This window comes from Vibrio cincinnatiensis (assembly GCF_022113815.1).
In the GTDB taxonomy this organism is placed as follows: domain Bacteria; phylum Pseudomonadota; class Gammaproteobacteria; order Enterobacterales; family Vibrionaceae; genus Vibrio; species Vibrio cincinnatiensis_A.
In genome coordinates, this window is the sequence record NZ_SGOM01000012.1 from 57,672 (window position 1) to 107,769 (window position 50,098).

The 50,098-nt window shown below is 41.3% G+C and carries 46 protein-coding genes (1 of these 46 running past the window's edge); 20 read left to right on the top strand and 26 right to left on the bottom strand.

The genetic code is table 11. The features are described 5' to 3' along the window. The 3 genes in view from EXA13_RS14080 to radC (EXA13_RS14090) are tightly spaced (at most 50 nt apart) and all read right to left on the bottom strand, a layout consistent with a single transcriptional unit that may run on beyond the window. Window positions 1–240: the 5' portion of a DUF2787 domain-containing protein gene (locus tag EXA13_RS14080; protein ID WP_238133742.1), read on the bottom strand. It extends 204 nt beyond the left edge of the window; 240 of the gene's 444 nt are visible here — the first part of the coding sequence; the start codon lies at window positions 238–240; its stop codon lies off the left edge, out of view. 50 nt (window positions 241–290) lie between these two features. Then, window positions 291–728 (bottom strand): DUF2787 domain-containing protein, encoded by a 438-nt coding sequence (locus EXA13_RS14085; RefSeq protein ID WP_238133743.1) that lies wholly within the window; start codon window positions 726–728, stop codon window positions 291–293. Next, window positions 725–1,198: a RadC family protein gene (gene radC / locus EXA13_RS14090; protein WP_001068472.1), complete on the bottom strand. Its 474-nt coding sequence runs from the start codon at window positions 1,196–1,198 to the stop codon at window positions 725–727. The genes EXA13_RS14085 and radC (EXA13_RS14090) overlap by 4 nt, the downstream gene beginning before the upstream one ends. 507 nt (window positions 1,199–1,705) lie before the next feature. Between radC (EXA13_RS14090) and EXA13_RS14095 the strand changes: the two genes are divergently transcribed. Further along, window positions 1,706–4,372, top strand: a complete 2,667-nt coding sequence (locus tag EXA13_RS14095) for a TrlF family AAA-like ATPase (RefSeq protein ID WP_238133744.1) — start codon at window positions 1,706–1,708, stop codon at window positions 4,370–4,372. A gap of 274 nt (window positions 4,373–4,646) precedes the next feature. On the opposite strand, the gene EXA13_RS14100 is transcribed toward EXA13_RS14095, so the two are convergent. Together EXA13_RS14100 and EXA13_RS14105 are read right to left on the bottom strand one after the other, a co-directional pair. Further along, window positions 4,647–5,864, bottom strand: a complete 1,218-nt coding sequence (locus EXA13_RS14100; protein ID WP_238133745.1) for a tyrosine-type recombinase/integrase — start codon at window positions 5,862–5,864, stop codon at window positions 4,647–4,649. 235 nt (window positions 5,865–6,099) lie between these two features. Then, window positions 6,100–6,966, bottom strand: a complete 867-nt coding sequence (locus EXA13_RS14105) for a YicC/YloC family endoribonuclease (RefSeq protein ID WP_238130693.1) — start codon at window positions 6,964–6,966, stop codon at window positions 6,100–6,102. A gap of 166 nt (window positions 6,967–7,132) precedes the next feature. On the opposite strand from EXA13_RS14105, the gene rph reads away from it, so the two are divergent. Further along, window positions 7,133–7,849: a ribonuclease PH gene (gene rph, locus EXA13_RS14110; RefSeq protein ID WP_238130694.1), complete on the top strand. Its 717-nt coding sequence runs from the start codon at window positions 7,133–7,135 to the stop codon at window positions 7,847–7,849. A gap of 100 nt (window positions 7,850–7,949) precedes the next feature. After that, window positions 7,950–8,597: an orotate phosphoribosyltransferase gene (pyrE, locus tag EXA13_RS14115; RefSeq protein ID WP_238130695.1), complete on the top strand. Its 648-nt coding sequence runs from the start codon at window positions 7,950–7,952 to the stop codon at window positions 8,595–8,597. Window positions 8,598–8,649: 52 nt separating this feature from the next. Here pyrE and EXA13_RS14120 read toward each other — a convergent pair whose 3' ends face one another. The 3 genes from EXA13_RS14120 to coaBC form a co-directional block, all read right to left on the bottom strand. Then, on the bottom strand, window positions 8,650–9,597 hold the full coding sequence (locus tag EXA13_RS14120) for a Kdo(2)-lipid IV(A) acyltransferase (RefSeq protein WP_238130696.1): 948 nt from the start codon (window positions 9,595–9,597) through the stop codon (window positions 8,650–8,652). Window positions 9,598–9,602: 5 nt separating this feature from the next. After that, entirely contained in the window at window positions 9,603–10,193 is a 591-nt protein-coding gene (gene slmA, locus EXA13_RS14125) for a nucleoid occlusion factor SlmA (protein WP_238124471.1), read from the bottom strand. Window positions 10,194–10,301: 108 nt separating this feature from the next. Continuing rightward, window positions 10,302–11,501 carry a bifunctional phosphopantothenoylcysteine decarboxylase/phosphopantothenate--cysteine ligase CoaBC gene (gene coaBC / locus EXA13_RS14130; protein ID WP_238133746.1) on the bottom strand — a complete coding sequence of 400 codons (1,200 nt, stop codon included), beginning with the start codon at window positions 11,499–11,501 and terminating at the stop codon, window positions 10,302–10,304. A gap of 231 nt (window positions 11,502–11,732) precedes the next feature. Here coaBC and EXA13_RS14135 point away from each other — a divergent pair, with 231 nt between their 5' ends. The 7 genes from EXA13_RS14135 (at window position 11,733) to EXA13_RS14165 (ending at window position 18,680) form a co-directional block, all read left to right on the top strand. Beyond that, window positions 11,733–13,412 carry a methyl-accepting chemotaxis protein gene (locus tag EXA13_RS14135; protein WP_238124469.1) on the top strand — a complete coding sequence of 560 codons (1,680 nt, stop codon included), beginning with the start codon at window positions 11,733–11,735 and terminating at the stop codon, window positions 13,410–13,412. Between the two features lie 151 nt (window positions 13,413–13,563). Continuing rightward, entirely contained in the window at window positions 13,564–14,238 is a 675-nt protein-coding gene (radC, locus tag EXA13_RS14140) for a RadC family protein (RefSeq protein ID WP_238124468.1), read from the top strand. A 367-nt stretch (window positions 14,239–14,605) separates the two neighbouring features. Further along, a complete protein-coding gene (rpmB, locus tag EXA13_RS14145) occupies window positions 14,606–14,842 on the top strand; it encodes a 50S ribosomal protein L28 (RefSeq protein WP_000091954.1) in 237 nt (78 codons plus the stop codon). A 13-nt stretch (window positions 14,843–14,855) separates the two neighbouring features. Next, window positions 14,856–15,023 (top strand): 50S ribosomal protein L33, encoded by a 168-nt coding sequence (gene rpmG / locus EXA13_RS14150; protein ID WP_001051800.1) that lies wholly within the window; start codon window positions 14,856–14,858, stop codon window positions 15,021–15,023. A 238-nt stretch (window positions 15,024–15,261) separates the two neighbouring features. Further along, window positions 15,262–15,738 carry a hypothetical protein gene (locus tag EXA13_RS14155; RefSeq protein ID WP_078926949.1) on the top strand — a complete coding sequence of 159 codons (477 nt, stop codon included), beginning with the start codon at window positions 15,262–15,264 and terminating at the stop codon, window positions 15,736–15,738. Window positions 15,739–15,782: 44 nt separating this feature from the next. Beyond that, window positions 15,783–16,592, top strand: coding sequence for a bifunctional DNA-formamidopyrimidine glycosylase/DNA-(apurinic or apyrimidinic site) lyase (mutM, locus tag EXA13_RS14160; RefSeq protein WP_238133747.1), 810 nt, complete (start codon window positions 15,783–15,785; stop codon window positions 16,590–16,592). Between the two features lie 90 nt (window positions 16,593–16,682). Then, a complete protein-coding gene (locus EXA13_RS14165) occupies window positions 16,683–18,680 on the top strand; it encodes an LTA synthase family protein (RefSeq protein WP_238133748.1) in 1,998 nt (665 codons plus the stop codon). Between the two features lie 49 nt (window positions 18,681–18,729). Here the strand turns inward: EXA13_RS14165 and coaD are convergent, their stop codons facing one another. From coaD to EXA13_RS14190, 5 genes are read right to left on the bottom strand one after another with little or no spacing between them, the layout of a single operon-like run. After that, the gene (gene coaD / locus EXA13_RS14170; RefSeq protein ID WP_238133749.1) at window positions 18,730–19,224 is read right to left on the bottom strand and encodes a pantetheine-phosphate adenylyltransferase; all 495 of its coding nucleotides are present in this window, start codon (window positions 19,222–19,224) and stop codon (window positions 18,730–18,732) included. A 41-nt stretch (window positions 19,225–19,265) separates the two neighbouring features. Continuing rightward, the gene (locus EXA13_RS14175) at window positions 19,266–20,354 is read right to left on the bottom strand and encodes a glycosyltransferase family 4 protein (protein WP_238133750.1); all 1,089 of its coding nucleotides are present in this window, start codon (window positions 20,352–20,354) and stop codon (window positions 19,266–19,268) included. 43 nt (window positions 20,355–20,397) lie between these two features. After that, window positions 20,398–21,444 (bottom strand): glycosyltransferase family 4 protein, encoded by a 1,047-nt coding sequence (locus EXA13_RS14180; RefSeq protein WP_238133751.1) that lies wholly within the window; start codon window positions 21,442–21,444, stop codon window positions 20,398–20,400. Then, window positions 21,441–22,232 carry a glycosyltransferase family 2 protein gene (locus tag EXA13_RS14185; protein ID WP_238133752.1) on the bottom strand — a complete coding sequence of 264 codons (792 nt, stop codon included), beginning with the start codon at window positions 22,230–22,232 and terminating at the stop codon, window positions 21,441–21,443. Before EXA13_RS14185 ends, EXA13_RS14180 begins: the two co-directional genes overlap by 4 nt. Further along, window positions 22,225–23,280, bottom strand: coding sequence for a glycosyltransferase family 9 protein (locus tag EXA13_RS14190; protein WP_238133753.1), 1,056 nt, complete (start codon window positions 23,278–23,280; stop codon window positions 22,225–22,227). Before EXA13_RS14190 ends, EXA13_RS14185 begins: the two co-directional genes overlap by 8 nt. A gap of 102 nt (window positions 23,281–23,382) precedes the next feature. On the opposite strand from EXA13_RS14190, the gene EXA13_RS14195 reads away from it, so the two are divergent. Both EXA13_RS14195 and EXA13_RS14200 read left to right on the top strand, forming a co-directional pair. Continuing rightward, window positions 23,383–23,769 carry a diacylglycerol kinase gene (locus tag EXA13_RS14195; RefSeq protein WP_238133754.1) on the top strand — a complete coding sequence of 129 codons (387 nt, stop codon included), beginning with the start codon at window positions 23,383–23,385 and terminating at the stop codon, window positions 23,767–23,769. A 20-nt stretch (window positions 23,770–23,789) separates the two neighbouring features. Then, window positions 23,790–24,494 (top strand): 3-deoxy-D-manno-octulosonic acid kinase, encoded by a 705-nt coding sequence (locus EXA13_RS14200; RefSeq protein ID WP_238133755.1) that lies wholly within the window; start codon window positions 23,790–23,792, stop codon window positions 24,492–24,494. Here EXA13_RS14200 and waaA read toward each other — a convergent pair. The 13 genes from waaA to EXA13_RS14265 form a co-directional block, all read right to left on the bottom strand. Further along, the gene (waaA, locus tag EXA13_RS14205; RefSeq protein WP_238133756.1) at window positions 24,491–25,765 is read right to left on the bottom strand and encodes a lipid IV(A) 3-deoxy-D-manno-octulosonic acid transferase; all 1,275 of its coding nucleotides are present in this window, start codon (window positions 25,763–25,765) and stop codon (window positions 24,491–24,493) included. The two genes, EXA13_RS14200 and waaA, sit on opposite strands and share 4 nt — an antisense overlap. After that, the gene (waaF, locus tag EXA13_RS14210) at window positions 25,759–26,808 is read right to left on the bottom strand and encodes a lipopolysaccharide heptosyltransferase II (protein ID WP_238133757.1); all 1,050 of its coding nucleotides are present in this window, start codon (window positions 26,806–26,808) and stop codon (window positions 25,759–25,761) included. The genes waaA and waaF overlap by 7 nt, the downstream gene beginning before the upstream one ends. 210 nt (window positions 26,809–27,018) lie before the next feature. Next, on the bottom strand, window positions 27,019–27,471 hold the full coding sequence (locus tag EXA13_RS14215) for a glycosyltransferase (RefSeq protein WP_238133758.1): 453 nt from the start codon (window positions 27,469–27,471) through the stop codon (window positions 27,019–27,021). Continuing rightward, the gene (locus tag EXA13_RS14220; RefSeq protein WP_238133759.1) at window positions 27,438–28,049 is read right to left on the bottom strand and encodes a hypothetical protein; all 612 of its coding nucleotides are present in this window, start codon (window positions 28,047–28,049) and stop codon (window positions 27,438–27,440) included. Before EXA13_RS14220 ends, EXA13_RS14215 begins: the two co-directional genes overlap by 34 nt. After that, the gene (locus EXA13_RS14225) at window positions 28,024–29,319 is read right to left on the bottom strand and encodes an O-antigen ligase family protein (protein WP_238133760.1); all 1,296 of its coding nucleotides are present in this window, start codon (window positions 29,317–29,319) and stop codon (window positions 28,024–28,026) included. Before EXA13_RS14225 ends, EXA13_RS14220 begins: the two co-directional genes overlap by 26 nt. A gap of 12 nt (window positions 29,320–29,331) precedes the next feature. Further along, window positions 29,332–30,294, bottom strand: a complete 963-nt coding sequence (gene lpxM / locus EXA13_RS14230; protein WP_238133761.1) for a lauroyl-Kdo(2)-lipid IV(A) myristoyltransferase — start codon at window positions 30,292–30,294, stop codon at window positions 29,332–29,334. 213 nt (window positions 30,295–30,507) lie between these two features. Further along, window positions 30,508–31,674: a nucleotide sugar dehydrogenase gene (locus EXA13_RS14235; protein WP_238133762.1), complete on the bottom strand. Its 1,167-nt coding sequence runs from the start codon at window positions 31,672–31,674 to the stop codon at window positions 30,508–30,510. A 21-nt stretch (window positions 31,675–31,695) separates the two neighbouring features. Next, entirely contained in the window at window positions 31,696–32,637 is a 942-nt protein-coding gene (gene rfaD, locus EXA13_RS14240; protein ID WP_113620495.1) for an ADP-glyceromanno-heptose 6-epimerase, read from the bottom strand. A 164-nt stretch (window positions 32,638–32,801) separates the two neighbouring features. Then, window positions 32,802–34,367 carry a hypothetical protein gene (locus tag EXA13_RS14245; protein ID WP_238133763.1) on the bottom strand — a complete coding sequence of 522 codons (1,566 nt, stop codon included), beginning with the start codon at window positions 34,365–34,367 and terminating at the stop codon, window positions 32,802–32,804. A gap of 281 nt (window positions 34,368–34,648) precedes the next feature. Continuing rightward, window positions 34,649–36,805, bottom strand: a complete 2,157-nt coding sequence (locus tag EXA13_RS14250; protein WP_238133764.1) for a YjbH domain-containing protein — start codon at window positions 36,803–36,805, stop codon at window positions 34,649–34,651. Window positions 36,806–36,807: 2 nt separating this feature from the next. After that, the gene (locus EXA13_RS14255; RefSeq protein WP_148505422.1) at window positions 36,808–37,608 is read right to left on the bottom strand and encodes a capsule biosynthesis GfcC family protein; all 801 of its coding nucleotides are present in this window, start codon (window positions 37,606–37,608) and stop codon (window positions 36,808–36,810) included. A 3-nt stretch (window positions 37,609–37,611) separates the two neighbouring features. Further along, entirely contained in the window at window positions 37,612–38,289 is a 678-nt protein-coding gene (locus EXA13_RS14260) for a YjbF family lipoprotein (RefSeq protein ID WP_238117042.1), read from the bottom strand. Between the two features lie 151 nt (window positions 38,290–38,440). Next, a complete protein-coding gene (locus tag EXA13_RS14265; RefSeq protein WP_054104323.1) occupies window positions 38,441–38,710 on the bottom strand; it encodes a hypothetical protein in 270 nt (89 codons plus the stop codon). Window positions 38,711–39,131: 421 nt separating this feature from the next. On the opposite strand from EXA13_RS14265, the gene EXA13_RS14270 reads away from it, so the two are divergent. The 8 genes from EXA13_RS14270 (at window position 39,132) to EXA13_RS14305 (ending at window position 49,656) form a co-directional block, all read left to right on the top strand. Beyond that, window positions 39,132–39,635 (top strand): outer membrane beta-barrel protein, encoded by a 504-nt coding sequence (locus EXA13_RS14270; protein WP_238133765.1) that lies wholly within the window; start codon window positions 39,132–39,134, stop codon window positions 39,633–39,635. Window positions 39,636–39,694: 59 nt separating this feature from the next. Next, the gene (locus tag EXA13_RS14275; protein ID WP_238133766.1) at window positions 39,695–42,262 is read left to right on the top strand and encodes an SLBB domain-containing protein; all 2,568 of its coding nucleotides are present in this window, start codon (window positions 39,695–39,697) and stop codon (window positions 42,260–42,262) included. Between the two features lie 97 nt (window positions 42,263–42,359). Beyond that, window positions 42,360–43,364 (top strand): Wzz/FepE/Etk N-terminal domain-containing protein, encoded by a 1,005-nt coding sequence (locus EXA13_RS14280; protein ID WP_238133767.1) that lies wholly within the window; start codon window positions 42,360–42,362, stop codon window positions 43,362–43,364. A gap of 147 nt (window positions 43,365–43,511) precedes the next feature. After that, window positions 43,512–44,645: an ISAs1 family transposase gene (locus EXA13_RS14285; RefSeq protein WP_238133768.1), complete on the top strand. Its 1,134-nt coding sequence runs from the start codon at window positions 43,512–43,514 to the stop codon at window positions 44,643–44,645. 173 nt (window positions 44,646–44,818) lie between these two features. Next, window positions 44,819–46,102 (top strand): oligosaccharide flippase family protein, encoded by a 1,284-nt coding sequence (locus EXA13_RS14290; protein WP_238133769.1) that lies wholly within the window; start codon window positions 44,819–44,821, stop codon window positions 46,100–46,102. A 7-nt stretch (window positions 46,103–46,109) separates the two neighbouring features. Beyond that, on the top strand, window positions 46,110–47,369 hold the full coding sequence (locus tag EXA13_RS14295) for an O-antigen polymerase (RefSeq protein ID WP_238133775.1): 1,260 nt from the start codon (window positions 46,110–46,112) through the stop codon (window positions 47,367–47,369). Continuing rightward, a complete protein-coding gene (locus EXA13_RS14300; protein WP_238133770.1) occupies window positions 47,366–48,529 on the top strand; it encodes a glycosyltransferase in 1,164 nt (387 codons plus the stop codon). The genes EXA13_RS14295 and EXA13_RS14300 overlap by 4 nt, the downstream gene beginning before the upstream one ends. Continuing rightward, window positions 48,526–49,656 carry a glycosyltransferase gene (locus EXA13_RS14305; RefSeq protein WP_238133771.1) on the top strand — a complete coding sequence of 377 codons (1,131 nt, stop codon included), beginning with the start codon at window positions 48,526–48,528 and terminating at the stop codon, window positions 49,654–49,656. The genes EXA13_RS14300 and EXA13_RS14305 overlap by 4 nt, the downstream gene beginning before the upstream one ends. Window positions 49,657–50,098: the final 442 nt, after the last annotated feature.

Below are 50,098 nucleotides of genomic sequence, written 5' to 3' on the forward strand. Positions count from 1 at the left end.
AAAGTCGGTGATGTACTCAATGCTCCATTCCCCTGTGGAGGTTTGGCAAATCGCCACCTCAACCGGATGGAAGCCGCCTTCATCCGCGCTGTAACTTTTATCGCGAAAGTTAAACACCAGATAACGGCTGGTGGTCAGTGCTTCATTACTTAGTAAATGAGCGGTGAGTTGCTCACTTAGCAGCTTTTGCAGTTTTTTCGATACAGGTAGTAATGATGCTGTGAAGGTTAATTTGGTCATAGTGAGTCCTCCTTGTTTCAGGATTCAAATAAGAAATGAGAGATTAGGATTTAGTGAAACGTACCGACCATTGTCAGTTGCACGTCATCAAAGACGTTTCTGGAAAGGTGGCGAGCAAAGGCTTTCATCCAGACCGAGAGCAGCTCTTGTATCTCTGGGTGGGATAAATCAGTGCTCCCTACATCGGGTTGATAGCACCAGCGGTTAGCAAGGTGAAAGTACAACTCAGGCTCAACAGTTGTGCTGCTGTCATCGGGATAAGAGAAGCTGGCAAAGAACACCACCAGCCAAGGGCTTGAGGCTGACTCACGTTTAAGCTGTACCTCTATCGGATGCAAACCTTGTCGATGTCGGTAGTAACTCATTTGGCGGCAGTTCAACACGAGTCGTTCAGCGTTCTCTGGGAGAGTGTATCGATTCAAAAGTGATTCCAGTGACGTATGTAAAGCGTCATCAATAGAAAGCTCACCGTAGTGTTGCTCAATCATAACCAACCCCTTTCAGCAAATGAGGTGCAGGTATCGCCTGTCACGATATGGTCGAGAACGCGGACATCCACCAGTGCTAAAGCGTCTTTGAGTCTTTCGGTTATGCGTCTATCAGCTTGAGAAGGCGTTGAGTCTCCAGATGGATGGTTATGGGCAAATATCACCGCTGCGGCATTGACTTCCAACACCGCTTTCACCACTTCACGTGGGTAGACGCTGGCCGCGTCCACCGTTCCATGAAACAGCTCTTTAAATTCAATCAGACGGTTTTGGTTATCCAGTAGCAATAAGGCAAACACTTCACGCTCATGGCTGCCTAGCTTACAGCGCACATACTCTTTGGTGGCATCAGGGTTGATTAGAGCATCACCACGCACGTAGCGTGTTGCCAGTATCTCCGCCGCATGCTCTAGGATTTCATTTTCCTGATAGCGTTGCTGCTTTTGGTAATCGGAAGTTTTGGGATTCATTTCAGGCTCCTGTCGGAATCAATGGTAGGTATTCACATTGATGACATATGCCTGAATATTTTTGGGTTGAGGGTGAAGGGCTATGGTAGGCAAGTAGAAGGAGGTAGTGAGCTCATAATGAGAGCATATGGGTTGTTAGTTTTAAGGAGGAAAGCTGATGGCGTTAGAATGATAGAAAGGGTAGGACAGAAGCGCTTGTGACCACAATTTATTGAGTTGTTACTCTAAATGATTTATGCCCCAAATCTTCTTAGCCCCATTGAGTGGACGGCCTATCCAGTACACTAAGATACCAAACTAATCTAATCCGTACTTTAGTCTAATATTCGGTATTTTTCCGTAATTCACCCTCCGTAACTATATGCAGATTCACACAACGGGTTGATAAGAATTGAGTTTTATAACAAATGGCAGCAACATAGCCGGAATGCAAAGATGGAAAAGTCCCTCTATAAAGCGTTGGCCCTGTGCGCATACTTGGATACAGTTAACACTCAAGGAGATTAAATGATTGGATCAATTTGGAGTAAATGGGATTTACACATTCACTCTCCATATACTCATCAAGCTAATGAGTATGGGACTTCTACTATAGATGAGTTTGTTGACAAAATAATCTCTTCAGAACTTAGCCTAACTGGGGTTACCAATTATTTTTTCTTTAAAGACAACGAATTAGATGAAATCAGAGGAAAGTTTCAAGAGAAAGGCGTTGAACATACCGTCTTAGGAAACCTCGAGTTTCGTATTGATCAGCAAAATAAAGACGGTGAGTGGATTAACGTCCATTGTATTTTTTCGGAAAGTATTAACACTCAGCAGATAAACAGCATTTTATCCACACTTCCCATCTCCAATACAACTTCTGACGGCAAGCATATCTATTGCTCCCAACAGTCTTTTACTGACTCCCAAACTAAAACATCTGAAGCGATTGTAAAATTTGATTCATTGATAGCTCATCTAAATAACAACTTAAAGTTCGGAGTCGATTTTTTAATAGCAGCTTGCCCAAATGGTTATGGTGGCTTTAGACCTGATATGACGGAAGGGAGGTCACGAGCTGTTGCACTAGAAATAGAGAAACGGTGCCAAATTATCTTGGGCCGACCTCAAGACAGGAACTTTTTCCTTAAAGAGGATAGATATCCATCTGCTAAGCAAAAACCGGTTTTTCATGCCTCAGATGCTCATAAGTTGGAAGATATCGGAAAAATGTACTCTTGGGTTAAGGCTAAACCAACCTTTGAAGGCTTAAGGCAATCTATTATTGAGCCAGATCTGAGAGTTCAGCAAACGGACGACTTTGTCGAAAACACATACATAAAGCCGTGGTTTAAATCAGTTAAGTTAGGTGGGAAGGTATTTGCTGGAGAGGATATTAACTTTTTTAGTCAAACTATCCCATTAAATCCAAACCTAGTCACAATAGTGGGCGGGAGAGGGACAGGTAAAAGTCTTTTTCTAGATGCGATGCATTCAAGGTTCAATCACCAATCTGAACACTCAAATGCACGAAGAGTAAGCGGAGAAAGTCTTTGCGTTGAACTAGATCAAGGTGATGGAACAGTATTAAAGTTCGACTCATCGGCAAATAAATATTCCTATTTGCATGTTTCTCAAGGAGATGTTCAACACTTTAGCCAGAAGCCTGATGACCTAAGTGGTGAAATTAAAAGAATGTTAGGAATTCATGGTGCGGAATTTGATTCTGTTACCAGTTCTGAAATATCAAATAACCTGAGTAAATATCGCACGTTCGTTGAATATTGGGAAGATGTTGATTCTCAAAATCAGCGTATTAATACGCCACAATATCAACAAAGCGTTATCGATAATAACACTCAGTTAATTGGGACACTTACTAACCCACAAAATAAGCTGTTAATTGAAAAATACCAAAAGAACTCAAAGAGTATTAACGAAAAAAATAACTTCATTAATGAAGCAAGAAGTACCCTAGCTCTTTTGAATCGTCACGCAATAGAAATAAATCAGAAAATCACACTCTTAAATACCAATCCTTGCTCAAGCAATCAGGCACCATTAATTGATGAGTCTTTGGTTACAACTCCCATTAATAAGAATATTGATATATGCAATAGGGAAATAGAAGCACTAACTGAATCAAATAGTGAAATAGCTAGCCAGTTTAGGCAGCAAGGTATAAATCAAGATATATCATCCTTGTTAAGCAAAGTGACTGAATATCAAAAATCTATTGATCAGGCGTCATCAAAATTAGATGAGATAAACCAAAAGACGATAGAATATCAAGCATTTGTTAAAGAGCGTGGTGAACTTGCATTAAAGTACAAAGAGTACATCGATTGCCAAAAAAACAACATAGATCAATCTTTTAAAAGGCTTAAGATAAAGCATCCCGACTGGAATGATGAGCAAAATGAATTAGTTCAGGAAATTCTTTCAGACATACATATTAATGGTCGTGTTGTATTTAATGTAAATCATTTCTACAGTGGAATTGAAGAATGTCTAAATCGTGGAAAATTCAGAAACACAAGTGAAAAATCTACTTTTGAACGGTTGCAAGAAACATTTTGCGTAAGATCAATTGATGATTTTTTCAAGCTTCTTTCCGGAGAAAAAATCATCAACTGTGATGGAGAACCAACAAGTATTGAGGAGTTCTTTTGGAAGCCTGAGTTCTTTAATAAAGGAGGACGATTTGAGTTGCTAAATTACCTCTACTCACCTTCAAATATTAGAAGATACCTTTATGCAAATGCAGATTTTCAGTACAAAGGTAAAACAGTCAATAAATTATCTGTTGGTCAACGGGGTACATTCTACGTTTGTTTAAAATTAGCAACAGATCCGTTTGGCAGTCCATTTGTATTTGATCAGCCGGAGGATGACTTAGACAATGAATTTATTATGTCACAGCTGGTCCCTCTGTTTAGGAAAATTAAGAAATATCGACAAGTTATCATAGTTACTCACAATGCAAACTTGGTGGTAAATACCGACGCAGAACAAATCATTATTGCTGATAACCAAGGCGAGAGCATCCGCTATACTTCGGGCTCTGTTGAAGACGGTAATGTTAAAGAAAACATAGGGATAAGAGCAGAGGTTTGTAATATTTTAGAAGGTGGGAGTTATGCTTTCGAAAAGAGAGAGCGTAAATATGGTATTCAAGAATTGGCCTAACAAGTCAGTGCACTAGAAAAATTTATTCGCTTCGCTCCCAAAATTCCGGTGAGTGAGGCGTTACTTTTTCTTACTTGAACTAATCCGTTACATCCTAATTTAGTAATATAACTGACTTGTTTTTGTCCAAAAACGTGTTACTGCTCACCAAGCGATTCTGTGATCACCGAGCGATTCTGTCGTACTACTAAATCAAAATTGTCAGATCGTATATGAACAGCACATTTACAAAGAGGATGCCACTGGCATCCTCTTTTTTTGCTTATGTGTATGTCTAAATGACAATGTGATTCTTAACCAGATCGGTGACTTTTTCCAGTGCTTCTTTGCGCTCTTCCAAATAGTCATACCGATCATAGATACCCTCGACTCCTTTCAGCTTATGATTTAGACAGCGCTCTGCGATATGGCTAGGAACTTTTACTGAAGCGAGTAGGCTCCGGCAGGTGCGGCGTAGATCGTGAACCGCAAAGTGTTTGATATCGCCCATTTTATTTGGTGGTTGTACCTTACGACCGGGCTCTCGACCAAATAGCTTTGAAATAGCCCTGTTCAGTGTGTCTTTGCCCATGTGAGGTACTTTGCTTTCCCTTCTGTTTGGGAAGACGTACTCCGAGCGACAAGCTCGCTGATATAGTTCTTTAAACCATTTAATGCACAGCTCCGGAAGCGGAATCGTGAAACCTGTGCCAGATTTGCTTCGCTCCGCTGGTAGGTGCCATAAAGCATTATCTAGATCGAACTCAGCCCACTTTGCTTCTGTTAGCTCTGATTTACGAACGCCAAGACAAAGAAGCAGTGCACAAGCTAGGTAGTTGTCTCGATTGAAACTATAAATGTTTTGGTTGAAAACGGAAAAAACATGTTTAATCTCTTCAAGCTCTAAGACCCGATCTCGGCTCTCTTCAATGCCACCAGCATCATAGTTAGAAAATGCTAGTGCAGGGTTAGACTCAATAACACCTATCTTCATACCGTGTTTAAAAAGCTGCTTACAATACATTAGCGTGTCGTTAGCTGTGGTTGGACGGCCACTGTCAGCGACTATTTGGATGATGTTACGGATATCTAAAGGTGTGACACGTTTCAACGTGTATTGACCAATTTGCGGAGAGATCTCTTTCTGGTAGATACGCTTAGGTATATTGGGGTGCTTGAGCCTTTTGGACAAATCCTTGTACCAGTCTTCGAAGAGATCATCGATTATTTGTATATCGGCTTGCTTACTCCGTTTTCTTTCTGCAATTGGGTTAATCCCTTCGCTTATTTGCTTTCGAAGCTCAGATGCTTTCAACCTTGCATCAGCAAGAGAAAGCTCATCGACCTTGCCAATAGTCACCTCCTTTCTTTTCTTAAAAAGGGTGTACCTTAGCATCCAGTATGGTCGACCTATTCTAGGAATCATTAGATAGAAACCATCACCATCGGCATGACGACCTGTTTTTTGGTCTTTTACTATCGCCTTAACTTGGTTGACAGTGAGATTACCCATCTCTATCTCCTTGAATTTATAGCTCTAATCGAAGTTATCATTACATCACTCTCCAGAAGTGGGGAGTATGTTGTGATATTTATACTACGGTGGGGAGTAAATAGCAAAGTGCTACCCACGATACTCCCAGTTTGTTCGTGGCTGTTGATGAATTTTATGGATGTATATGGATGGTGAAAATAAAAAAACCCTTGTAAACAAGGGTTTTGTGGAAGTAAGTGGAGTATAGGGGAATCTATTCGATATTCTGAATCTGTTCTCTCATCTGCTCAATCAGCACTTTCAGTTCAACGCCAGAGGCGGTGATGTCGGTGCTGATAGATTTTGAGGCAAGGGTATTCGATTCGCGGTTAAACTCTTGCATCATAAAGTCTAACTTGCGGCCACATGCGCCCCCTTTTTTAAGCACATTACGAGTTTCTTTGATATGAGAGTCAAGGCGATCCAGCTCTTCCGCAACGTCTGATTTTTGCGCGAGGAGAATCAGCTCTTGTTCTACGCGAGTGGCATCAAGCTCAACTTTAGCTTCTTCAAACTTGCCAAATAGACGCTCACGTTGCCATTGAAGAATTTCCGGCATACGAGTTCGAACTTTAACCACTTCTTCGCCAATGGCAGTCAGACGCTGCTCGATTAAGGCTTTCATGTTGTCGCCTTCACGGCCACGAGCTTCAATAAAGTCGCTTAGCGCTTCATCGAAACCTTCCAGCAACGTTTTGTTGATGCTGTCCATGTCTTGCTCTGGGGTTTCCATTACGCCCGGCCATTGCATGACTTGGAATGGGTTAATACGGCTGAGTTCCCCCGTCATGTGCATGATTTGATTGGCGGCTTTAATCACTTGCTCAGCAAGAGTTTCATTAATGATCAGCTCATTATGCGCAGCCGCACTGGCTTCATAACGTAAGTGACATTCGACTTTACCGCGAGCTAAACGTTGGCGAAAGCGCTCACGAAGAAGGGGTTCTAGGCTACGAAACTGCTCAGGTAGGCGAAAATAGGTTTCTAAATAACGCTGGTTAACGGAGCGAATTTCCCACACTGCGGTGCCCCATTCGCCTTTCAGTTCTTTGCGTGCATAGGCTGTCATGCTGTAAATCATTACCATATCCTTAAGTTAGTCGGCTTTTTAGTTAGCGCAATGGAATCATGCTATCACAGAATTGGAATTTTAGGATCCTAACGCCATGGGTGCTGACCTAGGATCTTTATCTCGATTCCGTTATAATCCGGTCCCAATTCTATTCACCCTAAAAAGGCATTCATCCATGCGTCCAAATGACCGTGCTGCAGATCAAGTTCGCCCAATTAAAATCACTCGTAATTATACGGCGTATGCTGAAGGTTCAGTACTCGTTGAATTCGGTAATACCAAAGTATTGTGTAATGCGACGGTGGAAGAAAATGTGCCTCGTTGGTTAAAAGGCCAAGGTAAAGGCTGGGTTACTGCGGAATATGGTATGTTACCTCGTGCCACGCATTCTCGTACTCGCCGTGAAGCGGCAAACGGGAAGCAAGGTGGTCGTACCATGGAAATTCAGCGTTTGATTGCGCGTAGCCTGCGTGCCGTTGTGGATTTAGCCGCCATGGGTGAAATTATGATCACGGTCGACTGTGATGTTATTCAAGCCGATGGTGGTACACGTACCGCTTCTATTTCTGGGGCGAGTGTAGCCATGGCCGATGCGTTTGCTCACCTTGTTGCTCAGGGTAAATTGAAGAAGAACCCGATGAAAGGCCATGTTGCGGCAGTGTCGGTTGGAATTTTAGGTGACGAAGTACTTTGTGATTTAGAGTATGTAGAAGATTCGGCAGCCGATACCGACATGAATGTGGTGATGACCGAAGAAGGCAAGATGATTGAAATTCAGGGCACCGCAGAAGGTGAACCGTTCAGTCATGACCAATTGTTGGCATTATTGGCTTCGGCAAAAATTGGCATTAGCGAAATTGTCGCTGCGCAAAAAGCGGCGTTAGAAAATTAAAGATTTCATAGCTTCCTATTAAGGAAGCTATTTTTTTGTAGGTAATTAGGATTTTGTTCTTACTTACTGATATCGACTGACTAAACACTGAGAGAGATCCATGAAAGCGTACCAGCGTGAATTTATTGAGTTTGCATTAGAAAAGGAAGTTTTGAAATTTGGTGAGTTTACTTTGAAATCAGGCCGTAAAAGCCCTTATTTCTTTAACGCTGGCTTGTTTAATACTGGCCGAGATCTGGCTCGATTAGGGCGTTTTTACGCGGCGGCTTTGGTGGATTCTGGTATTCATTATGATGTCTTGTTTGGCCCTGCTTATAAAGGTATTCCCATTGCGACGACAACGGCGGTCGCGTTAGCGGATCACCATGATGTCGATACTCCTTATTGTTTCAATCGCAAAGAAGCGAAAGATCATGGTGAAGGTGGCAACTTAGTGGGCAGCCCATTACAAGGACGTATTATGTTGGTGGATGATGTGATCACTGCGGGGACGGCTATTCGTGAATCGATGGAAATTATCCAAGCGAATGGAGCGGATTTAGCGGGAGTGTTAGTGGCCATTGATCGCCAAGAAAAAGGCAAAGGTGAGTTATCTGCGATTCAGGAAGTTGAGCGAGATTTTGGCTGCTCTATCGTGTCTATCATCAGTTTGACGGATTTAGTGACTTATCTGCAAGAGCAGGGAACCAACTCTGCTCATCTTGACGCGGTGAAAGCGTATCGTGCTCAGTATGGGGTGAATGCTTAAAAACAAGAGAGGCTCGATAGGGAACATCGAGCCTCTTATTTTTGTGTGCAGTTTATTGATAACGTGAGCTCTTTAAATCGGGATCGGGCAAGGTTTTAAAGCGTTTATGTAGCCACATCCATTGCTCGGGTGCCCGTAAGATAATTTGCTCCACATACTTATTCATATAAGCGGCGGCAGCCGTTTCATCTTTCTGGGGGTAGTGTTCCTCCACGGAAAGATCGGCCATGATCTCATATTTACCTTGCAGGTTACGGAACCCTGACCCCATGACAATGGCACATTGGCTGGTGTAAGCCAAAATACTGGTCCCTGTGGTTGTACAGGCATTGTCTACTGCAAAAAAGGGCACAAAGACTGACTTGTTACGCCCATAGTCATGATCGGGAAGGTAGAACAATCGCTCCCCTTTACGCAAAGAACGCAACATGGTTTTTAAATCTTTTCGATCAACCAATTGATTACCATCACGAGTTCGCCCACGATACTGGATAAAATCGTAGGCTGGATTATTATGCGGGCGATAAGCGCCATAGCCTGGCAAGCCTAGAACTGCAAAAGCACGAGCGGTAATTTCTAGATTCAGTGCATGCACACAGCACAGGAGCACCCCTTTACCTTGTGCTGAATGTTGGCGTATTACTGAGGTATCTTTATCTTCTAAGATCCGCTTAAAACGCCAAGTTGGCCAAAACCATGTAATGCCGGTTTCGATTAATGCAGCACCCGTATTTTTAAAATTCTCGATAACAAACTGTTCGATCTCGACTTTGCTCATGTCAGGAAAGGCGAGTTCAAGATTACGCTGCGCTACGTGTACTCGCTTTTTACCAAAACGCATCGCAAATTTGCCTAAACTTCGGCCTATCTTCAATAATACGGGATAAGGAAGAAGGTTGACCACAAGGGCTAAGAAGCCAAAACCTCCCCATACTCCCCAATATTTAGGGTGGAGGAGGGAAAGTGAAAACTCGGGTTTTCCGTATTTCTGTTTACTCATGATAGTTACTTAATTTGTGCACTTAGTAGCGCCCAATATTCGTCAAAATTGGCGGTGGGCAGATATTTAAAATCGGAACGAACAAAACGGTTTAAACTGCCTTCCACTTGGCCAAGTAACTGAGCGGCAAGCGTGCTTTCATCAACCGGAAATGCTTTTCCTTCACGCAGTTTTCGTTCACGTAAAATTTGTCGTAATGACGTTTCGATTCGCTCATACAACTGGTTGATTCGTTCACGCAGCCGTTCATTTTCAAACATTAACGCATGGCCTGATAAAATTCGAGTCAAGCCGGGGTTACGTTCAGAAAAAGCCAGAATTAACTGCATGACGAGGCGAAGACGGTTTAGTGTATCTTTTTCTTCATCCAGAATGCGGTTAATGCGTGACATTAAAGACTCTTCAATAAACTCAATTAACCCCTCAAACATCCGCGCTTTGCTTGGAAAGTGGCGATAGAGCGCCGCTTCCGATACGCCGACTTGTTTTGCCAGCTTGGCGGTAGTAATGCGTGAAGCCCCTTCATGAGACTCAAGCATTTGCGCAAGGGCTTGGAGAATTTCTTCACGTCGATTAGTTTTTTTACTACCGGCCATAACCCGTTTTCCTTTTATTACCACTGATATGGGTGACTCTCAATGAGCGATGATTGCCACGGTGCTTATTGATCGTGGCGTCGCTGAATACTTTAGATAGGCGTTTGGTTAAAGCTGTTGATGGATTAACCGCATTAATGCCTGAGCTAACTCTCGTTTACTGGTGAGAGGAAGAGTCTGTTCTCCACCATGCCAATAAACGGTTAACGCATTGTTATTACTATTAAAACCTTGACCTGAGATGGAGACATCATTTGCACAAATCATATCAAGATTTTTGTTGGTCAGTTTGCTTCGGGCGTACTTTTCAACCTCTTGAGTTTCTGCGGCGAAACCGACTGTAAAAGGGCGTTGTTCGGTTAATGCGGCCACAGACGCCACGATATCGGGGTTTTTCACCATGGTAATGCTAAGCGTGCTGTTTTGATCCGTCTTTTTGATCTTCTGCTCGGCGACTTGTTCCGGACGATAATCCGCAACGGCGGCGCAGCCAATAAAGATATCACAGCTGGTTGCGTGTTCCATGACGTGTTGATGCATTTCTAAGGCACTTTGTACATCAATGCGTGAAACGTGTCCTGGGGTGGGCTGTGAAACTGGGCCACTGATCAGGGTTACTTCAGCGCCTAAATAGGCGGCCGCTTCAGCGATAGCAAACCCCATTTTTCCTGAGCTGTGGTTGGTTATATAACGCACCGGATCTAGCGGCTCTCGGGTTGGCCCTGCCGTTAACAAGACTCGTTTTCCTGCTAGTAATTTAGGTGCAAAAAAAGCCTCACAGCGGGTGACGAGATCCATCGGCTCTAGCATACGACCGGGCCCAATATCGCCACAGGCTTGTTCTCCTGCTGCCGGGCCCCAGATCTCAGCGCCACGCCTTGCTAATGTCGCAATATTCTCTTGCGTTGCAGCATTTCTATACATTTGTTGATTCATGGCAGGAGAAACAACCAAAGGAGCTTTCGTCGCTAACACTAAAGTCGTGAGTAAATCATTTCCCATTCCGGCGGCTAAGCGCGCAATGAGATCGGCGGTAGCTGGAGCCAGCAGTACCATGTCTGCCCATTTGGCGAGTTCGATGTGCCCCATTGAGGATTCAGCAGCAGGATCCAGCAAACTGTCAGCTACGGGGTGGCCGGAGACGGCCTGCATGGTGAGTGGGGTAATAAACTCTTTGGCCGCGTGGGTCATCACCACTCGAACCTCGGCACCTCGCTCAATAAAACGACGTGTTAATTCTGCACATTTATAGGCTGCAATACCGCCACTAATGCCAAGCAGAATTTTCTTTCCTGCTAATGTTTGCATGCTTGGTTTCCTCAAAAATAGTGCTCGTTATGTTAGCACAACTTCCGAGAGATGTTGGAGTTGTGTCAGCGCTTCCTACGCAGTTTTACGAATATTCTGTTGTTATAACAACAAAGTCGACCAGTCTTCACAGATATTTTTTTCTATTTATGGATCATAGGCCTAGAAGCTTTCGCTTTAATTAAAAGCCCAGTGCAAATAATAAAACAACAAGAAGCCCAAAGGATTGTGATGATGACCTCTTTGAAAAGTAGAACCAAACTTTTACTGTTGACGGTAATTCCATTAATACTCATTACAGCATTGATGACCATAGTGAATAACTGGAGTGGCCGCAATGCCTTAGAACAGGAATTAAGTCAGTATCGTGAACAACTGATTGCAAGCCATAAAGCCGAACTTAAAGCCTACCTAATGATGGGGGTAACCACGGTTCAATCGCTCTATGAAAGTGATCGAAATGGAGAAAATAAAGAAGCCGCGAAAACCTTACTGAAAGCGATGCGTTTTGATACGGATGGCTATTTCTTTGCTTATGATTCGCAAGGTATCAATATTTTGCATGCAATTAACCCTTCATTGGAAGGCAAAAACTTATATGGCATGAAAGATGACAATGGCGTTGAGGTGATTGCTGGGTTGATTCGGTCATCAAAATCGGGCGATGGATTTTTGAATTTCTCTTGGCATAAGCCAACGATTGATGCACAAGCTCCCAAATTAGGGTATGCCGAATACTTACCTAAATGGGACTGGGTATTGGGAACGGGAATTTATATTGATGATATCGATACCCAAGTCGCTGAATTTAGAGCGCAGCGCGAAGCTCAGTCGACAGAGCAATTGTGGTCAACCATCGGGTTGTCTGTCACCGGTTTGATTATCACCATTATTGTCGTCAGTATTTTGGTGACTCGAGGAGTGGCTCCTTTGCAGCATGTGGTGGCCTCACTACAAGATGTAGCGGCGGGAGAAGGAGATTTAACAGCCCGATTAAAAGTTGAAAGTAAAGATGAAATTGGGGATGTAGCGAAAGCCTTTAATGCCTTTATGGATAAACTACAGCCACTAATCCAAGATATTCGAGCTTCTGCAGAGGAAGTGCAATCGGCGGCGGGAGCGTTGGATAGTCAGACAACGGAATCGAGCCAACAGATGAATGATCACAGTCTAGAAACCGATAAAGTTGTGACTGCGGTGACCGAAATGAGTGCAACGGCTCGAGAGGTTGCCAACAATACTAATGAAACCTCCCAAGCGATTGAGTCTGCCAATGATCAAATCCAAGAAGCACAACAAGAGGTAAACAGTGCCATCGAAGGCATCAGTGCGCTGGTTAATGAAGTCAATATTACTTCTGAAGCAATACAAGAGCTGAGCCAACAAACGGATCAAATTACCAAAGTGTTGAATGTGATTGGTGAAATTGCGGAACAAACGAACCTACTGGCATTGAATGCGGCCATTGAAGCGGCCCGAGCGGGTGAGCAAGGCCGAGGTTTTGCGGTTGTTGCCGATGAGGTCCGTTCATTAGCCAGCCGTACGCAAAATAGTACCCAAGAGATTAGCGATATGCTCAGCGCGTTACACCAAGGTGTCAGTAAAGCGGTTAGCAGCATGAGCATTAGCCAGCAGCGCGGTGAAAAAACGGTGCAGGAGTCGGTCTTAATTAAAGAGCGTTTAGCGGGTATTTCACAATCAGTCAGCACTATCCAAGATATGGGGATTCAAACCGCTTCTGCCGCAGAACAGCAAAGTGCGGTTGCGGAAGACATTAACCAAAACCTAGTTGCAATTCAGCAAATCGTGAATCAATTGAGTGAAAACTTACAGCTTTCTGAGTCCATCAGTACTCAGCTTGCGCAATCGGGCCAACAAATGGGGAACTTAGTCAGTCACTTTAAGCTTTAATTCACATCTTTATTACACCGTAGATTGATCCCCATCTAACCGTCACTCAGGCCCGTTAGAGCCTGAGTGACAACTCGCTTAGACTATCTTTTTCTATTTAACACAACAGCGTTAACTCCTTTGATAGTAGGCCAATGGATGGGCATCAATCATGAACTTTAAATTACTCCCGAGTGAATCCATGCCACGAGAAAAGCTACTGACTCGGGGACCTCAAGCGTTATCCGATGCGGAATTGCTCGCTATTTTCTTGCGAACTGGAACACAAGGAATGAACGTATTAGAACTATCAGATTTTTTGTTACGAGAATCGGGATCATTACGCGCCCTTTTTTCAGCCAGTAAAGATCAGTTCTGTGCCCATAAGGGATTAGGTGAGGCAAAATATGTTCAGTTGCAAGCAGTGTTAGAAATGACCCAGCGCTATTTGGCTGAAACCTTAAAGCGGGGCGATGCGTTAACTAGCCCTCAGCAAACCAAATTATACCTTTCCAGTGTCTTGCGAGATCGTCAGCGAGAAGCCTTCTATATCCTCTTTCTCGATAATCAGCATCGAGTAATACAAGATGAAGTACTGTTTGAAGGCACGATTGACGCAGCAAGTGTTTATCCGAGGGAAGTCGTAAAACGGGCCTTGTATCATAATGCGGCCGCATTAATTCTAGCGCATAATCATCCGTCTGGTATTGCCGAACCCAGCCAGTCAGATCGACGGATTACTCAACGCCTGATTGACGCGCTGGCACTGGTTGATATTCGGATTCTTGACCACTTCGTGGTGGGAGATGGCGAGGTAATTTCTTTTGCTGAACGGGGATGGATATAACTTAACGGGCACCCCGCATGGTCAAGAACCGTCTGGTTAATTCTTATTCAGTGAGAAGGAAAAACAAGGGGTAAGCGTATATTTGAAAGAATGTACAAAAAATGCTTAGCTTTCTACGGTTTTCTGTTATGATTCGCCCACATTTTTTAACCTCAGTCAGCTCAATAGAGAAAAAAGATCACTGGATCCTGCAAAAAGGATCTGTTCGGGTCTTGAGCAATGCGTGTCAAGTTAGTATAATGCGCGACCTTTGATAGCCTTGTATGGATTTTCCATAACGGTTTTTAACCTCAACTTCTTATTTAGAAAGAGAGAGGTTCGGCCACCAAGGTTGATATCGAGCTGAAACGATTTGGAGAAGACATTCATGTCACGAGTATGCCAAGTAACTGGTAAGCGTCCTGCAGTTGGTAACAACCGCTCACACGCACGAAATGCTACTAAGCGTCGTTTTCTGCCGAACCTACAAACTCATCGTTTCTGGGTAGAGAGCGAAAAACGTTTTGTTAAACTACGTCTAACTGCTAAAGGCATGCGTATTATCGATAAGAAAGGTATTGATACCGTTCTTGCTGATATCCGTGCACGTGGCGAAAACGTTTAAGAGGAATTGAGCAATGGCTAAAGGCATTCGCGAAAAAATCCGCCTAGTATCTTCTGCAGGTACTGGTCACTTCTACACTACTGACAAGAACAAACGTAACATGCCAGGCAAATTTGAGATCAAGAAATTTGATCCAGTTGTTCGCCAGCACGTTGTGTATAAAGAAGGTAAAATCAAGTAATTGATTACCCCTTCTCTTGCAAGTAGCAGAAAACCCAGCCAATTTGGTTGGGTTTTTCTTTATCTAGGGTTTAACTTTTGCCAACCTTCCAGTAAAAGCACATCGCTTATCGTTTTTACCATTTCTCATTCCTATCATTCCGTGTAGGTGGGAACCTAAAGCGGAGTGAAGCCGCTAGGCACTGAGCACACTCTTTGCTACTCTAGGCATTCGCTTAGGTCTCTCAGGAATAGTTACTGTGCGTATTAGCCCTCATCGACGCCGTCGTTGGAACAACATTCTTATTCTTCTCGTGTTAATTTTTATTGGTGTACTTAACCTGCCACCTTTACTGAAGTCGTATCTGATGGAGCCGGAAGTAAGCCCTTATCCCACCTTATTTAACTCACAGGCTCAATTACAAGCGATACATTTCCCTCATTTTTCTCTCGAGCGGAATCAAGGGCGCTGGCGAGCCACACCACCCAATGATATTGATCCTGAAGAATGGGTTAAACGTTGGCAAGATTTGGCCGGGACGGAAGTTAATGATGAAACATTCCGTACATTACAGCCGTTGTTGAGCTTGCCGCAGACCATTGAAGCTTGGTATCAAGATTTAGAAGAGCCACAGAGAATCACCTATTACCATTCGCCGCAGTTTTGGCTATTTAAAAACTGGCAAGATAAGTGGATAGCGATTTCGACCCCTGACGGTTATCTATTTCCCCAGTAATACATTTTATTTTGCTATTTTGAGGCGCACGACTAGGAGCGGTTATGCCTGAACTACCCGAAATTGAAGTTAGCAGGATGGGGATTTCTCCTCATTTAGTGGGCCAGACAGTACAACGGTTGACCTTCCGTTGTCAGAAATTACGCTGGCCAATTCCTACGGAACTTCACCAGATGGAAGGGCAACCGATTGAGCAAATTTCACGTAGAGCGAAATATCTGCTTATTGAAACGCCGATTGGGGCGGCGGTAGTCCATCTAGGCATGTCGGGCTCATTACGAGTTTTGGCAGGGGATTTCCCTGCAGGTAAGCATGATCATGTTGATCTACAGTTAACGAATGGGAAAATTCTTCGTTATCATGACCCACGCCGATTTGGTGCTTGGTTATGGTGTCCGGCCGGAGAAAGTTTACCGATCCTAGATAAATTGGGCCCTGAGCCATTAACGGAAGCTTTTAATGCGCAGTATATGGCTGAAAAAGCGCAGCATAAACGGGTGGTTATTAAAGCCTTTATTATGGATAACGCTATTGTTGTGGGAGTAGGCAATATTTATGCGAATGAATCGCTATTTAGTGCGGGTATTCATCCTCTTCGGCCAACAAAAAGCCTATCGATGGAGGAGTGGCAGCGCTTAGTGAGTGCGATAAAAGCGGTGTTGGAAATATCGATAACTCAAGGCGGAACAACACTGAAAGACTTTTCTCAACCAGATGGTAAGCCGGGTTATTTTGCTCAAGAGTTACAAGTTTACGGAAAAGGCGGGCAACCTTGCCCACAGTGTACTGAGCCATTGAGTGAACAGAAAATTGGCCAGAGGAACAGTATGTTTTGCAATCACTGTCAGAGCTAAGTCTCACTTTATTATTTGTTTCCATGCGCTTGGAATAAGCTTAGAGTAATCTACAGGGTAATTATGTTTCCTTTTGTCGTTTATTAAGCCATGCATTTTCAGATTCACTTTCGTCAATTAGTACAACTGCTCGTTATCTATGTTGTTTTTTCTCTGTTGTTACTGTTCTTTTCTCGTTATGCGCTTTATCTGTATATAGAGCCAGACTTACCCACTGATGGTGTGATGGATGATATTCGCCGAGCCTTTTGGGTGGGAATGCGATTTGATGCTAAAGTCACGGCGATTGCATATTCTCCTCTGCTATTAGCGGGGCTTTTTTGTGCCCCTTTTGATAAAGCTTATCAGCGATGGTGTGGGGTGTCTGTTTACTACCATACCCTTGTTGCATTTCTCTATGTTATTGGTGGAATAGGAAACTACTATTATTACCTGACCTATGGTAGCCATGTTGATCTATTTATTTTCGGATTGGTCGATGATGACTCAGTTGCGGTGCTTAAAAACCTGTGGAGTGATTATCCTATTATTTATGGGACTAGCTTTGCGGTACTAATAGCCTGTATCGGGTACTACTTTGCGAAGTTTTTCACTCATCAATCGCTATGGCAGCCTAAACAGCAATGGCATTGGAGTATAACTAGTATGGCGTTAGTTTTGGTCATATTAGGGGTATTTTTAACGGCAAGAGGTTCTATCGGAAGTTTACCTCTTAAACGTTATCATGCCAGTGTTTCTGCTTATAAGTCATTGAATATGCTTACACCTAATGTTTTTATGGCATTCGATTGGGCTTATAGTGATTATAAAGATCAAACTCGCTTTGAGCCTATTTCACAGCAGGTTTTAGAAGCACAAATGCTTAAAATCTTGGGCCAAACTATCCCAGAGTATCGCACCCCAGCGAATAGCTATCTTGCAGATAACCCTCCGCATGTGATGGTTGCTATGATGGAAAGTATGGGACAGAGTTTACTATTAGAGGATGATCCGGAGAGTAACGACCTGCTAGGCAGTTTTCGGAAACATGTTAAACAAGATTTTCTATTTGAACGTTTTTTAGCCAGCACATCAGCAACCATTGATAGTATTGCGATGATGTTGGTACATAGCCCATTACCGACCATTAGCCATTCTGCATTACAAAAAATTGCCTTACCGAGCTCAGCGGTATTGCCCTATAAGCAAGCGGGCTATGAGATAGTCTTTGTGTATGGGGGAAATGGGATGTGGCGCAATCTCGCTAACTATCTCCCTACACAAGGGTTTGACCGAGTGTACGATGAGAATGATATTATTGAAGCCTTTCCCGAGGCGGAAAAAGATGCGGGAACATGGGGGGTGCCAGATGGCTTTACCTTTAAGTTTGCTCGTCAATTATTAGATAAAGCACAAAAGCCGACCCTCGTGTATGTCATGACGGTGACGAATCATTCCCCTTACCAGTCTCCGGATTATTATCAGCCCGCACCCACTACCTTAAATGAGAGACTTAATGAATTATTAGGTTATAAAGGGGAAGGGGATGCGAAGGAATTATTAGAAACCTTTCAATATGCTAGCAATGCACTGGGTAATTTTATCCAAGGCGTTAAACAGTCGCCGTTAAAAGATAAACTGATTATCGCTGTGACAGGCGATCATCGAGTTCGTTATACCAATACTTCCCGCCCCGGTGAGGCAGGAATGACTCATGCTGTCCCTTTCTATCTCTATGTTCCTCCTGCAATTTTAGCCAATACCGATTATGTTTATGATCCACAGCGTATTGGCTCACATCGAGATATTTTCCCAACGCTTTATCATTTTAGCTTGTCGGATCAGACATATATTTCGCTGGGGGGTGAAAACTTGTTTGCGCCAGAAGGGGTAAGTAATATCGGTTACAATACAGAAATGAGTATAAACCAATATGGCGTGTTCAGTAATCGTCAAGAGGGGTTATTTTATCCATGGCAGAAAGGATCGTGGTTATTGACGGAAAGTATCCCCAGTGATGAGGTTCCCTTTGATAGCCAATGGGGGCAGGAGTATCACCAGTTACAGGATTATTTTCTACGCTCGCAAGTACTACCCATGGAGCCGTAATTCAAATGATGTGCTTTCTATGGCTGGTGAATAAAAAGCACATTATTGACTAGATCTGTTTTTTGTTATGCAGTGCATTTGCAACGACAGGAGGAACAAACTGATCCACATTGCCTCCGTGGATAGCCACTTCACGAACAATCGTTGAGGAGATAAAGGCATGCTCTTCAGCCGGAGTGAGAAAAACACTTTCTAATCCCGGCATTAAACGGCGGTACATATTGGTGAGCCCAAACTCATATTCAAAATCGACCGTGGTTCGTAACCCTCGAATCAATACATTGGCTTGTTCTGCTCGGGCAAAATCCACCATTAAGCCAGCAAAGCCTTTACTGGTGACATTGTCTAAATGTTGAGTGACCGCCTGAGTGAAAGCCACACGTTCATCTAAAGTAAACATGGTATTTTTGCTTGGGCTAGCGGCAACTGCGATGATCACTTCATCAAACATGTTGGCTGCACGTTCGACAATATCTAGATGACCATTGGTAATAGGGTCAAAGGTTCCGGGATAAATCACCCGTGAAATACGCTTTTGGCTCACGTTATTGCTCTCTATTTCTCAAGACAGGTTTATGCCTTATATTATTTCAATAATGACTGAAAAAAAGCCAGATGTTGCTTGGCGCTAGCTTGGCAAGAAAAGTCATTAATCATGCGTTGCTGGGCATGTCTACCCATCTGCAGACGTTGCTCTGGCGATTGATACAGCCAACGAATTTTCTCAGCAATCGCCGTTGGATCTTGAACTGGAACAATAAATCCGCTTTCACCGTCGACGAGCAGCTCCTTTCCTCCACCTGTGGTGGTAACGATGGATGGCACTCCCATCGCCATGGCTTCAATAATCGTTTTTGGGAGCCCCTCACCGCTAATAGAGGGTTGGATCTGCACAGCGCTAGTGGCCAAGAGCTCAGGAACATCTTTGCGATAGCCCAGAAAATGAATACGCTCTTGCATTCCACTTTGTTTGGCTAAATTCAGGTTTTGCTCGGTGTCCATATCGCGTCCAACCAACAGTAAGTGCACATTGCTTAAATCAGCCAGTTGTTTTGCGCTATCGAGTAGGATATGGACGCCTTTACTTGGTCGAGCATTCGCAATACAAATAACGCAAAAGGCATCTAGGGGGAGACCTAATTCACTGATATTAGCGGGTTGAGCTTGATACCAAGCAATATCATGCCCTTTGTAAATGGTGACAACACGCTCTTGGTGTTTCCACACTCGTTTTCTTACATCATCAGTAACGGCTTGTGCCACGCAGCTAATGCCATCTACTCTTGGATGTAAATGGGTTAAATACGCACTAGGATCATGACGATATAATCCACCGACCGTTCCTCGATAAGTGACTAACTTGGTCTTTTTAAAACCGATACAAGCGAAGGCAGCATTGGGGATCGTTTTTGAATTCATTGCATAGACAATATCATAGTGATAAGCGCTCAGCTCTGCACGTAGCGCTTTGATGGCTTTCCAGCAGATTTTCTTACTGGGGTAAGCATCAATCACCTTGATGCCATTGTCTCGAAAACGCGCAGCGTATTCTGCATCCCCTTGCGTCATAATGGTCACACTGTGCCCCAGCTTAACCATTTCAATAAACATTTCGGCTTCTGGGCGAACACTGTTCCAAGCATCTTTGTAAGAGCTAAAAATTAAAATTCTCATATTTTCTTTACCTTTAGGCGATCAGCTTTAACTCTTGCTTTTCTCAACAGTGAGAGTGACTTTCCATAATTTCTGAGTAGAGAGTTTGATAACGTTGTGCGGTTTGTTCAATCTGAAAATCGCGTAATTTGTTCTCTCGCCCAATGGCTAATGTGTCAACGAGATCTGGATCATGGTGAATTTGCAAAATAGCCTGTGCTAACCCTTGTGCATCTCCGGGTTCAATCAACAAACCAGAAGCACCGTGTTCGATAATGTCAGGAATTCCCCCCGCTCGGCTACCTACCACAGGTAAACCGCTGCCCATCGCCTCTAAAATCACTGAGCCTAACCCTTCACTGTAAGAGGGATGAATAAGCATATTGGCGGCAGCAAACCAATCACCCATATTACTTTGTTTGCCCATAAAATGAATATTCGTTAACCCTTGGGCTTGTTGTTCTAAGACTGGACGCTCTTTTCCATCCCCTAATAAAGCAAAATGAACGTCTGGGGCGGCATCCATTAATAGGCGAGCTGCCGCAACCGTAACATCAAAGCCTTTATGGTGAAGCATGTTGGCGGCATGAATCACCAAAAATTGATGAGAAAATAGTTCACGAATCTGGGAGACTTGCTGTTTATTAATGGGATAACAGACTGGTGAGCTTGGAATGATGGCGACGTTTTGCTGCGGATGGCGTAATAAAATTTGCCGATAAATTTCCTGACTTAACCCAACCAAGGCACTGGCTGATCGGTAAGCTTGAGTCGCAAACCAGCGCTCACTGAGAGGGTTATCAATCCGACGCGTGATCACATAAGGGATTTTATGCAATTTATGTTGTAACCAAGCCCAATAAATCGCTCGCCCTTCATGAACATGAATAAGGTCACAGCCTTGTGTAATGGCTTTACTGTGTTGAGTGAGGTAATGCTTACAGGCAATGACTCGGCACGGTAGCGCTTGTACACGAGAGAAAAAAGGGCTTTTAGGGTTAGCCACAACGGTGAGTTGGTAGCCTAATTTGATCTGCTGCTGTATCAACAGCAGAGTTTGGTTTTCACCGCCGTGATAACCTGAAGCAAGATTGACATGGCAAATATTCATGAACGGTCTCTTTGTCCTTTTCGGACATAATCACGCAACCAAAGGTCAGCATAACGAGTAAACGTAGTATTAGCACTGAGTATGGCAAGTAATAAGCCATGGCGACCATCTAAAAAACCACGTTTCACAATATACATTTTGAAAAAGCGAAAAAAACCATGTAATACGGCGCCAGTTAAGGAGGATGACTTTTTGCCCTCCCGTTGATCAACCCAAGCTTTCATATAGTGCTGAGTTTTCGCTGTGTACTGCGGTAGATACTCAAAAGTATAGTGCTGCAAATAGCCGGATAAGGATTGCAGTGTTAGATGTGATGGTATTTCGACACTCTCGTGAACCAGAGCAGTGTTATATTGAGTATCTTGAGTACGATAGAGGCGCGTGACCCAGTCAGGTGACCAGCCGGAGTAACGAATCTGTTTACCAAATGCTGTGGTTAAGCGATCAATTTGATAAACGGTATTGGGTTTATCATTTTGAACAGCTTGTAAAATACTGCTTTTCAACTCAGGCGTGACTCGCTCATCGGCGTCAAGCCACAGAATATAATCCGATTCAACATAGGATTGTGCTAAGCGGCGTTGAGGCCCAAATCCTTGCCAGTCAGTATTAACAAAAAACTTATCAGTGATACGGCGTGCAATCGCTTCTGTTTCATCACTACTCCCTGAATCAAGAATAACAATTTCATCGACCCAACCCGCTACCGTTTCTAGGCAGGCTTGCAAATGTTTCGCTTCATTTTTGACGATTAAGGCAACCGCCAACGTCGGCATTGATTTAGTCATGGGTTGTTGTACCTTTCATCATGCGTATAAATGCGTTAATAACCGAAGAGACAGAAATACCCTGCATCAACGTCTCTCCTTTTGCCCGAGTGCTCCAAGTCAGTTGCTCTAAGGGTTTTCCTTGCTGCTTTGTCACACACGCTTCATAGATACTGACCACATCATTAATATTGAAATAGGGACCGGTACGTTTGGGGTTGCTGTGAGCATATAAACCCAACACGGGGGTACCTTGTGTTGTGGCAATATGTGCTGGGCCTGAATCCGGAGCAAGTACTAACTTCGCTTCGCCAAGCATGGCAGCTAATTGCTTTAAGCTGGTCTGCCCGACTAAATTTACTACAGGTTGAGTCATTAAGTCAGTAATCTGGTTAGCCAACAGCTGCTCACGAGGGGCGGGAGAGCCGCATAATACTACCTGATAACCTTGTGACACGACATAATCAGCAAACTCGGCGTAGCGTGCGGTCGGCCAATTTCGCTCATCTTTACTTGCGGCAGGGCAGATAATCACACTGGGTTTATCTTGCAACTGCTGACGAGCAAAAGCACGGTCTTGCGGAGTAATAGGTAACGACCAAGTGGGCTGGCTACGAGGAACTCCCAAATACTCAATAAAAGAGAAAAAGCTATCTAATACATGGGAAGATTCCGTATCAGTAATTTTGCAGTTAGTAAATAACCACTGACCTTCTTTAGCCCGTTTACGGTGAAAACCCACTTTATATTGAGCACGAATGCCTAGGGTAAGTAGGCTTGCTCTCAGTGCTAACTGCATATGCACTAAAGCATCAAAGCGGCGACCCTTTAGCTGTCTCCATACGGATTTCATCCCTGCCCAGCCAGCTTTTTTATCAAACACAATCAGCTCAACGTTGTCTAGCCCTTGTAATAATTGGGCTTCCACTTTTCCGATAATCCAAGTTACCTTGGTCTCAGGCCAATACTTTTGCAAAGCTTGCACTGCGGCAACCGCATGGCAGACATCCCCGATTGCAGAGAGCCGCAAAAAACAGACAGACTTTGGTGGTGATGAGAACAGAGGCATGGAAAAAGCTCACTAATTAATGAGGCTAAATTATGCAGAGTCTGCAGATAAATGTAAAATAAGCCTTCTAATGCTGTGACCATAAAATAAGAGAAGCCAACTATGCAATCACCATTTAGCGGCAAACCCGGAGCAACGGGATTTCGCCGAGTAATCAATGCCACTGGCTATTCATGGCAAGGTCTAAAAGCGGCTTTTCAACATGAAGCGGCGATTCGCCAAGAGTTGGCATTATTAGCCATAGCGGGTGGAATTTTATGCTTGCTTGATTTACCGCTTCTGGAACGATTACTGATGTTTTCCAGTGTGGTGCTGGTGTTGATTATCGAGCTGGTTAACTCGGCAATAGAGGCGGTGGTAGATAGAGTAGGATCAGAACGGCATGAACTGAGTGGACGAGCAAAAGATATTGGTTCGGCCGCCGTAATGGTCAGCCTTCTGTTAGCGGGATTAATTTGGGGGAGTTTGCTCTATGCTTACTACGGATAACCTTTCGCAGGAATCTTATTATGATTAAGCAGCTTTCTTTGAAGAATCAAACCATTTGGTATGACGAACAGTGGGTTAATGAACCGCTTCATTCACTGTTTGATGCTCAATACTGGCAAGCGGAACAGAAAATTATTGGCAGTGCGATAGGTCGAGGAACAACGTGGTTTATTGCTATGCAGCAGCTTGAGGCGGCGTTACGTCACTATTGTCGAGGGGGATTGTTCGGCAAGTTAGTGAGTGATCACTACTGGTTTCAGAGTTGGGGGAAAACCCGTAGCTACGCTGAATTTCATCTTTTGTATCACTTACGTGAGCAAGGGGTCAATGTCCCACGCCCGATCGCAGCCCGCGCCGTTAAACAAGGATTTTGCTATCAAGCGGACTTATTGAGCGAAAAAATCGCCAATGCACGAGATTTGGTGGCTATCTTGCAAGAAAACGCTCTAGCAGAAAGTCAATATATTGCGATAGGAAAAGAGATTGCTAAGCTGCACCGAGCTCAGGTAAACCATACCGATCTGAATATCCATAATATTTTGATCGATACATCTAATACCGTATGGATTATTGATTTTGATAAATGCTACCAGCAAAAAGGAAATAGTTGGAAAGAGGCAAATTTACAGCGTTTGCTGCGCTCTTTTCGTAAAGAGCAGCAGCGGTTTGGGATTTTTTGGCAAGAGCCACAGTGGCAGCATATAGTGGCTGGTTATCATGCTTAATCTTTTGTTGAAGAAAAAATCGCATGTATGGTCTTTTCTAGTGCACCTCGATTATTTTTAACCACTTGTGCTGCTCTTTGTCCAATCTCTTGTATCATTTTGGGCTGATTAAATCGTTCAACTAGTGAGGCGGCAAGTTCTTGAGAAGAGTGACAAATACTGATGGCATCAGCGGCTAATAACGATTCAGTCACATCAGTAAAATTATAATAACTTGGACCATTAAGTAATGGCTTACCCAGCGCTGCGGGTTCAACTAAATTATGTCCACCCACTTTGTCTCCCAGCAGACTTCCACCCATAAAACAGACATCTGCGGCATACATTAACGTCAGCATCTCGCCCATGGTATCTCCAAGGTAGATCTGAGTTGGTTCTGTGACAGGTTCAGTTCGACGGCTAACGGTAAAACCTTGCGTCCGGCACAGTAAATCTACCGAATTAAAACGCTCTGGATGGCGTGGGACCAAAATTAATAACGCATCAGGATAGTGATTCAGCAATTGACGATGTGCTTCAAGGCACATTTCATCTTCACCTTGATGGGTGCTGGCGGCGATCCAAATTGGACGATCTTGGCCTAATTGTTCACGTAATGCTTGTCCTTGCTGACGGATCTCATCGGTCACGGTGATGTCAAATTTAATCGATCCCGTTACCGATATTTTATGTGGGTCGATACCTAGCCGGAGAAAGCGGTCTGCATCACTCTGATATTGGCAAAGTAACTGACTAATATGACAAGAAAGCAGATGAAAGACTGATTGAAAACGCTGATAACGGTGGCAAGAGCGTTCCGATAAACGGGCATTAATCACGGTGATGGGAATGTTGCGTTTTGCAACGCAATGTAGCGTATTTGGCCACAGTTCCGTTTCCATAATCAGCAACTGGCTAGGCTGAATCGCGTTAAGAAAACCATTAATGCAGAAAGGAAAATCCAGTGGCATATAACGATGCTCAACCAAATTCGATAACTTTTTGATCTGCTGTGCACCCGTACTGGTTGTAGTGGTGACCACAATCGGTAAATCAGGTTGACGTTCTTTTATTGCTTGAATAATGGGGGTAGCTGCAATAGCTTCACCAACAGAAACGGCGTGAATCCATAGTGGCCTACTTGTTGAATCATCTAATTTAGGGGTTACACCGAAATGCTCCTTCCAACGTGCGCCAAAGGCGGGTTTTCCGGCCCGTTTTTTATACAAACTATATAGCATAAAAGGGGCGGCGATCAGCAATAATAAAGTATATAAGCCACGAATCAGCATTGCTCTAAACCTGTGTCAAAAGCCTCAATAGCTTTGATGATCTGTTGCGGGGCAAGCTCAGTTAAACATTTTAGGTGTCCGTAAGGGCATTCACGTTTAAAGCAGGGGCGACAGTCAATATCGGTATGAACAATCGCACTTTTTTCTGCCAGCGGTGGGGTATAGTGAGGAGAGGTTGAACCATAAACACCGACAACCTGACAACCTGCCGCTGCTGCCACATGCATTAATCCTGAGTCATTACTTACCACCGTTTGACAACAAGAGAGTAAGTCTACCGCTTCAATCAGGCTAGTTTGACCTGCTAAATCACGGATGTTCTCTCTTAGATCTTCTGGTATTCGCGCCACAATGGCTTGGGTTGTCACTTGATCTTTCGCTGAGCCAAAGAGCCAGACTTGCTTACCTTGTTGCAGCAAATGTATAGCGACTTGCGCATAGTGAGCGGCCGGCCACTGTTTCGCCGGGCCAAACTCAGCACCTGGACATAGGCCGATGGTGTCAGTCAATGCTAAAGCAAATTTCTTTGCCGTGGCTTGTTGCTGCTCTGTCGAGATGGCTAATTGGGGTTTAGGTAACTGATCGATACCGCCCAACGCTGCTGAACCAGTCATCTTAAGCTTAGGGTGTGCCAACGCGACATAGCGTTCAATCATATATTGAAATGCTTTTTTATTTGGGCGCAAATCATTCAGTAAGCCATAGCGCATCTCACCTTTCCAGCCAGTACGTACTGGAATATTAGCAAACCAAGGAATTAAGGCCGATTTTGCTGAATTGGGTAATACGTAGGCGTGATCATATTGGCCACGTAGTGAGCGGCCTAATGCACGCCTGGCAAAAAATTGGAATTCACCATGTCCAAACGGCAGTGCTAAAGCTTGGTTTACTTCAGGCATCCGCTCTAAGATGGGTTTACACCAAGCCGGTGCCATAACATCAATTTCGGCATTCGGGTGTTGCTGCTTAATGGTGATATATAAGCATTGTGACATCACCATGTCGCCCACCCAAGATGGGCCTATGATCAGAATACGATTCATTTTAATAAGTTAACCTTAAGTTACTGAAGTCTTATTGTTTTTCAATAGTATAGATTTATCATCATAAGCCTTTCTAATTAGAAAGTATGTAGACCATACTTAGTAACTATGTTTATTACTTATAAACATAGTTACTAATATCTATAATAGTAGATTTGGTAAATATAACTCAATAAAGATAGTATTTAAAATACATTATCAACCTTTATTTTAGTTATCTTCTGCTATTTTTCTGATAACTTTTATTGTCCTTGTTGCATAATCTTCATTGTTATAACTTAGTGAGTTAGCAGATAAGAGAGACAGATTATTATATTTTTCATCATCATCTAATAAGGTGACTGTTCTATCAACAAACCAATCAATATCAATGGAATCTGATAACCATTCTTGGTACTCATTAGGCAGTATTTCAGAGGCTCCCACGTTTCTTGTTGTTATCACTGGTATTCCCATTGATAAAGCTTCAGGGATAACCATACCAAATTCTTCAAAATTAGCAGGATAAACGAAAATATCGACAGCACTTAGCCAATACTCAGGTGTGGAATTTTTAGGTTTATAAATAAATTTTTCTGATTGAATAATCGGGTGTTCTAAAAATTTTGATGGTAATTTTTTGGAACCCATTATAAAATATTTAACATTTTCAATATTAGACATTTTTCGCAAATTTTAAAAAAATGAGATAACCCTCTTTTATCAAAATCACCGGAAGTGATAAACCCAATTAACTTTGTCTTATTATTTAAAGATAACTTTTCTCTTGCTTCCTTTCTGTAATTTTTTCTTGTTAACAGATTGAATCTATTATTGTTGTAACCAGGATAGATGACAGTAATATTTTTTTCATTGAATCCTTGATCTAATAGCTTTCTCTTTGTAAAGTAAGAGTTTGAAATAACAGTGCATGAGCTTTTCTTTAACCAGTTAAAATAAGATGTATTGCTTTCATTTTCTACGGGAATGTTATGTATAAAAGTTATGTCTGAATTTCTTAAACTATTATCATGATCTATAATAAAATTATTATTATTTTTTATTTTTAATTGATTTTTATTGATTATTGCTCTTTTTGCTATCACTTTATTTTTTAGTAATAAGCTAAATCTTCCCTTTTGACAATATACTGAAAACTTGGAACCAATATTTTTTAGTTTTTCTATTTGCATACTAATTAATTGGCCCGTTCCACTTTTAAAAGATATATTTTTCCTATATATTATGTAATGTGGTTTCATTCTCACCTCTATAAATATAATATGAGTATATAGTTGAAAATACAATATTATGAATTATCCAGCCGGACCACATAGAATTGTATGATTCAAAGTTATTTGCTACTAGGAGTGTAATAAGAGAAGAAAAGGTAAAATAAGCAAGACTACTTGGTATAATATTGTTCTTCCATAGTAAATAAGTTATTTTAGATAGTTTGAAATAGAATAATATAATTAATGAAATTCCTAAAAACCCGTAGGAAACTAATACTTCAATATAATAGTTGTGTAAATGCCTAAAATCAGATTTTACCCATTGCGGAAAATCTGAGCGTTGTATAATTTCTTTTTTGGCTAGCTCTCCTGACCCCAATATTGGACGTTCTTTTATCCATTTTAACGCTTCATACCAACTGTGCAATCGAATCCCTATACTCGTGAATGGGACAGATTCAATACCATCTTCTAAAGTCGTCGTAATGACACTACTTTCTGCTTTTATGCGTGTTTGTACAATTGAATCAAATGGTAAAAAATACTGTAATGTTAGAAAAGACAATAATAATGTTACTGTTACAGAGACTCTTTTAATTGATATATGATTTATTCTAAATAAATATATAATCCCAATTATAGCAAAGGCAATGATAAGAGCGAGCCATACCCCTCTCGTCTGGGATATTAATACACCAGTAAAGAAAATAATAAAACCTAGTCCAGATAAAACGAAGTAGACTACTTTCTTCCTAAGTGTATAATTTTTCCATTGAGATGTTATTTGGGGAATGACATAAGTAATTATACCTAATAATGCTATAGCCATTAATAAAGTTGTATGCTGTGCATTGATTAGTTTAAAATCGACACGTTGCCCTTTTATTCCATTTATCCACTCTGCTATCCCTTCACCTCTGGTAAAGGTTGCAAGTACAAGAGCTAAAGCTGAAATTATAAGGAATACATGAATATTTTTTTTATTACCTTTTAACCAATAGGCTATTGGAATAAAAACAAATAGTCTAAGGAAAAAACGTAGGTCTGGGTATAAAACCGCTAGTTCTGGTTGTAAGAAGCGAATACTAATCCAAGAAATAATGATAATAATAAAACTAGATAATAAAAGATAAATGGTTTTATCTTTAAATAATTTATACTTTGAATCATTTATAATTAACAGAAAACTAAAAATCAAGATAACTTCAGAAGTTCTCCCCAAAAATGGAACAAGTATAAAGCAACCTGCGTAGAGGAAACACATAGCAAGCATGAATTTTTCAATATTCAATTTCATTTTAATTGTTTTTTATTCTGTATAAGGATTAACATCACTATCCGGGCGAGTTTTTAGTAGACGTAAAATCCACATATATTGCTCAGGATACCGGGTTACATAAGCTTCAATGCATTCATTCATCATCCTTGCATCTTGTTGCTCATTACCTGTAGGAAAAGGGAGCTGTGGATAAAAATCCAGCTCATAGCATCCTGTTTGGGTGTTAAACATGGCAAACAAAGGAACGATTTTCGCTTTACTTAGTGTTGATAACCGTCCTAAGCCAGCAATAGTCGCTTTTTGAGTCGCAAAGAAATCAACAAAAACACTGTGTTCACGGCCCAAATCTTCATCGGGTAAGTAATAGCCCAAGTAGCCATCTTTACGTACGGATTTGATAAAAGGTTTGATGCCAACACTTCGGTCGTACACTCGGCCGCCATATTGTACGCGCTGTCTATGCATCAACCAGTCAGATACTAAGTTCTTTTGGCTTTTGGCCATCGCTGAAACGGGTAAGCCTCTTGATGCTAATAAAATAGCGGGGATATCAATCGCCCATGTATGTGGAACTAAGAGAATAACATTTTCACCGTTATTCAATACTTGTTCGACATGCTCTAACCCTCGTACTGATGTGTGTTTTTCCAGCCATTGATTACTTCTTAATGATGTTGAGGCAAAACCCATTAAGAACATAATGGAAGTCACATACATATTAAAAAGGATATGCTCACGTTCGGAGATGGCCTTATCGGGGAAGCACATAGCTAAATTCACTCTGGCTCGAATATTTGCTTTGCTTTTAACTCTAACGGCGAGAGTGGCTAGCCCCCGAGCAATCACTCGTTTGAGCCTGTTAGGAAAGAAGCTTACTAAGCTGGCGAAAAAAATAGCAAGCCAAGTGCCCCAGTAACGAGGGTGAAGAAAGCGCCATTGAAAATTTGGGTTATAGGCGTATTCATCAAAGTCATTGCGTGGTGGTGACGACATAAATTACTCAGTGAAAATGAGGATATTGTTTGAATTTGCAGCGGAGTATAGCAGCTCTCAACTCTACGGGACAGCAACAATCTGACAAACGATTGTATGATATTTCTTATCTATTTTAGCCGATTTTTCTCACTATTCCTGCTTTATATGCTTAAATATTGGGGAATAGAAAAGCAATTAGCCACCTGGTTTACGGTGGCTAGAAGAATGTTTTTAGTCACTACCAAACAAATCTCTTGTGTAGACTTTATCGGCAACATTGCTCAGGTCTTCTGTCATGCGATTGGAAACAATCACATCGGCTTCTTGTTTGAAGGCTTCTAAGTCTTGAACAACACGCGAATGGAAGAAGTGGCTCTCTTTTAGAACAGGTTCATAAACGATCACTTCGATGCCTTTCGCCTTCAAGCGCTTCATAATGCCTTGAATGCTCGATGCTCGGAAATTATCTGATCCTGCCTTCATGATCAAACGGTAGATCCCAACCACTTTAGGCTGACGTTTGAGAATAGAATCGGCAATAAAATCTTTACGGGTGCGGTTAGCATCCACAATGGCAGAAATAATATTATTCGGCACAGATTGATAGTTGGCTAACAGCTGTTTGGTATCTTTTGGTAGGCAATAGCCACCATATCCAAAAGAAGGGTTGTTATAGTGATGACCAATGCGCGGATCTAACCCCACCCCTTCAATAATTTGTCGGGTATCTAAGCCGTTGACTTCCGCGTAGGAATCCAACTCATTGAAATAAGCCACTCGTAGGGCGAGATAGGTGTTTGAGAAAAGCTTTACTGCTTCCGCTTCGGTTGAATGAGTAAACAGAACGGGAATCTCTTCTTTTATTGCCCCTTCCGCGAGTAAATCCGCGAACACTTTAGCGCGCTCACTCTGTTCACCCACAATAATCCGTGACGGATACAAGTTATCATACAGCGCTTTACCTTCACGCAGAAATTCAGGGGAAAACAGGATATTGTCGCACTGAAACTCTTGTTTGATTCGGGCTGTATAGCCAACAGGAACGGTCGATTTTATGACCATTACTGCATTTGGATTGATCGCCATAACGTCACGAATTACCGCTTCCACGGATGAGGTATTAAAGTAGTTGGTTTGTGGATCGTAGTCAGTTGGGGTCGCAATAATGACGAAATCGGCCTCTAGATAGGCCTGTTCTTTATCGATAGTTGCGACAAAATTGAGCGTTTTATTTTGTAGAAAGTCTTCAATTTCTTTATCCACAATGGGGGATTGACGCTGGTTAAGCATCGTCACTTTTTCTTCAATAATGTCTAACGCCACGACTTGATGGTGCTGCGCCAGCAACATTGCGTTTGATAGGCCGACATAACCCGTTCCTGCTACTGCTATTTTCACTCTTTTTTCCTATCCAACAAATTAATGATTAATGATGGTCATATACTCAGCGACTCCTTCCGCAACGCTTTTAAATTGTACGTCACAACCAGCGGCACGCAGTTTGGTTAAATCTGCTTGAGTATATTCTTGGTATGCCCCTTTTAAATGTTCTGGGAAGGGGATAGTTTCAACTTGACCTTGGCCGTGATGTTGAATGACCGCTTTAGCAACTTCATTGAATGATTCAGCATTACCCGTACCACAGTTAAAGATGCCAGAGACGCCGCTTTCCATAAACCACATATTGACGGCAGCGACATCACCGACATAGACGAAATCCCGTTTAAAGTGCTCACTACCCGCGAACAATTTTGGGTTTTCGCCAGCCTTCATTTGATTATTGAGGTGGAAAGCGACCGAAGCCATGGAGCCTTTATGTTGTTCACGGGGGCCGTACACATTGAAATAACGAAAGCCAGTGATTTGAGAGAGTGTTTCATTATGCTCGGCAGCATCTTGCCACAAGCGGCGAACGTAATTGTCGAACTGCTGTTTTGAATAGCCGTAGACATTAAGGGCCCCTTCATATTGAGGCTCTTCAATAAAAGTATCCGTATCACCATAAGTCGCAGCAGAAGAGGCATACAGGAAGGGGATTTCACGATCCAAACAGAAGTGAAGCAGCTCTTTCGAATATTCATAGTTATTGAGCATGATGTATTTGCCGTCCCATTCTGTCGTGGCCGAGCAAGCCCCTTCATGGAAAACAGCGTCTATTGCACCAAAATCATCACCAGCCATAATCTGGGTTAAGAAATCATCACGGTCCATATAATCAGCGATTTTTAGGTCAACTAAGTTTTTGAATTTATGACCATTTTTTAAATGATCAACGACCAGTATATCCGTAATTCCTCGGTCATTGAGTGCTTTGATTATGTTGCTGCCAATCATGCCAGCACCGCCTGTTACGATGATCATAACTTGTCCTACCTAAAAGCTAAAAACTGCGCAAATAGTAGCAGGAAAAATGTGGATAGGCGAGAAATCTGGCCTTTGTGATTTCTTCTGGTCCTTCATGTGTAAGGGTCTGTTTATCCAGTATCATTCCTGCGAAGGCGGAATCTATGTTTTGTGAATGCTGATTAGTCGTTATTTTCTTCTAGCCACACCCAAGTATAGGGTTGGCGTTTTAGTAAATCGTCATGCTCTAATTGTGCAGAGATATTTTTCAGGAGAGGAATATTATCTACGAGAGGATCTATCAATTCGGAGCTGATAGTTCGGTTATAAAGATTCTGATATTGATACAAAAATGTGTCGATGATCGAACTTGACTCAGTTTTTATCCATGAAATAGAAGATTTTTCAATAGCTTTAATCTGTTGATCTAAGGTGATGTCATCAAACTTCATGACGGGTAATTCCATGTGATATGGAGTATAAAAAGTTTGCTTTATAAATTGAGGTAACCCTGTTGTAACCGTTAGTTCAGCATCAATGGATACTCTTAAAATAGTATCATCAATCTGAGGAGTTGAAGAAATTTGAATACATTGCAACCCACTATGTACATAACAGTCGTCCAAGTTTGGGTATTGGGGGGAGGGGAGTGAATTTAGTACTCCTTCTGCACTTAGGTGGCTGGCGATCTCATTTGTACCTTGAGCAACATGTCGAAATGCCCAATAGTGAGGCTCAGAAATGGTCGACTCCTTCCCCTGTAAATTTAAATAATAATTGCTAGGTTCGATAAGCTCTGAATAACTATACGTACTGTTTACATCGGTGGTTAATGGCTGCCACAAGTAAGCATTAGGGGCATTAAATTTTCGACCATCAACAAATAATTGTGCCAAAGAGATGTCAACATCAATAGGTGGATTCCATGAGTTATCTAAATTTTCTATGTTATGGAGTTTTATTTTTTGACTGGAATTACCTATGGTATTTGTTGCACTGAGATTATTTGTTTGAGCAAATTCGAAAGCAAAGAGATTCTTAACCTCGGATATTTTACGTTTGTAGGCAGTTAGCATTACGGGCTTCTTGGTTGGAGAAATAGCGGTTACTTTTTCTCCACTACAAGAACTGTGATTGTCACTACAACTAGAAAACCCTAGAAAATCTTGGTTTAATTTATTAATGGAATAGAAGAAATTATTATCGGTCAAATCAGGTGATTCAATAAAGGCAGAATATTCTTTTTCTTGTGGATTTAAATGATTTGCAGATGTTACTAAACAGTTAATATTATTGTTTTTATTCTTAGCATAAATAGAAAATGTTTCTAAAATTAACGACTTAGAAAAAGTGCTAATGAAGTGATCTCGACCTTCTGAATAGGAAAAGCTGATATATCCATCAGCAGGAACATCGCTTTGTTTAAAACGGAAAGTAGAGCCTAATCCATTCGTTTCCGTTTGATTCGTATAACGACGAACGAAGTTACCATTTTTATCATGAATAACAATTTTGTAATTATTTTCAGGCACAGACCGATATGCGATAACCTTTCTTGTTTTATCGTCATTATAGCCAAATATTTGGCAGCTATTTTGATCATTTTCAGCAACATTATCTAAATCAAAAAAGCTCACATTATAATATTTCACCGTCGGTGATGGTGTGCTACTCGAACCTCCACTTTCACCACCGCCACAACCGAATAGAGTGAGTGCAATTGCGCTAGAAATCAGATATTTGTGCATAGTCTACAGTCTCAAGTTAGCAAGCGAGATAGGTTACCCATCATCATGGTTGATCAAATATTATCTTCACGTAACCCTAGCAAATAACATGCCTAGTCACGGATGTTATGTCATATTCCGATGTTATATTTTACTTATCCAGCCTAAACTGTCACTTCCACATCGGAATTTGTGTGTAAGTAGGCGTCTAAGTGTTGTGAATTCATATCAATAGGTTCCCCCCCGCCTGCGCGGGGAGAACGAACGACTTAGTATGGAATGATGAACAAATCGATTATGCCTTATTTTATCGGCGCTCTTTCAAACCATGGGCTACGGGCATCCGTCATTTCGAATAAACTATGTTGACGAGACAGCATCTGCCCCCCATCACGCTGGATCGGCATCCAAGAAATAGCGGCTCGGTTAGTATTATGTTTTGCCGTCATCATCTCTAGTGGAATTGAAATATAGAAGCCTTTAGTAAAACTCCCTTCACCGAATTCATCAGCAGATAGATCGGTTTTGGTTGCGAAGGCTCCCACAATCACTCCACTGTTAAATTGTTTTGAAAAATCCACGGTAACACCGACATCTTCCGATAGGTAACGTCCGGCACTCACTTTTAATAAGCTATTATCAAACAGTGACCAAAATTGAGGTTGCCAGTACAGTGTCGCATGGCCAGTGGCTGTGCCAGTTTGTACCCGATAATAGCGGTTAATGGTGTTATCATAGTGGACTTCATCACGATAGATACCAAACACTGAGCCAGCTTCCCGTTGGGCGACATAGTTGAGATCTATACCGACTGCCCAATGTTTATCGAGTGGGCGATAGAGCCATTCACTACCTACCCCAGCAAACATACTCTCAAGGTAACCGCCGTAAAATTGGTTATAAATACCTTGCCCAACATAATCAAGGTAAGTGAGTTGGGCATGATTGAGCCTAATCGTGTCTTCTAAGTATTCACGACTTAGCGTTCGAACACGTTTAAGATCGGTTCCATCGGGGGGAACGGTATAGTTAAATTTATCGTAGTTATCGTAAATATTGCCATAAAGGCTACCCGAAAGAAGCCAGTGATTATTAAGTCTCCAACTTGCATCGGCTCTTGCTCCAATTGCAAATAGATAGAAACTTTCTGCTCCACCAAACGACTGTTGCAGTACAGGAGAAAGCCCCAACTGCCATGGTTTATCCTGTTGGGTATGCTGGTGTCCGATGGCTGGAGAGGGATCACGTATTTCTACAGCATCACTGATTTTTCCATTGATATAAGCTTGATTGAGCACTTGATGTGCTTTATCGCTATCAATGACCACCTCGGTTAACGGCTGTTGGTTACGAGTCTCAATTATTCGGATTTGTTCGGTATCAATGCCACTATTTAGAACGACTCTAGCTAGGCGATCATAACCTTCTTGTCGATCTCGATAACGCTTTTGTTCACCCATAACGGTTACGGCTGTGTCACTTTGATAAACTCGTACTGATTGATACCCTGAAACTCTGGCGATATCTTGTGTCAGCGCTTGCCACTCTTCGTTACTCATTTCCGTACGTGGTGTGGATGGCGCATAAGCGGGTTTAGGTTCATCTAACCAGAGTGGCTTAATGTCGGAGAAATTACTATGCAGGCGCAGACCTAGATTGACGCTATTTCCTCGCTCATAGCTTAAGCGAACACTGGCCCAATCCGTTAAGGCGTAATTCATACCAAAGTTCCAAGGCGTTGACTGTGGTATGGTTATTTTTCCTGCTGTCACAGGGTAGTCACTACGATAGTCGTTACCCTCATACTCTATCTTTAGCGTTAACGGCTTATAGGGTGTTTGGTATTCAATGCCACCAAATAGGGCCATACACCCAGTGAACATTCGATTTACATCAAAACTTCCACCATTACCTTTGTAGTCTGTGTCACGGCCGCAATCGCTGGAGAGGGCTTTGTCGCCGTGTACATTGCCTCGATTGCCTAAATAGCCCCAGCCGATTCCTAATGTAAAATCTAGTGGTCCCCAGCGTTTGCTGGCTGCGAGATATTCCCCATCAAATAATCCTGTCCCACCAATATCTTGAAAACCCAGTGATACTTGTGGAAGCCAATAGCTCTCTTCCCATAAGCGAATCTTGGCATCAAAGGATTTGTCGGTATGCTTCGTATTACCACTAAATGAAGGGTCATTACTGTAGAGCATGTCATGGGTTTGTGCATAACGGACAGTGGTTTCTAGCCACGGAAATAACTGCACGGAAATAGTATAAAAATCATAAATATCATTATGGTTGTAGGCCGCGCTAAATTCCCCTTCTGGCTGCATACGAGCCGTTGGCATTTGCATTAACCCTGTCCCACCAAAATTAGATTGAGTATAGGTTTGAGCGCTTAATGGTAATGAACAGAGTAGCAGCCCTGCATAACTAAAACGTTTTATAGGTGTGCTCAACATCATGGTTATTCTCTCGGCAGTTGATGGCGAAGCAGTTCAACCACCTGCTGATTAATGTGTTTTAGTTCAGTGCGGTTAATCGATGAAAACAGCGTGGTTGTAAAAGGCACATAGATGATAGCCCCAGGTAACACGGTATGCGGATGTGCATTCCAATAGCCAACAGAATGCGTTTGAATCTCACCGTTGGGTTGAATGATGGTGAGTTCACCCAGTGTGGTATTTATCCACTTGGCCTGTTGAGCATAATCACGAGCACTGTAGTGTGCTTTCCATTTTTGTGGTTCGGAATGATGAACCGCCCCCAAAACGGTAACCGTTTGAGAATCACTTAAGTAGGGTAGATAAAGTGCAAATTCTCCGTTTAATAAGGGGTTATGACCGCTTACCGTTCTGATCACGTCTGGGTCTAAAGGAATCAATGCTCGTTTGGCAAACCGACGTTTGCGTAGCTCGTTACGTAACTGCTGCCAGCTCGTTACTTGTGGCTCTTGAACTTTATCTTGTAACTGAGCCAGTCTTTTGAGCAGATCTTTTTGCAACGGAAAAGGTTCATGCAAGGAAAATAATCGACTGTTCTGCCAATCAATCCTTAAGGTACTGATCGCAGGTTGCTGAGAATGTAGAGCTTGCAACACCATTGCATCGAGGCGAACTGGGCCATCTGCCTCTAACTTTATTAAAAGAGGGGGATGGGAAATGGCTACTTTGGCAGAAAAATCGGTATGAGAAATCGGCTCTTTCGCATGTAAAGTTAGACTAACGCCTAGACACCCCAGAAAACTAAGTAAGGAAATAAAACGCATAGCTTATTCTCCTGCAAAGGGCTTAGCGATGGAAAGGGAAAGGCGTGAACCATTCGGTCCCAAATATTGCTCGCTGGCGATGACTCTACCTGTCTTTGGGCTTAACCAATAACGGTTGTGATAGCGTTGTTTGCTGACGGTAAGGGTGACACTTTCTTCAACGAGCACCAAATTTTGTGAGCCCGTCGGTAAGGCTTTTTCTTGTTGACCATAAACCTTAAATTGAGACAGGGCAGGTTCAATATAGTCTTGCTTACCTTGCTGCCAATGCAGTTGATATTGCCAAGTTGTCGGAGTTTGAGCATGAAGTAAGTTTAAGCTGAGTGGATCGGGCGTATTTGCTGATAGAGCCTGAATATTGCCTACCACTAAATTCACCGTTTTGGTGATACGACCTGCTTCAGTAATCAGTAACTCTTCTTGGTTAGATACCCATTTTAGGGCGAATGGGTGAGCTTTCCCTTGTTCAGCCCAAGCTAAAACGAGTAAAGCGTTAGGGGCATCATCTAAACTCACAAAGAGAGAAGCATAGGGGAGGTTTTGTGCATATTCCACTGTGGCTCGTTCATCACTCACGCCAAAGAGAGCGACAGAAAGTGTTTCTGATAGCTGTTGAGTTTGAGGCGCACAGCCAGTCAGCGTAAGCAGAATGATCAGTAATCCGTGATGAGCTAACCGCATCTCACAATCCTTAATGATGGTAAAAATCACACCCTCTTATCCAAATCTACTGGATAAGTCAGAAGGTATGGAATCTAACCACGCAATGTGTGTATTTTTCAAAAATAAAGCCGCCTAAGGCGACTTTATTCATATACAAGATAACAAACAATTATTTTGAAGCAGTAGCTGTTGTCGTGGTTGCTGTATCGTTATCGCTTGCTGCAACAGCGGCAACTGCTACTGCTGCTGCCATTACTGCTGCCGCAGTACTTGCTGCAACGCCACCAGCCGCTGCACCAGCGCCTGCTGCGCCTGCAGAACCAGCACCTGCTGTGGCTGTAGTACTTGTTGTGCTACCCGCTGCACCTACTGATTCAGCGGCAATTGCGCCTTGCGCCATAGCAAACGTTGCCAGCAAAACCATTGCTGTCTTTTTCATAGTAAATCCTTATTCTAACTAGTTTTAAAACATCGATGTTGTGAAATGAAAGCACACTTCACAACTCATTTTAAGGGGAATTATTAACCAATGTAAACATGGGGTGCATAAAGTTGCGTAAATAAACGTGATTCTTCTGTCAGACGCGATTTAAATAACTAATAAGTGTGATGTGTATCATGTTTATTGTTAACTTTAGAATGATATCACGATCATGTTAATTATTGTTGATAGATGGGTTGATTAATTGCAGCACTTCATGCCGCTTTTTGTGGTTGATACCCATACACCATCCGTGCATAATCTCTGCCACATAAAAACAGAATATTAATTCGCTCCGATCATGCGTGTACAACGTAGGGCGGTAGCGTGGCTAAACAGATTCCTCAAGGGATTGTTGTTGACAACGCAGGGAACACGCATGAGATGTAATCAAACATGCCTCTTACTCGGCCTGATTGGCTCAGGTCTACTTCCATTATCGGCCATGGCCGATTCTTATACAGGCTTAAGCCTCGCTTATAGTGATAGCGAATATCGCTCTTCTACGTGGCAAGAAGCTTCCCCCCTTTTAGCTCAAGTTCAATTGGGTTATTTTTTCTCTGACTACTTTGCCCTAGAAGGGCGCTATGCCACCAGTGTGAAGCGGGAAGATGGGTTATCTATCAATGGGTTATCCAGCGTATTATTCAAAGCCAATATGCCTACTTCGGATCGATTGGCTATTTATGCGGTTGCTGGTTATTCACATGTTCGAGCCGATTATTATCACCAAACCAATAATGATAGCGGGATCTCTTTTGGGGTTGGGATGCACTACGCTTTAAGCCGTCAATCTGCCATTACGGCGGAATTTGTGAACTACCTTAACGGTGATGAGGTTCACTTAAATACCTTACAACTGGGTATGCAGTTTAGATTTTAAACGATAGAATTTGAGGGTCCAAGGACCATAGCATAGACTTCTTAACCACAGGAAATACCATGTTTAAAGGACGCTTTACTTTTCTTGCGCCTCTGCTGCTAAGCCTCTTTACCACATTATCATTTGCACAAAGTCCAACTCCTGAGCAGGTGCGAATGTTCCAAAATCTTCCTGCTGATCAACAGCAAGCGTTAGCGCAGCAATATGGTATTAGTTTACCGAGTTCTACGAGTAATCGCAGCCAGCCGCTACCCACGGCAGAGATTAACTCTCCTCGTCCTGAGGTTATAGAGCGTTTACCATCAGAGCAAGACCAGAGAGATACAAATCGTTCAAAGGAAGTGGGCTTAAAACGTTTTGGTCTGGAATTATTTGCCTCTTCCCCTTCTACGTTTGCCCCAGTGAGCGATGTGCCCGTTCCTTCTGATTATCGAGTGGGCCCAGGAGATGAGTTAGTTATCCAATTATTTGGTAAAGAGAATCGGACTCATCGCTTGCGAGTAAATCGTGATGGGGTCGTCAACTTTCCTGCTCTTGGTCCTATTTCTGTTGCCGGATTATCGTTCAGTGAAGTGCGTACAAGCTTAACTCAGCGAGTTCAAGAACAGATGATTGGCGTTCGTAGTGATATTACTCTTGGTGAGCTACGAACCATGCAAATTTTTGTCATGGGTGAAGCCTACAAGCCAGGAGCCTATACGGTTAGTGCTTTAACGACTATCTCACAAGCCATTTATTACAGTGGTGGATTTAGTCAAAGTGGCGCACTGCGTAATATTCAGTTAAAGCGTGATGGTCAGGTTATCCGTCAATTAGATTTATATGATCTTCTGCTAAAAGGCGACACCAGTAATGATGAACGCTTAATGCCGGGAGATGTCGTATGGATTGCACCGGTTCAACACACCATTACGGTTGAAGGTGAAGTACAACGCCCTGCTATTTATGAAGTGAAACCGGGTGAAAATTATCAAGCAATTTTAACGATAGCGGGTGGCCTAACGGCCAATGCTTTGCCAGAGCAAGCTCGGCTCCGACGTTTAGCCTCTCATGGATTACAAAAGGTTATTACTTTAGATTTAACCAAGCCGCAAGAATTGTCGACAAGTGCCGTGAATGGCGATGCATTGACGGTGAGCAAGCGTAGTAATTTAATTCAGCGTTATATCCAATTAGAAGGGGATATTACTCAACCGGGATTTGTTGAATGGAAGCCCAATAAACGTATTAGTGACCTTTTCTACTCACTCGAAACTGCGTTTAACCCAACCGCAGATATGTACTATGCCTTGGTTGTTCGGGAAATTAATCAGCAGCGAGATATTCAAGTACTGCAATTTAGTTTAGCAGATGCAATATTAAATCCTGAAGGTAAAAATAACTTAGTGCTTCATAACCGAGATAAGGTCATTGTTTTTAGCCGTGAGGGTGGTGAGTTAGACGATGGTGCTAAAAGCGATATGGTCAAATCATTTGATCAAGCTAAAAAAGAAGCTCAGCAAGATATACAACACGAAAATCAGTTACTCAGTGAATCCAAAAGTGCTGCTCCATATTCACGTAAATCATTATTGGCCCCTGTTTTATTGCAGCTACGCCAACAAGCAACCTACAATAACCCAGCACCTATTGCGGAACTCATTGGTGAAGTTAAATATCCTGGCCGTTATCCCATTAGCCAAAACGGTCAACTGAGTGATCTTCTTATGGCCGCTGGTGGCTTAACAGCGAACGCTTATGCTGAACATGCGGAGTTAACTCGAGGCCCAACAAGAGAGGCCCCTCAACACTCGATACTAGAAAATATCAATCTACATGATGTGCTTAAGCGCCGTGCGGATACCTTGATTTATCCTCGAGACCGACTGAATGTTTTTGAACAGCCCGGCGTTAATCATGAGCACACGGTAGTATTAAAAGGGGAAGTTAAGTTCCCTGGTATTTATACGCTTCGCAGAGGGGAAACTTTATCTCAATTACTGGATCGTGCGGGAGGGTTAACGGAGTTTGCTCACCCACAAGGCGCGGTATTTACGCGTGAAGCATTGCGCTTGAAAGAGCAGCAGTTACTTGCTCAATACGCGGCGGATATGCGCCGTGAAGTGGCGAAGAAAACCTTCAACGTGGATAGCCGTGTATCTAATGTGATTAATGACCCAGATAAAACCTTAGCATTTATTGAAGAGGCCACCAAATACCGAGCATTAGGGCGCATGGTCGTGCAGCTTGATCAAATCATTGATGGTAATGCGAGCGCTAACTTTATGCTGGAAGATGGCGACTTCCTCTTTGTACCCACCTATAGAAATACCATTTCCATTATGGGGGAAGTGCAAATGGGGATTACCTACTTGCTTGATCCTAGCTTAACTGTCAAAGATTACATTAATAAAGCGGGTGGAATGAAGAAGCAAGCCGACGATGATCGCATCTTTGTTGTTCGTGCCGATGGTTCCGTTTTTAAACCCAGTACGGGTTTTTGGTTTGGTCGGCGTAATGAAGCATTGAAAGCGGGAGATACCATCGTAGTGCCTGTTGATACCGATTACCGCGATGCACTGAATGTATGGACGGCGGCAACGCAAATTCTCTATCAAACGGGTGTCGCGGTGAATGCGTTGAAATAGGGAAGAGCAGACCCTATAAACCTAATTAATTTTATCGATCCTACTCCTAGTGCCTAGTGGTTTCCTAGGACCTAGGATCCTAGGACCTAAAAAACCAATGGAACAACAGAAACTCACACCACCTAATTACTTAACCTACCCGCCACAACCCGTAGCGATGGCTGATGATGAAATCGACCTACGCGAATTATTTAAAGCTTTATGGCAAGGTAAATGGATAATTATTGCAGTCACCTTTGTTTTTGCGGTTGGTTCCGTGCTATTTGCTCTCAGTCAGCCCAATATATATAAAGCCGATACATTATTAGCGCCTGCTGAAAGTAGTGGTAGTGGCGGTTTAGCCAAAATGGCAGGGCAATTAGGTGGGTTAGCAACGTTAGCGGGAGTTAACCTTGGCTCTGGTGAAAGTAGCCAAACCGAGCTGGCTGCGCAAGTGATGAAATCTCGCCAGTTTATACAACACTTTATCGAAAAGTATGAGCTGCTTGTTCCGTTAATGGCCGGTAAAGAGTGGGACCTATCAAGTAATCAACTTATCATTAATAATGAATTATATGATGAACAAACCCGAACCTGGTTACGTGAGCCTCAAGGGCTACGCGGTGCAAAACCGACCGCGCAAGAAGCACATGAAATGTTTGTTAAAAATATACTCACCGTTTCTAGCGATAAAACCAGTGGTTTATATACCGTGAGTGTTTCTCATTATTCCCCTTATATTGCTCAGCAGTGGGCAACCTGGTTAGTTGAAGAAATTAACCAAGTGATGCGCGAACGCACCATTGCCGAAAGTACGCAAAACCTCAATTATTTACAAGAACAACTGCAAAGAACCTCAGTGGCCGATATGCAAGCCACCTTTTACAAACTGATTGAAGAACAAACTAAAAGCCTCATGCTGGCTGAAGTGCAAGATGAGTTTGTGTTTAAAGTGATTGACCCTGCTGTGGTGCCAGAGTTAAAAAATAAGCCCAGACGTGCCTTAATTTGTGTGTTAGGTACCTTACTCGGCGGTATGCTTGGGGTAGCGATTGTTTTAGTGCGGTTTGCGTTTAGGAAGGAAGATATTGAGGAGCTAGGAAATCCGCATGAAGATCGTTGATATATAAGGGCTGCGGAGATGCTAAAAATTAGCTTTGAACCTATCAGTCATCCCAACTATTGAATGTAACGACATGAAATTAAAGATCGTCTTGTAGATCATTTTCGTTGTTTTGTAATAGCTCCTAGACAATATAGGAGCCTAAATATGAGCGAGTTAACCAACCCATTTATGCACTTTCAAATCATTAAAGATTATCGACAGGAAAACAAAATAGCACACAAATTATCAGATATTATTTTGCTGACAATTTGTGGTGTTTTGTCAGGCCATGATGGCTGGGATGGGATTATCGATTTTGGCAATGCTCGCTTAGATTTCCTCAAACGCTACGGTCACTTTGACGCGGGAATTCCTTCTGCAGATACGCTGTCTCGTGTGATGGGCATGATTAATCCGGCAGTGTTACAAAGAAGCTTTATAGCTTGGATGAAGGAGTGCCATACACTGACAGATGGAGAAGTCATCGCTATCGACGGCAAAACATTACGTGGCTCTTATGATCGTTCGAAAGGTAAAGGAACGATCCACATGGTGAACGCTTTTGCTACTGCAAACGGAATGAGTATCGGCCAACAGAAGGTTGATAGTAAAAGTAATGAAATTACCGCGATCCCCAAGCTACTTGACTTGCTAGAGGTAAAAGGCTGCTTGATTACTATTGATGCAATGGGATGCCAAAAGAAAATAGCGCAGAAAATCCTCGATAAAGAAGCGGATTATTTATTAGCCGTTAAAGGGAATCAGGGAATGCTTGAGCAAGCCTTTGATGATTATTTTCGAATGGAGATGCTTCAAGAGTTTGACGGCAGTTCTTACAGTACTCAAGAAAAAAGTCACGGAAGAACGGAAACGAGAGTGGCTTTAGTGAACCGTGATTTGTCGGTTTTAGGTGATATTGAGCATGAATGGCCCGAGCTAAAATCCATGGGTATTGTTGCTTCAATTCGGCAAGAATCGGCGGTCGCCACAGAGCAAGATGTGAGAATTCGATACTACATCAGCTCTAAAGACTTAGAAGCTCAAACATTACTGGAAGCGACGCGTTCTCATTGGGGCGTAGAAGTGATGCATTGGTCGCTTGATACCGCCTTTTGTGAGGACAATTCTCGTATAAGAGCGGACGATCGAGCAGAGGCTTTTGCCAGGATCAGGCAGATGTGTTTGAACCTATTAAAGAGCGAAACCACCTTTAAAGGTGGTATTAAACGCAAACGAATGAACTGCGCTATGGATGAAAACTACTTAAGTAAGGTTCTCGAAAGCCTTACAGGGCGGTGATGTTCATGCGGTTTCCGTGAGTGTGCGATGGATGTAAACTACTTAAGCAAGGTTCTCGGAGCCCTTGAATGACGGGGATGTTCATGCGATTTCCGTGATCTACGATTGCCTTGTATGCTTTATCTTTTTTGATATATGCATTCGTCATTAAAATTCAAATAATGGTATAGCCAGTGACTTTGAAAAAAAATTTAAAATGGAGCAGTATTGGGGTTGTCTTTCGCTACATACTTCAAACAATATCTATAATAATTTTAGCACGTTTACTAACACCTGAAGAATTTGGAATTGTAAGTAGCTCATTAATTGTTGTTAATTTCCTAGTGATTTTATCACAATTGGGTTCGTGTCAGTTAGTAGTTACATCAGACAAAAGACATTATAATAAAATACTTTTTCACGCAATGATGTTTTCTTTGACATTATCCATCTTGTTTTTTTTTACTATATTATTTTATGCAAATAAAATAAGTTATTTTATAACTGACAGTAACATAGGTTTTTATATATCCATAGCATCTTTAATTATAATCCCTAAATCAATTGCCGTCGTTATTGAAGGTGTTTTAATACGAAATTCAGATTTTAAGTACTTAGCTTATCTAAATATATTAACATATGTGTTTGGTTATTTTTTGGTTGCTATTATTCTTTCATTTAATGATTTTGGTGCCATGTCTTTAATAATAGCCTCAATCACCCAGGCGATTATCTTTCTTATTCTTGCTCTCCATAGAGCTTATACAAAGTTTGATTTGTATTTTGAGAAAAACTTCGCATTAATGAAAAATAGTTTCAATGTAGCTTTTTCTGTTTCGAGCACTCAATTGTTGAGTAACACAACTAGTCAGATTGATAACATTATAGTGTCTAAATTCTTAGGTTTAGAAGTGCTTGGTATTTATACACGAGCATATCAATTAACAGTTATACCGTGCAACCTCATTGGTCAGGTAATCAATAGGAGTTTTTTGCATTATTTTTCAAGTGGTTCAGTTCAAGAAAGAAAAAATAATGTAATACAGATAAGCTTGATACTAAGCTTTTTATTTTCAAGTTTCCTTGTAATAACTTTTAATATTTTTGATGATAAAATTGTTTTTTTATTACTTGGTGAAGCATGGGGGGATGTTGTATATCCTTTAACAATACTCTCACTTACCATATTTCCTAGGATGTTATATAAAATAGCTGAACCCATATTGTTTTCCAGTGGTAATGCAAATAGGATGGCCGTATATTCATTAGTATATCTTTTAGTAGTAGCCTTACTTTCGCTATACTTAGTACCTTATGGAATGACTGGTGTTTCCATCGGTGTGCTTGTAGGTACAATTATATACGGAATGCTTGCTTTTCATAAAGTAAGCAAGAGGAATAATCAGATTTTAAAATGCTACGTTATAACTATCGTTTTTCACTTTCTACTTGCATTTTTGGTGTTAGCTTATGTCTAAGGGGCTAATGTTATTTTTCATTATTTTATCTTTAATTTCAATATTGTTACTAGGTGAAATATTTAATAACTATACGATTGTTTTTATTCTAACTATTACACTAAGTATATTTTTAATGTGTTATGGTCATTTCTCTCCGTCTAATCCTCTAGTTTGGTATATTTTTTTTGTTAATATATATCATCTAGGCATTTGTATTTTATATTATATTGGATTTAGAGCTGTGACGAATGTTGATTCAATTATTACTATAAATGTATATGCTTTGATTGGTTTTCTTTTATCGGCATTGTTTTTTATTAAGCCTAAGGAAAATGTAAATGTTTTTAAAAAGCTGGGTTTTAGTCTTGTAAGTATAAAAATTTCACTTGTGTTAATATTATGTTTTTCTCTATTGGTGCCTGTTTTATTTATATTGTCGGGCGCACAAACCAAAGCTGAATTCACAAACAGTTTTGGTAGTTTTTTTGGTATGTTGAATGTTGTATTTTCGATGTTTTTAGTTAAGTTAAATCATAAACCTAAATGGTGGTTGTTTTTCATGACATTGTATATCATATTTGTGTCGCTGTTGTTAGGTGAAAGAAATATATTATTATCATATGCGGTAATGATTATGATAGTAGCCTATCACAGATATGGTATGTCTTTAAAAAAAACAATGGTAATTTCACTTCTTATGATTTTACTCATTCCTATACTAGGTTTATATAAAAATATATTTACTAGAGATAACTTCAATGAGAGTGGGAGTCTTAGTCCACCATTAATAATTGGGCTTTTGAATGGGGAATTTAGAAGTGCGGGCTTTAATATTGAACGCATAGTTGATAATAAAGACCAGTTTGAACTTAAATATGGCGCTAGCTTAGTTAATGATTTAATTCGTTCTGTGATTCCGGGTTTTATTTACAAGGTGGAAAATAGTATTTCTTGGTATAATAATACGTTTCATAAAGATGTTGTAGATGAAGGTCGTGGTTATGGTTTTTCTTTAGCGGCAGAAGGGTACATAAATTTCGGCTATCTAGGCGTTGTAATATGGTTTTTTCTTGTCGGATTAATAATTAATAACTTGTATATAAGGTCGTTATATAGTTCTTTCTTTCTTGTGGTTTATTCTTCTAGTATACCTATATTTATATATTCTCTTAGAGGGGATTTTTCTACAATAATCTCCCCGTTTTTCAAGCAAATATTTTTTACAATTATTTTGGTAATTATTGTAGATAAATATCTTAAAGTTAATACAGGTGTTAATCGGTGAAAAAGTTATTGGTGGTTTGTGAGGTCTTTATATCTGACGATGGTGAAAGTACCGTAAGTCGAAGTTTTAATGCAATACTAAATGAATATAGAAAGCATTTTGACAGAGTTGACGTTATTGGCCCAAGTAAAAATAATACAACGATAGATAACGTGAAAAATGTAAATGGCATCTATTATTGGGGAACTGATTTATATAGCAAGAAAATAAAAGATAGATTTAAATATTTATTGTTTGCTAAACGGAGTAGGCTTTTTTTTAAATCAGTTTTTAATGTGTCCCAACCTGATTTGATTCAATTTCGTGTGCCTTCAATTTTTTCCTTTGTTGCTTTTGATATGTTAAAAAATTCCGAGGCAAGATTGACATCTTATATATCAGGTGAGTGGTATTCTAGTTTTATATCTAACTATAATTTTATTGGGAATAAAATTGTAGCTAAGATCCTTGATTACAAGCAATTAACCATTATTAAAAATACAGTTTCTGTTTCTGCTGGTCCGCAAGTTGCTGAAATATATAAAAAACACAATTCAATATATCCATATTTTTCGACAACTCATACGTGTATTAATCGCTGTCATAAGCCGGATGATTGTTTAAATCTAATATTTCTAGGTCGCTTAGAGGGATTAAAGCGAGTTGAAGATGCAATTAACTCAATTTCAATTTTGATAGATAAATATAATTTATTAAGAATAAAGCTTAATATATACGGAGATGGTAAAGATAGAAAACGACTCGAAAATCTAGTCTTTGATTTAGGCTTAGAAAGCAATATTATCTTTCATGGTTATGTCAATGAAGTAGATGTGTTAGAAAAGGCTTACATTAACTCTCATTTTTTAGTTTTTCCGTCAATATCTGAAGGTACACCGAAAGTTTTGGCTGAGGCTATGTCATTTGGCGTTATTCCTGTAGCTGTTAGAACAACAGGGAGCATTAGATTTATTATAGACCATTTGAGTAATGGTATACTAGTCGATGCTTACTCACCGGCAGCTATAGCAAGGGAAATAAATCATTTGTGTAACAATATTGAAGAAATGAATACTATTAGAAATAATTGTTATAGCTATGCAGAGTCACATACATTAAATAACGAAGTTACGCGAATGTGGGAATATATTTTTCGTCAATATGGAGAGGAAATTAAATGAATGTTGTTTTCGTTTGTCTCACCTTAGGCGGGGGAGGTGCTGAGAGAGTAATTCAGACTCTTTCAAATAAACTTATCAGTTTAGGTGTGAAAGTTACTATAATAGCTTTAGAAGACTCTAATGTGGCCTATGGTTATTCTAAAGATATTAAAATTATTGAGTTAAAAACTGCAAAGCTTATGAAAGGAGTTGGAAAGTTATTTTATATTCCTTTACAGGCAATAGAATTAAATAGAGTTTTAAAAACTATATCCAATTGTTCAGTAATGAGCTTTTTGGTTAGGGCTAATTTTACTTTTATCATATCGTCATTCTTCAGCAAGAGGAAAGTTATAATATCTGAGAGGAATCATTCACAATCACAGTATAAAAGAAAGGGGGTGAAGGGATTTATTTTTCGTTACCTGATTAGTAAGTTATACAATATGGCTGATATAATTGTTCCAATATCAATGGGTATTGAAGATAGTTTAAGAAATGACTTTAATATTCGGAACCCTACCTTTAAAACAATATATAACCCACAAGACATTAAATCTATAAGAAGTGTAAAAATAAGAAATGACTTAGTGAACAACGAATACTTTAATTATATTACAGCTGGTAGACTCATAGAGCAAAAAGATCATATGACTCTTTTGAAATCATTTAGTAAGGTCATTAAGAATGCACCAAAATCTAGGCTCTACATATTGGGTGATGGTCCGTTAAGAGGTCAGCTTGAAAGTTATATTAAAGTAAATGAATTAGAGGGTTACGTTTTTTTACTAGGTTTTAAACAGAATGCTTTTGAATATTTTAAGCAATGTGACTGTTTTGTTTTTAGCTCTATTTTTGAAGGTTTTGGAAATGTTTTAGTTGAAGCAATGGCTTGTGGTTTGCCTATAGTATCAACCAGTTGCCCGAGCGGTCCATCTGAAATTTTAGGAGATGGTCAGTATGGTCTTTTATCTGATATATACGATGTCGACGCGCTTAGTCATAATATGTTAATTATCCAGTCTGATGGTTGCCAATCCAAGTTTAGTGAACTATCAAAAATTAGATGCGAGCACTTTGATATTGATTTAATATCATCTCAATACTTTGAAGTTTTAAGAGTGAGCCTTGACAGGGAAGCCGCATGAATATGCCCATTTTTAAAGGGACTTCCTCAAATTAGAGTCTTCTAATTTACAAGGTATTTCTTTACCATTCATCACAATATTGGAAATTCATTAAGGATCAATTTGTAGATCATTCTGAGTGTTTTTTAATGGTTCTGTACTTAAACGGAGCCAAATTATGACGACAATAACGAACCCATTTATGCATTTCGAAGGGCTTTGTTGCGTAATAGTGATTTCACGCAGAATTGTTACCTACATTTAGAATAAAATTCTTAGGTCACTTCATCTATCTACCAAGTCATAAGGTTTTAGTGGGCTTATCCTCTCTTGAGGAATGACTGGTGAAGTGGATTATTCTTTTACGCAACAAAGCCATTTCGAAGCAGGGAAAAATCATGAACATGCCTATGTTTAAAGGGTTTGTGATATAGATAACTCACAGTTTTCTTGTTTTGATGGA

Coding starts and splice junctions, on each gene's coding strand:
- EXA13_RS14185 (WP_238133752.1), bottom strand. CDS start 22,232: ATGACTAAATCAATGCCGACGTTGGCGGTTGCCTTAATCGTCAAAAAT.
- lpxM (WP_238133761.1), bottom strand. CDS start 30,294: ATGTCGTCACCACCACGCAATGACTTTGATGAATACGCCTATAACCCA.
- EXA13_RS14270 (WP_238133765.1), top strand. CDS start 39,132: ATGAGATGTAATCAAACATGCCTCTTACTCGGCCTGATTGGCTCAGGT.
- EXA13_RS14255 (WP_148505422.1), bottom strand. CDS start 37,608: ATGCGTTTTATTTCCTTACTTAGTTTTCTGGGGTGTCTAGGCGTTAGT.
- EXA13_RS14120 (WP_238130696.1), bottom strand. CDS start 9,597: ATGAGTAAACAGAAATACGGAAAACCCGAGTTTTCACTTTCCCTCCTC.
- EXA13_RS14180 (WP_238133751.1), bottom strand. CDS start 21,444: ATGAATATTTGCCATGTCAATCTTGCTTCAGGTTATCACGGCGGTGAA.
- EXA13_RS14165 (WP_238133748.1), top strand. CDS start 16,683: ATGCATTTTCAGATTCACTTTCGTCAATTAGTACAACTGCTCGTTATC.
- EXA13_RS14085 (WP_238133743.1), bottom strand. CDS start 728: ATGATTGAGCAACACTACGGTGAGCTTTCTATTGATGACGCTTTACAT.
- radC (WP_001068472.1), bottom strand. CDS start 1,198: ATGAATCCCAAAACTTCCGATTACCAAAAGCAGCAACGCTATCAGGAA.
- coaBC (WP_238133746.1), bottom strand. CDS start 11,501: ATGCAAACATTAGCAGGAAAGAAAATTCTGCTTGGCATTAGTGGCGGT.
- EXA13_RS14175 (WP_238133750.1), bottom strand. CDS start 20,354: ATGAGAATTTTAATTTTTAGCTCTTACAAAGATGCTTGGAACAGTGTT.
- waaF (WP_238133757.1), bottom strand. CDS start 26,808: ATGAATCGTATTCTGATCATAGGCCCATCTTGGGTGGGCGACATGGTG.
- rpmB (WP_000091954.1), top strand. CDS start 14,606: ATGTCACGAGTATGCCAAGTAACTGGTAAGCGTCCTGCAGTTGGTAAC.
- EXA13_RS14245 (WP_238133763.1), bottom strand. CDS start 34,367: ATGCACAAATATCTGATTTCTAGCGCAATTGCACTCACTCTATTCGGT.
- EXA13_RS14285 (WP_238133768.1), top strand. CDS start 43,512: ATGAGCGAGTTAACCAACCCATTTATGCACTTTCAAATCATTAAAGAT.
- EXA13_RS14100 (WP_238133745.1), bottom strand. CDS start 5,864: ATGGGTAATCTCACTGTCAACCAAGTTAAGGCGATAGTAAAAGACCAA.
- EXA13_RS14250 (WP_238133764.1), bottom strand. CDS start 36,805: ATGATGTTGAGCACACCTATAAAACGTTTTAGTTATGCAGGGCTGCTA.
- rfaD (WP_113620495.1), bottom strand. CDS start 32,637: ATGATCATCGTAACAGGCGGTGCTGGCATGATTGGCAGCAACATAATC.
- slmA (WP_238124471.1), bottom strand. CDS start 10,193: ATGGCCGGTAGTAAAAAAACTAATCGACGTGAAGAAATTCTCCAAGCC.
- EXA13_RS14135 (WP_238124469.1), top strand. CDS start 11,733: ATGATGACCTCTTTGAAAAGTAGAACCAAACTTTTACTGTTGACGGTA.
- mutM (WP_238133747.1), top strand. CDS start 15,783: ATGCCTGAACTACCCGAAATTGAAGTTAGCAGGATGGGGATTTCTCCT.
- EXA13_RS14275 (WP_238133766.1), top strand. CDS start 39,695: ATGTTTAAAGGACGCTTTACTTTTCTTGCGCCTCTGCTGCTAAGCCTC.
- EXA13_RS14225 (WP_238133760.1), bottom strand. CDS start 29,319: ATGAAATTGAATATTGAAAAATTCATGCTTGCTATGTGTTTCCTCTAC.
- rpmG (WP_001051800.1), top strand. CDS start 14,856: ATGGCTAAAGGCATTCGCGAAAAAATCCGCCTAGTATCTTCTGCAGGT.
- EXA13_RS14095 (WP_238133744.1), top strand. CDS start 1,706: ATGATTGGATCAATTTGGAGTAAATGGGATTTACACATTCACTCTCCA.
- EXA13_RS14305 (WP_238133771.1), top strand. CDS start 48,526: ATGAATGTTGTTTTCGTTTGTCTCACCTTAGGCGGGGGAGGTGCTGAG.
- EXA13_RS14190 (WP_238133753.1), bottom strand. CDS start 23,280: ATGCCTCTGTTCTCATCACCACCAAAGTCTGTCTGTTTTTTGCGGCTC.
- EXA13_RS14260 (WP_238117042.1), bottom strand. CDS start 38,289: ATGCGGTTAGCTCATCACGGATTACTGATCATTCTGCTTACGCTGACT.
- radC (WP_238124468.1), top strand. CDS start 13,564: ATGAACTTTAAATTACTCCCGAGTGAATCCATGCCACGAGAAAAGCTA.
- EXA13_RS14200 (WP_238133755.1), top strand. CDS start 23,790: ATGATTAAGCAGCTTTCTTTGAAGAATCAAACCATTTGGTATGACGAA.
- EXA13_RS14280 (WP_238133767.1), top strand. CDS start 42,360: ATGGAACAACAGAAACTCACACCACCTAATTACTTAACCTACCCGCCA.
- rph (WP_238130694.1), top strand. CDS start 7,133: ATGCGTCCAAATGACCGTGCTGCAGATCAAGTTCGCCCAATTAAAATC.
- EXA13_RS14215 (WP_238133758.1), bottom strand. CDS start 27,471: ATGTCTAATATTGAAAATGTTAAATATTTTATAATGGGTTCCAAAAAA.
- waaA (WP_238133756.1), bottom strand. CDS start 25,765: ATGCTGATTCGTGGCTTATATACTTTATTATTGCTGATCGCCGCCCCT.
- EXA13_RS14265 (WP_054104323.1), bottom strand. CDS start 38,710: ATGAAAAAGACAGCAATGGTTTTGCTGGCAACGTTTGCTATGGCGCAA.
- EXA13_RS14220 (WP_238133759.1), bottom strand. CDS start 28,049: ATGAAACCACATTACATAATATATAGGAAAAATATATCTTTTAAAAGT.
- pyrE (WP_238130695.1), top strand. CDS start 7,950: ATGAAAGCGTACCAGCGTGAATTTATTGAGTTTGCATTAGAAAAGGAA.
- EXA13_RS14195 (WP_238133754.1), top strand. CDS start 23,383: ATGCAATCACCATTTAGCGGCAAACCCGGAGCAACGGGATTTCGCCGA.
- EXA13_RS14105 (WP_238130693.1), bottom strand. CDS start 6,966: ATGATTTACAGCATGACAGCCTATGCACGCAAAGAACTGAAAGGCGAA.
- EXA13_RS14295 (WP_238133775.1), top strand. CDS start 46,110: ATGTTATTTTTCATTATTTTATCTTTAATTTCAATATTGTTACTAGGT.